A 56,158-nucleotide genomic window follows, 5' to 3' on the forward strand; every position below is an offset into this window, starting at 1 on the left:
CGGTGGCGAGGTCACCGCCCTCGTCCCAGACGAAGCCCGCCAGCGCGTACCACATCTGCCCGGGCAGATAGATGCCCTGCGTGCCGCCCTTGTTGAGCTTGCCGGTGGCCTCGGTCCACTGCTCGCGCGTCTTGATCGCGGACGCGTCGACGCCCGCCTTCTCGAACAGATCGGTGCGGTAGATGACGACTCGGTTGGCCGCGTAGTACGGGATGCCGTACTGCTTGCCCTCGTACGCTCCCGGCTCGGCGAGGCCCTTGAGCCAGTCCTTGCCGTTCAGTTCGCCGACCTTGTCGCTGAGGTCGAGCAGGCCGCCGCTCTGGGCGAACTGGGCGACCTGGGTGTTGCCGCTCTCGATCACGTCGGGTGCGTCGTTGCTGGCCAGCGCGGCGGTGATCTTCTCGCCGATGCCGTCCCACTCCTGGATCTGGACACGGACCCTGATCGTGGGATGCGCGGCCTCGAAGCCCTTCACGAACTCCTTCTGGAACTGGGCGGAGACGCTGTCGCGCATCAGCCACACGTCGATGTCCGTCGGCCCGCCACCGGATTCCCCGGCGGAGTCGGACGATGAGCCGCAGGCACTGAGAACGGCGGCCATCACGAGCGCGGACCCACTGGCAAGCAAGCGGTACTTCACGGATCACCTCTGGGAGACAGGACCTGACCACCTGACCAGTGAAGCCCACTGGACAGCTCATCTCTTGATGGTGGATGAAGGTGGCATAGACCAATGAGGCCGTCAACCCCCTTGGTGCATAAGGATTTTCGTGATCTCGTGGAAATATGGCCCGAGGCGATTGACTGAAGAGCGGCTACACTTCCCTTGACCAGTAGCCGAGTTGGCCGCACTGGTTGGTCAACTGGTAAGTGAGTGACAGGTCAGGAGGGGCAGCGCATGGACACCGACGCATCGGGGACGGTGCTCAAACGGGAACGGGCCCGCGACGCGGTACTGGAGCTGATCGAGTCGCGCAGCCCGGGAGACGCCATCCCGTCGGAGCGCAGTCTCTGCGCCACGCTCGGCGTCTCGCGGCCCACCCTGCGCGCCGCGATCGACGAGCTGGTCGCCGCCGGGCTGCTGGTGCGCGAGCACGGCCGGGGCATGTTCGTCGCACCCGCGAAGATCACCCAGGAGCTCGTCGCGGCCGACCTCGCCCTGACGGTCCCGCAGGCGGCCGGCGCCTGGTCGAGCCGGCTGCTGGAGTTCACCACCCTCCAGGCCGGCGCCCGGGTCGGCCGCAAACTGCGCATGTCACCCGCGGCGGAGATCGTGTATGTCGCCCGGCTGCGACTGGTCGACGGCACCCCGATGGCCATCGAGCACCTGCACATCAGAGCCGGACTGGTCCCGGGCCTGACCGCCCAGGAACTGGAGAACGGCGACCTGTACGAGCACCTGCGCGAGCGCCACGACGTACACGTCCACGAAGCGGTCCAGGCCATCGAGCCCACCGTGGTCACCCGCGCCGAGGCCCGGCTCCTCGACGTGCCCGAGCTCTCCCCGGCCCTCCTCTTCGAGCGGCTGACCTCGGACACCACCGGCTGCCCCGTGGAGTACGTGCACTCGCTCTACCGCGGCGACCGCTACCGGATCGTCTCCCGCCTGGCCCTCGGCCCGGCGGCCGCGGTCGAGCACGTGGAGGGCGGACACCACCCGGGGATCCCGCCGGGGGACTTCGCCCAGGGGGATCCGATCACGTCGTCCACCCGGGGCGACATCCAGTCCGGTGACTGACCCGGAGCCCGCCCCCGCAGCGCCGGCCGGTGCCCGCCATGGCCGGTGCCCGCCATGGCCGGTGCGTGCCTTGCGCGGGCTGCCGGAGGAAGGCCACTGTGACTGACACATCCGACGCCACCGACCCCACGAGGTGCCTCGCATGACATCGCCCACCAGCCGCCGCACCGTCCTCGGCGCACTCCTGACGGGCGGCGTCCTCGCCGCCGCCCCCGGCCTTCCCCGCAGCGAACGCCGCCCCGGCCGGCCGCCGCATCCCGCGAAACCCGGGGCGGGCCGGACCGGAACGCTCTTCCTGGGCACGTACACCTCGACCACCCCGGGCGGCACGGGCATCGGCGTCGCCTCGTACGACACGGCGACGGGCTCCGTCGCCTCCCGCACCGTCGTCACCGGCGTCGAGAACCCCTCGTACCTCGCGCCGCACCCCGACGGCCGCACGCTCTACGCCGTCGACGAGCAGCAGGACGGCGGCGTCACGGCCGTCGCCCTCGCCGGCGACGGGACCTTCCGGGTGCTGGGGACGCGGTCCACCGGCGGCGCCGGCCCCTGCCATCTCTCGGTCCATCCCGGCGGGCGGTGGCTGCTCAGCGCCAACTACACCTCCGGCAGCGTCGCGGTGCATCCGCTCGCCGCCGACGGATCGGTGGGGGAGCGCACGGACCTGGTCGCCCACACCGCGCCCGCGCCCGGACCCGGCCAGGACGGCCCCCACGCCCACCAGATCGTCACCGCCCCCGACGGCGCCCATGTCCTCGCCGTCGACCTGGGCAACGACACCGTGTACACGTACCGGCTCGACGAGGACCGCGGCACCCTGGAACAGCTCTCGTACGCCGCACTGCGTCCGGGAGCCGGACCGCGCCACCTCACCTTCCACCCGGGCGGCCGCCACGCCTACCTCGCGTGCGAGCTCGACAACACGGTCGTCGTCTGCGGCTACGACCCCGCCACCGGCGCCCTGACCCCGGGCGCCCCGCAGTCCACCGGAACGGGCACGGGCACCAGCTACCCCGCCCAGCTCCTGGTCACCGGCGACGGCCGCTTCGCCTACCTCGCCAACCGGGGACACAACAGCCTCACCCGGTACGCCGTCGAGGACGGCGGGGCCACGCTGCGCCTGCTGGACACCGTGCCGGTGGGCGGCGACTTCCCCCGGCACACCGCCTTCTCCCCGGACGGGACTCTGCTCTTCGCCGCCAACCAGCGCTCCGGCACGGTCACGGCGTTCCGGGTCGACGCGGACAGCGGCGCCCTGAGTCGTGCCGGCAGCCCGTTCCCCGCCCCGGCCGCGGTCTGCGTGCTGCCGGTGTAGCGCGTGCGCGGGTTAGGGTCGTGCCCGAGCCGCGGGTCGCCCCGGACGCGGCGCGAGGCAAGAGGAGACACAGTGCGCCTGAGAGTGGAGTTCACCACCGAGCCGTTCGATCTCGACGAGGCACCGGCCCACGCGGTCGTGGCCCGCGAGGTCATCCAGTCGGCCGAACTGGACGCGGTGGACGTCGGTCCCTTCGGCAACACGGCGGAGGGCGGCGCCGACGAGGTGCTCACCGCCGTGGACTCCCTGCTGCGCAAGGCCCTGGCATCCGGTGCCACCCGGGTCTCGCTCCAGGTCAACGTCATCGGGGAGGACCCGAAGTGACCGGGGCCGCGGACCACCCTCTCGTCGCCGCCGTCAAGCCGCTCGTCGACGCCATGGGCGCCGAGCTGCTCGGACCCGAGCAGGCGCAGCCCGACGATGTCGTCCTGGCCTGGGAGGGCGAGGACGTCATAGCGGTCCGGCTGCCCCAGCTCTCCGACTCGCTCGACCACATCCTGGCCGCGATGGAGCGACGGCACGGCAAGCCGCTCGCCGAGCTGGACCGCAGGACCAAGCAGGAGGTCGTCCGCACCCTGGAGGCACGCGGTGCCTTCTCGGTGCGGCACGGCGTCGAGACGGTGGCGGGCGCCCTGGGGGTCTCCCGCTTCACCGTCTACAACTACCTGAACAGGGAAAACGGCTCCAAGGCCGAGTAGTTGGGACATCGGGTAGATGTAAACGGCACATGAACGCGCGAGCCGTCGTCCGGATCACCGGGCGACGGCTTTTTACATGAACGGAATTTCAACAAAGTGTTGACGTGGTGTTGTGGAGGGCGTTAGCTATCCGCAGCCCGACCGACGCACAGCGAAAAACAGCCACGGAGGCTCCCGTGACTTCGAGCTCCACACCGGGCCTCGCCCGGTTCAACACCCTGGCGGACGACGAGGCGGCGACCGCGCTGCACGAGATCTGTGCCAGTGCGGCCTGGGGAAGAGCGATCCTCTCCCGCCGTCCGTACGCCACCGCCGAAGCCCTGTTCTCCGCGAGCGACACCGCCACGGCGGCACTCGACGCGCAGGACCTGGCCGAGGCCATGGCCGGTCACCCGCCGATCGGCCGCCCGAAGCCCGGAGACCCGGTCTCCTCCCGCGAGCAGCGGGGGATGGCCGGCGCCACCGAGGAACTCAAGGCCGAGATGCTCGCACTCAACCTGGCCTACCAGGAGCGGTTCGGACACGTCTTCCTGATCTGCGCCACCGGGGCCACCGGTGAGCAGATGCGCGACGCGGTGAAGTCCCGGACCGGGAACACGCCCGAGCAGGAGCGCGCCGTCGTGCGCACCGAACTGGGCAAGATCAACCGCATCCGCCTCACGCGCCTCGTCACGGAAGGCTCGTCAGAGCTCGCAACAGAAGGAGAGTGACGGTCTTGAGCACCTTCGCCACCGCATCGGTGTCCACCCACATCCTGGACACCAGCATCGGCCGCCCCGCCGCAGCCGTCACCATCACGCTCGCCGCCCGCTCGGGCGGCGACGCGCCATGGGTGGCGCTCGGCGGATCCGCGACCGATGCGGACGGGCGCTGCAAGGACCTGCCGGCCCTGCCGGAAGGCACCACCCACGTACGGCTCGACTTCGAGACCGAGTCGTACTTCACCGCCAAGAAGCAAGCCGAGGCGCAGCAGGACGCCCCCCGCGTAAGGGACAGCGGCGCGTTCTTCCCGGAGGTGGCGATCACGTTCGCCGTCACCGCGGGCGAGCACTATCACGTACCGCTGCTGCTCAACCCGTTCGGCTACTCCGTATACCGAGGGAGCTAGCAGACACATGCCCACGATTCTCGGCCAGAACCAGTACGGCAAAGCAGAGAACCGCGTCGTCAGGATCACGCGGGACGGCGACACCCACCACATCAAGGACCTGAACGTCTCGGTCGCCCTCTCCGGCGACATGGACGACGTCCACTACTCCGGCTCCAACGCGAACGTCCTGCCCACCGACACCACCAAGAACACGGTGTTCGCGTTCGCCAAGGAGCACGGCATCGAGTCCGCCGAGCAGTTCGGCATCCACCTGGCCCGTCACTTCGTGACGTCGCAGGAGCCGATCAGGACCGCGCGGATCCGGATCGAGGAGTACGCCTGGGAGCGCATCGCCACCTCCGACGGCAACTCGCAGTTCATCGGCTCCGACGAGGTCAAGCACTCCTTCGTCCGCAAGAACCAGGAGATCCGCACCAGTCAGATCACCTTCGACGGTGACAAGTGGCAGGTCATCTCCGGCCTCAAGGACCTCACGGTGCTCAACTCGACCAGCTCCGAGTTCTGGGGCTACGTCAAGGACAAGTACACGACGCTCAAGGAGGCGTACGACCGCATCCTGGCCACCGACGTCTCCGCCCGCTGGCGCTACAACTGGACCGACGACGAGCAGCGGATGCCGAACTGGGAGAAGTCCTACGAGCAGGCGCGCAAGCACATGCTCCAGGCCTTCGCCGAGACGTACTCCCTCTCGCTCCAGCAGACGCTGTACCAGATGGGCTCACGCATCATCAACAGCCGCAGCGAGATCGACGAGATCCGGTTCTCGCTGCCGAACAACCACCACTTCCTGGTGGACCTGGAGCCGTTCGGCCTCAAGAACGACAACGAGGTCTACTTCGCGGCCGACCGTCCGTACGGGCTCATCGAGGCCACCGTGCTGCGGGACGGAGTCGAGCCGCAGATCCCGGTCGACATGACCAACCTCTGACGCGGTGCCGCGCCGGCTCCCGTCCGTCCACAGCGGACGGGAGCCGGCCGGTCCGGAGGGAACTCCCATGGCACAGCCTGCACTTGGGCCCGCAGAAGCAGAAGGCCCATGTTCCACCCAGCCGGAGCGCCGGGTCCACCCGGTGGACGAGAAGCCCGCCCCGTCGCGGCTCGTCCCCGCCGCGCTCCAGCACATCGCCGCCATGTACGCGGGCGTCGTCACACCACCGCTCATCATCGGACAGGCGGTCGGCCTCGACCAGGCGGGCATGACCCGGCTGATCGCGGCGAGCCTCCTGATCGCCGGCTGCGCCACCCTCCTCCAGACGCTCGGCATCGGCGGCTTCGCCGGCAACCGGCTGCCGTTCGTCAACGCCGCCTCCTCGGCGGGCATCGCACCCATGCTCGCCATCGCGGAGACCAGTGCCCCCGGGCACCAACTGCCGGTCATCTACGGTGCGGTGCTCGTCGCCGGGGCGTTCTGTCTGGCCGTCGGCCCGTTCTTCGGCAGACTGCTGCGCTTCTTCCCGCCGCTCGTCACGGGCGTCGTCATCACCCTGATCGGGGTCACGCTGATGCCGGTCCCGGTCTCCTGGGCCCAGGGCGGTGACAAGGAAGCGGCCGACTTCGGCGCCATGAAGTACCTCGCCCTCGCCGCCTTCACCCTCGCGATCATCCTGATCGTCCAACGTTTCGGGCGCGGGTTCCTCAGGCAAGTAGCCCTGCTCATAGGCCTGTTGGCGGGAACGCTGGCCGCCGTCCCGTTCGGGCTCGCGGACTTCTCCGCGATCGGGTCCGCCCCCGTCGCCGCCCTCCCCACCCCCTTCGCCTTCGGCGCCCCCGAGTTCCGGCCCGCCGCGATCCTCTCGCTCTGCATCGTGATGCTCGTCCTGATGACCGAGTCCTGTGCGGGCATGCTCGCGCTCGGCGAGATCTGCGACCGGCGCACCGACGGAAGGACCCTCACCCGCGGACTGCGTACGGACGGCATCGCCACCCTCGTCGGACCGGTCTTCGGCGGATTCCCGACCAGCGCCTTCGCGCAGAACGTCGGCGTGGTCTCGCTGACGAAGGTCCGCAGCCGGTACGTGGTCGCCGCCGCGGGCGGCGCCCTGCTGGTCCTCGGCGCCTTCCCGGTCCTGGGCGCGGTCGTCTCGCTCGTTCCGATGCCCGTGCTCGGCGGCGCCGGCGTCGTCCTGTTCGGCTCGATCGCCGTCAGCGGCATCCGTACGCTCTCCGAGGCCGGACTCGACGACAGCTCCAACATCGTCCTGGTCGCCGTGGCGCTCGGCGCGGGCATCATCCCGCTCGCCGCGCCCGGCTTCTACGCGGGATTCCCGTCCTGGGCGCAGACCGTCCTGGGTTCCGGCATCAGCGCCGGAGCGCTGGTCGCGGTCCTGCTCAACCTGTTCTTCCACCACCTCGGCACCCACGGCCGCACGGCTGTGGCACTCAAATCCTCCTAGGGTCCTGCCGTGCCCACATCGCTGATGAGAGAAGGAAGCACCATGGCAGCACCGGGAGCCGACCGAGTGGAACGCATCGTCATCGAGAACTGTTCGATCGCGACCGTCGACGCCGACGACACCGAGTACGCCTCGGGCCATGTCGTCGTCGCGGGCAACCGCATCGAGTCCGTCGGCGCCGGACGGGCGCCGGAGGGCCTGGAACACGTCGTCCGCCGGATCGACGGCACCGGGCACCTCGTCACGCCCGGCCTGGTCAACACGCACCACCACTTCTACCAGTGGATCACCCGCGGCCTGGCCACCGACCACAACCTCTTCGAGTGGCTGGTCGCGCTGTACCCGACGTGGGCGCGCATCGACGAGCCGATGGCACGCACCGCCGCGCAGGGCTCGCTCGCCATGATGGCCCGCGGTGGTGTCACCACCGCCATGGACCACCACTACGTGTACCCGAAGGGATCCGGCGACCTGTCCGGCGCGATCATCGGCGCCGCCCGTGACATGGGCGTACGGTTCACCCTCGCCCGCGGGTCCATGGACCGCAGCGAGAAGGACGGCGGGCTGCCGCCGGACTTCGCCGTGGAGACCCTCGAAGGCGCGCTGGCCGCCACCGAGGCGACCATCGACGCGCACCACGACACCTCCTTCGACGCGATGACCCAGATCGCCGTCGCACCCTGCTCCCCGTTCTCCGTGTCCACCGAACTGATGCGTGAGGGAGCCGCGTTGGCGCGGCGTCGCGGAGTCCGGCTGCACACCCACGGTTCGGAGACCGTGGAGGAGGAGAAGTTCTGCCACGAGCTGTTCGGGATGGGCCCGACCGACTACTTCGAGTCGACCGGCTGGCTCGGCGCCGACGTGTGGATGGCGCACTGCGTCCACATGAACGACTCGGACATCGCCGCGTTCGCCCGCACCGGCACCGGCGTCGCCCACTGCCCGTCCTCCAACGCCCGTCTCGCCGCCGGCATCGCCCGGGTCCCGGACATGCTCGCCGCGGGCGTCCCGGTCGGCCTCGGCGTCGACGGAACCGCCTCCAACGAGTCCGGCGAACTCCACACCGAACTGCGCAACGCCCTCCTCGTCAACCGCCTCGGCCCGCACCGCGAACGCGCCCTGAACGCCCGTCAGGCCCTGCGTCTGGGTACGTACGGCGGAGCCCAGGTCCTCGGCCGCGCGGACCAGATCGGTTCCCTGGAGCCCGGCAAGCTCGCCGACCTCGTCCTGTGGAAGCTGGACACGCTCGCCCACGCCTCCATCGCCGACCCGGTGACCGCCCTGGTCTTCGGCGCCGCGGCCCCCGTCACCCTCTCGCTCGTCAACGGCAGGCCGGTCGTCGAGTCCAACCGCCTGACCACCGTGGACGAGGATGCCATCGCCCGCGCCACCCGCGACGAGGCCCGCCGCCTCGCGCAGATCGCCGCCGGAGCCTGACGGCTTCCCGGCGGCCCCCGATACCGGCCGGCCGAGGGGGACGGCCCTCGGCCGGCCGCCGTGGACCCGAGCGGGGTCCACGGCAACCGGTGGGGGAGGCGCGTACCTCAGACGTACGCGCCTCCCGTACCGGCGATCCAAGCTGCCCGCACCAGCTGCACGACCTGCCCCACCTGCATCAACGCACCACACGGGCCCGGTCCGGCGGACGTTTCTGGCACATGTCCCGGCGACCGGTCCCGGCACCACCTCCCTGACACCCACGTCGCCGCAGATGTGTACCCGACCGGAGGAACCGCCGTGGCAGCTACGCCCAGGTTTCGCAACGACGCAAGTGCAGCACCCGACCCCGATTCGTCGCCGGCCGACCGGAAGCATCCGGTCGACGAGACGCTCCCCCCACTGAAGATGTTCACCAGCGGTCTCCAGCACGTGGCCGCGATGTACGCGGGCGTGGTGGCCCCGCCCATGATCGTGGGGCCCGCCGTGGGCCTCACCGCGAAGGAGACCGCCTTCCTGATGGGGGCGAGCCTGTTCACCGCGGGCATAGCCACCCTGCTCCAGACGCTCGGCTTCTGGCGAATAGGCGCCCGGCTGCCGTTCGTCAACGGTGTCTCGTTCGCCGGAGTGACCCCGATGGTGGCGATCGGCAAGGACCGCGGACACGACGGCATCGCCGTGATCTTCGGCGCGATCATCGTCGCCAGCCTCCTCGGCTTCGTCCTCGCCCCCTACTTCTGCAAACTGGTCCGCTTCTTCCCGCCCGTCGTCACCGGCACCGTCATCACCCTGATCGGTGTCTCCCTGCTGCCGGTCGCCTTCAACTGGTCCCAGGGCGGCAACGCCACGGCCGACGACTACGGCTCCACCACCAACATCACGATGGCCGCGGTCACCCTGGTGATCGTGCTGGCCCTGCGGAAACTGCTGCGCGGCTTCCTCCAGCAGATCGCGATCCTGCTCGGACTCGTCGTCGGCACGCTCATCGCGATCCCGGTCGGCATCACCGACTTCGGCGCCATCAAGGACGCCGACGTCATCGGCTTCCCGACCCCGTTCCACTTCGGGGCGCCGCAGTTCGAGATCGCCGCGATCGTCTCGATGTGCATCGTGATGCTGGTCTGCATGACGGAGTCGACCGCGGACATGCTGGCGCTCGGCAAGATCGTCGACCGGCCCGCGGACGAGCGCACCATCGAGGGCGGGCTGCGCGCCGACACCCTGGGCAGCGCCGTCAGCCCGCTCTTCAACGGCTTCATGTGCAGCGCCTTCGCCCAGAACATCGGCCTGGTCGCGATGACGAAGGTCCGCAGCCGGTTCGTCGTCGCCGCCGGCGGCGGCATCCTCATCCTGCTGGGCCTGTGCCCCGTGGCCGCCTCCGTCATCGCGCTCGTGCCGTTGCCGGTACTGGGCGGCGCGGGCATCGTCCTGTTCGGCTCCGTCGCGGCGAGCGGCATCCAGACGCTGGCCACCGCCGCGCTGGAGAAGGGTGAGAACGCGCTGATCGTGGCGGCGGCCGTGGGCATCGGTCTGATCCCGATCGCGGCGCCGGAGTTCTACCACGCGTTCCCCGAGGACCTGCTCGTCGTCCTCGACTCGGGCATCTCGACCGGGTGCGTCGTGGCGATCGTCCTCAACCTGGCCTTCAACCACCTGGGCCGGAAGCCGGAAGCCGGGCCGGAGACGGATGCCATGAGCCCGGAGAAGGCCAACGCGACGCCGGTGGGCGCACACTGACGTTCCGTCACAATGCCGTGGCGCGTACGGACTCGCCCGTGAGGGCGGCCGTACGCGCCGCAGTCGCTTCCGGACCCGGTGGCGTCAGCCGATGTGGAAGCTGTCGCCGTACACCTTCCAGTCGAGCGGCGGATCGAGGTTCAGATTGCCTTCGTCCAGGAAGACCCGCTGAGCGGTGTCCACCCGGCTGGTGTCCGAGTGGGCTTCCTCCTGCCGCATGGCCCAGACCCGCGCGTCCAGGAAGGCGTTGAGGTACGCGACCTCGTCGCCGCCCCGGGCCGGCGGTTCCGCCTGTGCGAGGGCGCGCTCGCGGATCGAGCCGAAGCTCGTGCTGTCGCCGCCGTTGCCGTGCATCACGATGGCGTCGTAGTAGGCGAACTGGCCCAGTGTGCCCAGCCCGTCGCTCTTGCCCCGGCCGACCGCCGGGTCGAAGTACACCCGGTCGCGTTCGTCGTTCTGCGCCTGCTGGAACGCCGGATCACCGGCCGCCGTCTCCCAGGCCGCACTGAAGCCGGGGTCGAGGCCGTCGTGCGAATCGGTGCCGTCCACCTCGCGCAGGGCGGGCAGGTACGAGGCGAGGGGATTGTCCGGCTCCCGCTCCGTGTACAGCTCCACCAGGTCGAGCATGTCGCCCGTTCCCGAGCAGAATCCGATGATGCCCGCCGTGTAGCCGCGGCCGTCGCCGATGTCCTCGATGTAGCCGTACTGGCCCTTCCAGTCCAGCGAGGAGTTCTCCGCGCTGGAGACCAGTTGCATGGCGATGTCCTTCTTCTCCGGATCGTCGAGCCCGTTCGCGGCTGCCTCCTGATGGTGAACCGCCGTGGGGGCGGGTGCGGTGCCTGCGAAGGCGGTGGCGGGAATCGCCGTGAGGGTCAGACCGAGCGCGACGAGTGCGACGCGCACGGATCGGTTGCTGCGACGTACGGTGCGCTTGTGGGGAGCGTGCACCAGTCCTCCAAGGGAGTTCGTCGTTCCGATTGTTCTGTTAGGAAGCTTTCCTATCAGAGTCGAACGACGGTCGTACACCCCTGCGACGCGAGTTCGTACGGTCGGGTAGGCGAAGGCCCCGCACCGGGCCGGTGCCCGGCGCGGGGCCGTGGAGTGCCGGGTCAGCAGTCCAGGTAGGCCACGTGGATCCAGACGCCGGTGGGTCCGCCCCACAGGTCACCCATCACCCAGTTGCCCTGCTGGCCGCGGGCGTCGAGGTTCTGGCCCCGGTTCACCTGGCCCAGCACCGGGTAGTCCGTCCCCGGCCCGCCACGGAAGTTCACCCCGTTGTCATTGACCGTGCAGACCTGGGCCGGTGCCGCCTGGGCGCTGTGCGATGCGGTCGTGCTCGGGGTGGCCTGGGCGGCGGGCGAGACGGCCAGTCCCAGACCGGCGGTCAGCATGGCCGCGGCCAGCAGAATCTTCTTCATCATGTCGCGAACTCCTCAGTGATCCGGCCCACGGCGCGTGAACCGTCCGCCCGCCTCAACGGGCCGGCCGGCCGCCGGGACACGGGCGGAGAAGATCTTCACCGGAGGAACGAAAGCGCAGGTCACATGCAGTGCGCACCGGCGCACACGGGTCGTTCGGCCGGCGCTTCGCGCGCCTGTCGATCATGGGTTTACGAAGCGTCCGGGCCTTTGATCACATAGCTGTCGCCGTACACCGTCCACCGCAGCGGTGTTTCCAGACCGAACTTCTCCTCGCGGACGAAGACCCGCTGCTCCGTCTCGACCCGGCTGGTGTCGGTGTGCGAGGGCTCCTTGCCGATCGCCTCGACGCGCGCGTCGAGGAAGGCGTCGAGGTACGAGCCCTCGTCGCCGCCCTCCGCCGGGGTCCGTTCCTCGGCGCGCGCCTGGCGGCGCATCGTGCGGAATCCGACCGTGCCCTCGGTGTCGTCGGCCCCGTGCATCACATAGGCGTCGTAGTAGATGAACTGGCCGAGCGTGCCCAGTCCGTCCTTCTTCGCCCGGGCGACCGCGGGCTCGAAGTACCCCTGGTCCCGCTCGGAGTCCTGGGCCGCACGGAACGCCGCGTCACCTCCGGCCTTCGACCACGCCTCGGTGAACGGACGGCCGAGCCCCGTGTGCGAATCGGTCCCCAGCACCCCGCGCAGGGCGGGCAGGAACCGTTCCAGCGGATTTCCGGGCCGCGCCTTGGCGTACCGCTCGACCACGCTCAGCATGTCGCCGGTGCCGGAGCAGAATCCGATGATGCCCGCCGTGTAGCCGCGGCCGTCGCCGATGTCCTCGATGTAGCCGTACTGGCCCTTCCAGTCCAGCGTGGAGTTCTCCGCGCTGGAGACCAGCTGCATGGCGATGTTCTTCTTCGCCGGATCGTCCAGTCCGGGGCCCCGGGCCCCCTTGCCCGAGCCGCCGGGACCCGCCCCCGCGCACCCGGAGAGTACGGCGGCGGCCAGGACGAGGGCGATGGGGGCGGAGACCGGGGAACGAGCGGTGAGCTTCACCTGTCCAGCCTGCCAGGCCGTGGGAATGATCTTTACCCATTCGGCTGTAGCGTCAGGGGCATGGATGATCAGTCTGTTGTGGATGTCGGCGACGTACGTCTGGCGTACCGGACCTGGGGCGACCCGTTCGGCTCGCCCGTCGTGCTGCTGCACGGCCTCGGCGATTCCGCCGCGAGCTGGGAGGCGGCCGGGAGTCTGCTCGGTCAGGAATGGCGGGTGTACGCCCTCGACCTGCGCGGTCACGGCGAGAGCGACTGGCCCGACGAGTACGACTTCGAGCTGATGCTCGACGACCTCCTCGGCTTTCTCGACGCGTGCGAACTCGACCGGGTCGGTCTGGTCGGCCACGGCATGGGAGGCGTCGTCGCCCATCTGTTCGCCCAGACGCACGCGGACCGGGTGGAGCGGCTGGTGCTGGTGGAGACCCCGCCGCCGTTCCCCGGAGCGGCGGGCCCCGACGTGCCCCCCGAGGGCCCGGTCGACTACGACGAGGCCGCGCTCCCCGCCGTACGCACCCAGCTGGCCGACCCCGACCCGGCCTGGGCCGAGGGCCTCGGCGAGATCGTGGCCCCGACGCTGGTGCTCGCCGGCGGCCCGGCCAGCACCATGCCGCAGGCCCGGCTCCAGGACATGGCCTCGCTGATCCCGGACTGCCACCTGATCACGATCGGCGGCGGCCACCGGCTCCACGAGGTCCACGCCGACCAGGTCGCCCACCAGATCACGGAGTTCTTCACCAGCTGACGCGGTGGCCCTCGGGCCTCTCGTCGGGACCGGGCCGGACCGTGCGGCGACCTGCGAGCCCGGCCCTGTACGGGCAAACGTTGCCCGCAGCGGCCCCAAGGGCTGTCCCGCTACTCCTGGCGGGCGCACGACGACAGCTCTACGGCACCTCGCGGCGTTCTCGCAACGCCCGCATACGTCCAGGAGGCGGGCGCCCCTCCGCCTCGCGACGCACCGCATCCGACGCCGCGCGCTGATCCACCAGGAAGTGCGGGACAGTCCTAGCCTTACGGCCGCCAGTCCGGGCGCCGGCCGCTGCGGGCGACCGCCCGGTCCAGCAGCGGCGCGTCGTCCGGGACCGGGACCGGCGGCCCGAACGGGGAGCCGGCCGGCGGGTTGTCGCCCACATCGGCCAGCAGTGCCAGCGTGTTGCGCAGATGAGCCTCCTCGGCGCCGTAAGGCTGCCCGGTCGACCTCGCCAGGTCCCAGCCGTGCAGCACCAGCTCGTTGAGCGCGACCATGCCGGCGACCTCGCCCGGCAGGTCCACACTGCCCGCCCGTGTCATGCCCTGCCAGGCCTCGGGCGTGCGCCAGGCCGCCACCATCTCGTCGAGCGCCGCGGGCAGGGTGGCACGCCAGCCGTCGTCGAGGACCCCCGACTCCACCGAGGGCGCCGTGTCGGTCGTCGCTCCCAGCTCCTTGCACGCGGCATCCCGGAACGCCACGGCCAGCCCCTCCACATGGGCCAGCATCGCGCCCACGGTGACATCGGGGCAGGGGGTCGGGCCGGACAGCCGGGCGTCGTCGATGGCGGTGAGCATTCCGGCGATCTGCCGGGCCGCGGGTCCGAGGTCGAGAAGGGGCGCGGCGTTCGTCTGCGTATCCATATCCGTGCAGACTGCCCGAGCGCCCCGGATTCATCGCCCGGCGCGCCACGAAGGCCACGTCGCGCCACACCTGCGCGGTGCACACCGGCATATTGCGGAACGTTCCGCTCCGTCCCCTTGTCGGCGACCCCCACACCATGCGATACAGGTCTGGACCATTGCTTCGGACGGAAGGCACCACCGTGCAACGCCCCCACGCAAACGCCGCGTTGGCCTGTTCCGCCGCCCTGCTCCTCGCCACGCTCACCGCCTGCGGCTCCGAAGCCGAGGCGGACACCCGGAAGCCGACCGTGCCCCACGGGGTGACCGCCCAGGCGAGCAGCGCCACGTCCGCGCACGTGATGTGGGAGCCGGCCTCCGACGACACGGCCGTCACCGGGTACGAGGTCTACCGTCAGGGCAGGAAGGTCAAGTCCGTCCCGGCGGCCAAGGTGATGATCGACGTGGACGGGCTCGCCGCCTCGACCGCCTACACCTTCACCGTCCGCGCCCGCGACGCCGCCGGAAACCTCTCCGCGCCGAGCGCCGCCGCCGCGGTCACCACCCCCGCGCCCACACCCGCCGACCACGAGGCCCCCACCCGGCCGGTGAAACTGCGCGGCAAGGCCGACGGCGGCAAGGCCGCGACCCTGTCCTGGGGCGGCTCCACGGACGATGTCGGCGTCACCTCGTACGACATCTACCAGGAGGGCTCCCGCATCCACAGCGTTCCCGGCACGCGGACCACGGCCCGCCTGACCGGGCTGCGCCCCGGCACCGTCTACACCTTCACGGTCCGCGCCCGCGACGCGGCCGACACCTCGTCGCCCGACAGCAACACCCTCGACCTCACCACCGCGACCGCGCCCGGCGCACCCGCCAGTACCGCCCCCACGGACCTGCGGATCACGAGCAGCGCCCAGGGCAAGGAGTACGCCGTCGACCTGGACTGGAAGCAGCCGGAGACGGGCGGGAAGATACCCGCCTACCAGCTCTATCTGGACGGCCGGCTGACCACCACGATCGTCTGGGGCGGCGAACCGCCCGTGGGCCGCGCGAGCTACCGGCTCACCGTCACCGACCCGCGCGGCACCCGTTACTCGATGAAGATCCGGGCCAAGCTCCCCGACGGCAAGTGGGGCGACTTCTCGGCGGCGCGCACCGTCGTGCTCGGCGGCTGACGGCGTCGCAGCCCGGGCCGGGGTGGCAACTACCGGTTTCCGGTGGGACCGTGCCTTCCACGGACTCGTCTGCCTGCGGGTTGGTAGCCTCCAAGGAGCGACGCACGGGGGAGGCGCACATGGGGTCGCGACTGGTTTTCGTGCACGGCATAGGTGGACTCCGGGACACAGGGCGTGAACTGGCCTCCTGGACCGAATCTTTGGCGACGGGCATGCGGGCGGCGGGTCACCCGGCGCTCGCCGGCCGTCTGACCGCCGATGACGCGAGCCACTGCTCCTTCGCCTACTACGCCGACCTCTTCTCGCCGCCCGAGGCCCAGGGCGGCGAGGAAGCGCGGGTCGATGGCGAAGCGGGCGAGATCATGGAGGGCCTCCTCGTCGAACTGACGGCAGCCCTCACGGCCCAGCACTCCGCCACCGGGCCACGCGACAGCGCCTGGCAGCGGCGGGAGGAGATCCTCGCCCACGCTCGCGCCGAAGCCGATACGTCCCGTCAGGCCCAAGGAGCCTTGTCGGCCTTTCGCAGGGCGCTGAACGTGGCGACCACGCTGATGGCGCTCAGACCGTGGAGTGGTGTCGCACGCTGGGCGACGCCCAAGCTGATGGTCAGGGACCTCGCGCAGGTGTCACGCTATCTGGCCCGCGGGGAGAGGGACGAGTCGGGGCGGACCCTCGACTGCCGCGTACGGCAGCGTGTGCAGGATGCACTCGGAGACGTACCGAAGGTGGTGGTCGCCCATTCGCTCGGGACCGTCGTCGCACTGGAGGCGTTACGTGACCACGAGGCGGCAACTCCCCTCCTCGTCACCCTCGGATCACCGCTGTCGATGCGTACGGTCGTCCGGCCCCGCCTCCTGCCCCAACCGCCGCGCACGCCCGAGCGCGTCGAGCGATGGCTGAACTTCTGGGACAACGACGACGTCATAGCCGCCCGCCCCGTGCTCGAACGTGATGTGCTGCCCAACGCGGCCGGCGTACGTCCTCGTAGCAGCCGGGTCGATTCGGATGGGATCTGGGTGCATTCCGCCGAGAAGTACCTGGCCCAGGCGGCTGTGGCCGGCCCCGTCGCGGAGGCTCTCCTGTCCATGGAGGTCGCGGCGGCAGAGCGCCGGCCCGCCCCATGAGCGAGGGCCCCCGCCGCCACCTGCTCGTCGTGGCTCCCCAGTGCGCATCCATGCAGCACCTCACTCGTCTCTCAGAGGCATCGTCCGCGCTGCATGCCGCGCTGGCCCATCCGGACATGGGTGACTGCGCTCCGGGTCTCCCCGGCGGCCGCTCCCTGATAGCCGACGCACAGCTGACGAGCAACTGGATCCGGACCCTGATCGGCGAGGCGATCCAGCACGCGGAGGACCGGCGGGCGTCCCTGGTCCTCGCCCTTCTGGGACACGGCTTCGTACCCGGCAACACGAACACTCTGTACCTGATGGGCGCCGACTCCACCGAGGACGCGACCGAACGGGCGGTCAACGTGGGCGAACTCCTCGCGGCCGCCGCGAACAAGTCCGGCATTCCCAGCGTGCTCGGCATCATCGACACCTGCCACGCGGCAGGTGCGATCCCCCCGGGCCGGGATCTCACGGCGGGCGCAGGCAACGGGCGCAGCCGGCTCGGCGTACTCATGGCCTCGGCGGTCAGCCAGACGGCGGTCGACCTGTCGTTCTCCAGGGCTCTCGCCACCCTGATACGCGACGGCATACCGGGAGCGGGCCCCCTGCTGGGGCTGGATGACGTACGCCGTGCGCTCCGCGGAACCATCGTCGGGCAGGACGTGACGGTCTCCCAGCATGACGGCGATCCCTTCGAGACGGAGCCCATCTGGGTCACCCGCAACATGCGGGCCCACGACACCGACTCCGACGGGCTTCTGGGACGACTGGCGCACGAAGAGCTTGCCGAGGCGTTCGCCGTACTCGCCCCCGGCGAACCGCTCCTGAGCGTTCCGCGCGACATGCAGTCGGCGCTCGAGTGCCTTGCCGCGCTGAAGGCACTCTCCCCGTCTCCCGCCCGGGACAGGGCCAAGGAGGCCGTGGACTTCCTGCTCACCTCCATGCGAACCGTCAAATTCCTCCGTGACTGGCTCGGTGGTGAACTGACGACGGCCCGTCTGCGCCAGGCCCTGCGAGTCCTGCTCGTATCGGAACGCCGCGCCCTGGCCCCTCCGGTACCGGAGTTCACCGACATCGCGATCCTGGACCGATTGGCCTTCGACCACCCGGAGACGCAGAGGAACGGCAAACCGTCGGTCGCTGAGTTCGTGGTGCGCCTGGCATTCGCCTCGGGCAAGGATCTGGCGTCGTCCGAACTGCACGGATGGGCGCGGTCGGTGGGCGCGCAGCAAGAACTCAACGATGCCGTGACGAAGGTGCTCGGCGACCGGGAGGACCAGCAGCTGAGGCTTGCCGTCAGTCTCGACTCCTCGCTGACCGGTGGCTGGCCCGAAGCGGTGAGCGCCTGGTTGCTCCAGGACGGGGACCTGCTCGAACGGCAGGACTTCAACTGCCCCACCGTGGACCGGGCGGGCGCGGAGGCCGCGATCGAGGCGGCGGCCGTCTGGGCCGAGGACCACGCTGAGGCGCTCGGACGGCGGCTGCGGTGGCTCGACGTCGCGGTGCCGAGCGGCGCACTGCTGGAGTGGCGTCCGGAGGAGGCGGGCGAAGGCCTTCGCTTCGGAGTGCAGTACGACGTCGTACTGCACTGGAGCCGACGGCTCGCCCCCGATCCCCTGCTGCGCCGGATCCAGGGTGCGGTCAACGACCGATGGGAGGAGATCGCCGCCTGCCCCGGCGTGCCCGTCGACTGGTTGGACGAGACGGACACGACCGACCGGCCACCGCTTCAGGGCCGGTTGCGGGACGGACTCTACCGCCGGGGCATCGGCCTGACGCACCACATCGGACTCGACGACCAGCTGATGGAGATCCTCCTCTCCTACACCCCCGTTCTGCTGTGGCCGCAGGGAGTGGAGGGCTTCCCCGCCGACCGGCACAGCTGTCTGGAGCCGCAGTGGCTGACCATGCCGGAAGGGCTCGGCCACGCCTACCAGCGCCGATGGCGTGGCGAGAACGCCGGACACTTCGCCGATCTCCGCGCAGTCTGGGACGACCGCGAGTGGCTGCGCTTCTGCCGCCTCGTGAGGACCACCGTTCCTCCCGTCCAGAACACGATCAAGGAAGTCTCATGACGTGGAATCCGTACTACCGGGGCGACGGCGTGGAGAGGCAGGAGACCCGTCTGCCCGACCCACCACCGTGGAGGACGTTTCCCCGTGCGTCCTCCGCCGGGCTGTTCCAGCCGCCGGAAGGACTCGTCGCCGCGGTCAACGCCGCGCTGGCCCTGCGCCGGCCCCTGCTGATCACGGGCAGTCCGGGCACCGGCAAGTCCACCGTGATCGAGCAGGTCGCCGCCGAGCTCGCGCTGGGACCCGTACTGCGCTGGCATGTCACCTCGCGCAGCACGCTGGGGGACGCGCTGTACCACTACGACGCTCTCGGGCGCATCCACGCGCACCGGTTGCAGCAGGAGCGGACACGCTCCGGTGAGCCGGATGCCGGGACGGACGACATCGCGGCGTTCATGACCCTGGGGCCCCTGGGAACGGCGTTGTTGCCGTCGGACCGGCCGCGCGCGCTCCTCATCGACGAGATCGACAAGGCGGATCTGGACCTCCCCGGGGATCTGCTCGACGTCCTGGAGCGCGGCGAGTTCCGCATCGAGGAACTGCGCCGTGAAGGCTATGAGCTCGCCCACCTGCGGATGTCCGGTGAGGATGCCAAGCACCCTGTACGCGACGGGCATGTGCAGTGCACCGAATTCCCCTTCATCGTCATGACGAGCAACGGGGAACAGGAGCTGCCCGCCCCGTTCCTGAGGCGGTGCCTGCGCTACACCATGCCACGCCCCACACCGGCGCTCGTGCGGGAAGTCGTGCGCAGGCACCTCCGGCTGGACGTCCCCGAATCGGGTCCGCTCGCGGATCTCGTCGACGACTTCGTTCGCAGGGTGGGTGACGGCGAGCGGGTCGCGATCGACCAACTGCTCAGCACCCTGCATCTGCTGGACGGGCCGGCGAAGATGGAGGCGTCGGAGCGCAGCGAACTCATCGGACTGCTGATGAAAAACCTCTCCGGTGCCTGACAGGGCCGACGGGCTGGGCGTCGTCGTCGACTCGCTGCTCGGCCTGGACAGGGACCTCGACGCGGTGTCGATTGCCGAGCTCCTCTGGCTCGTCACCCAGGACCAGGGCCCTTCGCGGAGCGACGGGACCGAGACCGACGACGCCGGAGGGCCGGACGAAACGCATACCCGGGCGGCGACCGATGGACCGACGGCGACGACGGCCGCGGGCGCCCGGCGAAGCCCGCTGCACACTCCTTGGGGCGACGGGACACCCGGGCCGGGTGTCACCGCGGTGTCGCTGCCCAGGAACAGCACACTGCCGCGCGGGCGCGAGCTGGCGCGGGCCCTGAAGCCGCTGAAGCGGCCGTGGCCGCGAGGCCGCAAGCAGCGACTGGACATCCCGGCGACGGTGGCGGACTACGTGCGCGTCGGCGAGCTCACCCCGGTGTTCTCCGAAGAGCCCGAGCGTTGGTTCGACGCGACCGTGGTCATCGACCGGTCACCCACCATGGCGGTGTGGGCCGGCACGGCGGACGAACTGGTGCGCGTCCTGGCCCGCACCGGTGTGTTCCGAACCCTGCGGGTCCGCGAGCTCCGCGTGGACGGGGCCCCGGGTGGCACACCTGCCCTCCACGGTCCCCTGGGACAGCGGGTCGTGGAGGGCGGCGGGAGATCCGCCCAGCCGCGTCGGCTCATGATCGTTTTCTCCGACTGGGCGTCGGCCGCGTGGCGTGACGGCTCGTCGTGGGATCAGCTTCGTACGTGGGCGGCCTCCCTGCCCACCGTTCTCCTCAACCCGCTGCCGCCGAAGATCTGGCGGCAGTCGGGCATGAGTCTTCCCGCCGTACGCGTGGTCTCGCCCGGGACCCCCGGCGTGAACAACGACCGGCTCCGGTTCGTCACGACACTCCTGATGAACCAGGCGTTTCCCGGGACCACGGACCGTGACTGGCTGCCGGCCCCCGTGGCCTCCCTGTCCCCCCACGCCGTCGGTGCCTGGGCACGCACTCTGATGCTCTCGGACCCCGGAGGCTGCGAAGCCCTTCTCCTGCCGGCTCCGGGTCTTGTCGACAGGACGGATGACCAGGACGAGGACGAGCCGCACAGCGGCCGGACCCTGACGGATGCCTTTCTCGTTCGCGCATCTCCTGCTGCGGTCCGCCTCGCGGTGCTGTGTTCGCTGTACCCGCAGGTGAGCGTCGACATGCTGCGCGTCGTACAGCAGAGACTGGCCCCGGAGGCAACGCCCGCCGACTTGGCGGAGTTCGTGGTCGGCGGCCTGGTCACCGTCACGGAGGCGGCTCACGCGGGCGGCCATCCCGTACTGCGGTTCCGGGAGGGCACGCGCGAGCAGCTCATGCCCCGGCTGGGTGCCCGGGACGCCCGGCGTCTGCGCAGCGCCGTGGACCGGTTCATCACGAGCAACTCTGGCTCACCGACGCGATTCCCGGCCGCGGTGTCCGGCTCCGGGGCTGCCCCAGGGATCTCGGTGGACCCGGAACCCTTCGGCGACGTGTCGCCCGGTGTCCTGCCGGTGCTGGGCATCCCCGCCGAGATGCCCGCGGGCGACGGGAGCGCGGAGGCCGCCACCGCCGAGTCCGCCGAGGAGGCCGCATCCGATGTCGGTGATGCGGCGGCCGAGCGGCCAGGGGCTTCCGCCTCCTTCGGGCCGGCGCCCAGGGCCAGGGCCGACCGCAACGCGTCTCCGTACTTCTTCCTGAGCTACGCCCACACGCCGGGGTACGGCGGTGGCTCGGACCCGGACATGTGGGTCGAGCGGCTCTTTCAGGATCTGTGCAGTCACATCATGGTTCTGGCCAACCTGCCTGCGGGGGCCCAGGCGGGCTTCATGGACCGGGAGATACGCTCCGGCGAGGGCTGGCCGGAACGGCTGGCGGACGTGCTGGCCGGCTGCCAGGTCTTCGTGCCCCTGTACTCCCCGCGCTACTTCGCCAGCGAGTTGTGCGGCAAGGAGTGGTACGCCTTCGAACAACGAGCCATCCATCAGCGTGCGCGCTCGAGCCGGCCCGTCGACGCGATCGTCCCCGCGGTCTGGGTACCGGTGCCTCCCAGCCAGCTTCCGGGCCCGGCCGCGAGGCTGCAGTTCAACCACCGCGACTTCGGGGAGCGGTATGTCAGTGACGGCCTCTACGGCCTGATCAAGCTCAGGATATTCAACGAGGAGTACGAACGAGCGGTCTACGAACTGGCGAAGCGCATCGTCAGCGTCGCCGACTCCGTGCAGCTCGAGCCCGGCAGGCCTCTCGACTACCGCCTCACCCCGAGTGCCTTCGGACCATCGAGCGGCGGGGGCGGCGGGCCCAGATCGCTGCGGATCACCGTGCTCGCACCCACGCGCCACGACCTGCCCGAGGGGCGCAGCCCGGAGTACTACGGAGACACCGCGAAGGACTGGAATCCCTACTACCCCGACTCCGTCCGGCCTCTGGCCCAGATCGCTGCGGAGCTGGCGCAGTCCCTCGACTACCAGGCCTTCACCACCTCGTTCGACGAAGAGTCCGGACGTTCGGGGGGAAGGCGGCCGCCCGGCATCCCCGAGATCCTCCTCGTCGACCGCTGGGCGCTTCAGGACGAGAGCCGAAGGGCCAGACTTGCCGCCTTCGACGCGCAGGACCAACCCTGGTTGACGGTGGTCGTGCCCTGGAGCCGGCACGACCACCAGAATCGAGCAGCCGAGGCCGAACTGACCGAGATGCTCGAACGGACGATGCCGGTCAAGATGCGGCAGGGGCGGGCGTTCGCTCGCTCGGCAGCCAAAGGGGTACCCACCATGGAGGCGTTCGGGCAGATCCTGCCTCAAGTCGTCGAGGTGGCCGCGCAGCAGTACCTGAGGCATGTGACGGCCTACCCGCCAGCGGACGGGCAGCGGCGCGACACTCTTTCGGCGGCGGACGAGGGCACGCCGTGATCGTTTCACGCACGCCCGGCCGTCGAAGGTGACGACCAGGACCGAATGTGTCCTGTCCGCGGCGGGCGGCAGCCCACCGGGTACTCGGTGGGCCGGGCCGCGACCGCGTCGTCTGCGGGGGTTCGGTACGCAGACGGGCATGGGTCGTACGCCTGCTTGCTGTCAGGGCGCGGGGCCTCTGCGCTGCGGCCGTGCCGGCCGTGGTTCCGGCGACGAGCGGGTGGGCTTGCGCGCACCCGTGCTCAGGGCCGTGCCGTGGGTGTCCGGCCGACGGGCGAGGGCCGTGTATCCGGGATCGGGCCAAGTGGTCTGTACCTCTTGACGAGTTGGTCCAGACCAATTAACTTCCCCTGTGCTCCATGGAACGACATGCATCCGCTCCTCCCGAGGGCCGCCTCACCGGTCCCAGCCGCAAGGGAGAACCATGTTCGAGCACACGCCCCTCAGACGGAGGACGGCGACCGCACTGTTCGCCGTCCTCGCCCTCCTTCTCGCTCTGCTGTCCCTCCAGGCCGGCCCCGCGCACGCGGCGGGCAAGCTCACGGCGACGTTCACCTCGGCCGACAACGGCCCGTGGTGGAAGGGCACCTACATCCTGCGCAACGACACCGACACGGCCGTCACCGGCTGGAGCCTGGAGTTCGACCTGCCCGCCGGGGTCGCGATCAGCTCCTCGTACAACGGCACCGTCACCACCCAGGGCAGTCACATCACCGCGGTCAACGCCCACTACAACGGCACGATCGCCGCGCACAGCACCACCGAGCCCTACAGCTTCTGGTTCGTCGCCACGGGTCCGATCACCGTGCCGACCGGCTGCCGGATCAACGGTGACAAGTGCGACGGTTCCGCCGACGCGCCGCCCGGCGCGCCCGGCGGCCTCAGGCAGACGGATGTGACCGCCCGCACCGCCTCCCTGTCCTGGACCGCCGCCACCGCGGGAGACTTCCCCGTGGCCTCGTACGACATCCTGGCCGGCGGCAAGGTCGTGGGATCGGCCACCGCGGCCACGTCCGCCACCGTCAGCGGTCTCACCCCCGCCACCGCCTACTCCTTCACCGTCCGGGCCAAGGACACCCGGGGGAACACCTCCGCCGAGAGCGCCCCGCTGGCGCTCACCACCGTCGACCCGGCCACCGACACCTCGCCGCCGACGGCCCCGGCCACCCTGCGCGCAACCGCGACCGACTCCTCGTCCGTCACGCTGGCCTGGAACGCCGCGACGGACAACCAGCGGGTCGCCGCGTACGACATCTACCGCGGCTCCGCCCCGGCCACCACGGTCTCCGGCACCACGACCACCGCCACCATCGGCGGCCTGTCGCCCTCGACCTCGTACACCTTCACCGTCAAGGCGCGCGACGCGGCCGACAACGCCTCGCCCGCGAGCAACACCCTCACCGTGAAGACCGACGACATCGTGGGCGCCGGCAACTACGCGAAGGTCGGCTACTTCGTGCAGTGGGGGATCTACGGCCGCCAGTACTTCGTGAAGAACCTCCACGACTCCGGCGCCGCCGGGAAGCTCGACATCGTCAACTACGCCTTCGCCAACATCGACCCCAACAACCTCACCTGCCTCAACGGAGTCACCAAGGGCACCACCGCCGACCCCCAGGACCCCGAGCAGGGCACCGGAGCCGGCGACGCGGACGCCGACTACGCCCGCCCGTTCGGCGCCGCCCAGTCCGTGGACGGGGTCGCGGACGACGGCTGGGGCAAACTGCGCGGCAACTTCAACCAGTTGAAGAAGCTGAAGAAGCTCCACCCGGACCTCAAGATCGTGGTCTCGCTCGGCGGCTGGACCTACTCGAAGTACTTCTCCGACGTCGCCGCCACCGACGCCGCCCGCAAGAAGTTCGTCTCCTCCTGCATCGACATGTACATCAAGGGCAACCTGCCCGAGTACAACGGCGCGGGCGGCCCCGGCACCGCGGCCGGCATCTTCGACGGCTTCGACATCGACTGGGAGTGGCCCGGCACCGGCACCGGACACCCCGGCAACCACTACTCGCCCGCCGACAAGAACAACCTCACCCTGCTGCTCGCCGAGTTCCGCAAGCAGTTGGACGCGCTCGGCGGCGGCCACCGCCTCCTGACCGCGTTCACCCCCGCCGACCCGCAGAAGATCGACGAGGGCTGGGACCTGTCCAAGGTCTTCGACTCCCTGGACGTGGCCAACGTCCAGGGCTACGACTTCCACGGCTCGGGCAGCGACAACTCCTGGGAACCCAACCGCGCCGGCCACCAGGCCAACCTCTACACGGACGCCCAGGACCCGTACGACTTCCACTTCAGCGCGGACGCCGCCATCAAGGCGTACACCGACGCCGGTGTGGAACCCCGCAAACTGACCCTCGGCATCCCGTTCTACGGCCGCGGCTGGCAGAACGTCACCGACGGCGGAGCGGCGGGCGAATGGCAGCCCGCGGGCGGCGCGGCCCCCGGCCAGTTCGCCGAGGAGGCCGGCACCCGGGGCTACTCCAACCTCATCGGCGCGTACCCCACGATGACGGTGCACCACGACGAGCAGTCCGTATCGACCTACGGATACAACGGCAACCAGTGGTGGTCGTTCGACGACACCTGGTCCATCGGCAAGAAGACCGCGTACGTCAAGGACAAGGGCCTGCTGGGCGTCATGGTCTGGGAGATGTCGGGGGACACCCCGCAGGGCACCCTGATGAGCGCGCTCGACACCGGGCTGCGATAGGCGGCGCGTACGGCAACGGAAGGCCGGCCCGCGGAGTTCCGGCGGACTCTGCGGGCCGGCCGGTGCGGTCTCACAGGATGATGCGGTCCCGCACCCATCGCAGGCAGTCCTCGTCCGGGACGGGCAGCTCCTCGCCCGCCGGCCAGGGAACAACGGCCAGGACCAGATGGGTCAGATAGCCGTAGGGGCCGCCGTCCTCGCGCGGGGCCAGCACGACCCCGTGCTCGCCCATCCGCCATATCCGGCACCGCAGATGGGGCCCCATGCCGAGCCAGTCGTTGGAGCGAAGCGTGCGCAGCGGCGGACCGAGCTCGGCTGCGACGGCCTCCGCCGCCCGGTCGAGCACGGCCTCGCACTCCGCTTCGTCCGGCTGCTGAAGAAGGACCCATCCCGGCAGCGCGGCCCACTCCCCGACGAGCTCGACGAGCGCGTCGTGACCGTACTCATCGGGATCCGGCGGATCGACGGGATACGCCTCGCCGAAGGTCAGGACCAGCGTGCACTCCGGGTCGCCCAGCGGTTCGCCCTCGTACCACAGGACGTGATGGTGCCCGGTGATGACGGCGTCGGAGACGAGGTAGGTGTACCTCCAGCCGAGCTCCTTCTCGCTGTACTCGTCGAACTCCTCCTCGGGCACGGCCCGCAGGGCGGGCATGGCCAGCAACTCCCGTACCGCGGTGGAGGAGAGCGGCGAGTGGGCGAGCGAATGGACGGGCATGGGGCGCGGTACTCCCTTGGTCGGTGCGTGACGGAGCCGGGTCCGGGGCTGACGAGGGAACGATGCCACAGAGGCCGGGCAGGACGCAGGCGTGGCTCGGGCCCCGATGCGCCTTGGCTTCCCGGCGCCGCGCGGTGCCGGGACGCGGGCGTGGCCCGGGCCCCGACGTGCCTCCGCCTTCCGGCGCCGTGCGGTGCCGGGGCTGAGTACCCGGAACGCGACGTGCGCGGCACCGGCGGCACCGAGGCCCCGCGCCTGGCCGGATACGCGCTCTTTCCTCCGTGCCCGGGATGCCTTCACCCTGCGACCAGGGACGAGAGGGAGCCGTGGTGGGGGGAGCTGCGATGGCCGGGCCGCTGTACGTGCCTGTCCTGCCGGTCCGGCGGGGCGCCGTGACCGCCTACGGCCTGCTGAGCCCCGCGATACGTCACCGGCTCGCGCCGCTGTGGACGCTGCCACCGCGCACCGGCCCCGAGCGCACGCGCGGCGCGTCACCCCCGCCGGACCCGGCAGCCGACGGACACGAGACGGACGCCTGGCTCACGCCCCGCGTGGACCGGCTCATCGAGGCGATGGACGGGAATCCCGGGTGGGTGGACGCCGGACATGTGGAGTCCGAGCTGAACGGCTCCGCCCACGCACTGTGGCGGTTGATCACCCGGAGCGGCATGGTTCTGGTCACCGCTCCCGGGCGCGACCGGACGCTTCAGAGGCAAGCGGCTGACCTCGCCTTCGTCAGTGGCCGGGGACTCGCCATCCGGATGGCCGTCGACGAACCGCCCGACGAGCCCCGGTCCACGGAACTGCTGGCCCTCGTGGACCGGCTGTGCATGCCGCCCTCGCACCTCGACCTCATTCTCGACGCGGGCGAGGTGGATGATGTGGCCGGGTCCGGCAAGCGGGCCGTGATCGCCCTGGACCTCCTCGGATCGCTCCTGCCGTGGCGCACCGTCGTCCTGACGGCGGGAGCCTTTCCCCGCGCCGCCGAGACGTTCGAGGCGGGGGCCGCGTCAGCGGTCACCGCCCGGCCGGAGCGCCACGACCGGGCCCTGCACGACTGGATACGCCGGGTCCGTCCGGAGCAGGTCCCGGTGTACGGGGACTACTCCGTGGAGCACGTCCTCGGCGCGAACCTCGCCGACGACCGCTTCGCCCGATACGGTCCGCCCTGGGGCCTGCTCCGCTACACCGGCCCCGGACACTTCCTCGTCGCCAGGGCTCCTACGCGGGGCAACCACCACACGGACCGGGTCAGAGCCCTCGCCCGGTGGATCGTGAGGGACGAGGTCTTCCGCCGGTCGGGCGCGGACCGAAGTGCGGCAGAGGACTGGTGGGAGGCCTGCGCCGAGGGTGCCGGACCCAGAGGATCGGGCAACCCCGAGCGATGGGTCCAGATGGGGCACATCCAGCATCTCAGCTACGTGACGCGCTGTTTGCTGAGAGAGGGAGAGGGCCTGCGGTGAGACCGCTGTAGCGTGGTTCCACGCCCCGGAGCATCCGGGCCCGCGCGAACGAGTGGCCGTCCTTCACGCTCGGCAGGCAGGCCTCTCCGCCGCATATCCCGACGGGCAAAGCTCGCTGCGCTTACGCTCGTTGGCTCATCACGCGTCCCGGGAGCGAAGAGAAGCGCGGTGCGGGCGGGCGTGGTACGAGAGTCGTCCCGGCGCCGACCGCGCACGACCCGTGCGGGAGGGCGGAGGCGGGCGGGAGCAGTGTCCCGGAACGGAGAGCGCCATGCTACGAGCCCTGCGGACGGCCACCCGGCGATCGGGCGGCAGGACGGTACCGGGTCAGCGAGCCGGGGTCGGGCCCGCCGATGCGGATGGCCCCGATGGGCTCGGAGGGACAGCACCGCTGCCCGCCGAACCCTTCAACCGCCGGATCGAGGTTCTGGTCGCGGTCGTCGACAGCCCGGACGAGACGGGCCTCGCGGCGCAGCTCCTGGAAGGGCGTGGGTGGTCAGTACGGCCATGGTTCCCCGGAGACGCCACCGAGGGAGCCCGGGCGCTCGGCCCCGGCCGGGTGGGGCTGCTGGTCGAAGTCCGGCTGCACGGTGCGCGCTTCGGAGCCGTTCAGGCCGCGGTCTCCGAGATCGAGAACCTGGCTCGCCGCCATCAGGCGGGCATGTGGGTGGTCGATGCGTTTCTCATCGAGCACGACCTGACCCACGACTACCGCTCCGTGTTCCACGCTCACCGCCGCCTCCCGGAAGCATCCGCTCCCTCCGGCCTCGCGAGCCCGCGATCCCGGATCGCGGCCCTGCGTACGTCACTCGGTGTGATCTCCACCGTCCGCATCCTCAAGCAGACCGGCCGCCCATCTGCCGAAGAGCTCGAACGGCGTCTGGAGCGCGGAGCGCTCACCGGGCGCCCGTACGACCCGCGGAGCCTTCAACTCCGCATTCCCATGGGAAGGATGGGCCGGGATCCCGACGAACCCCCGCCGGTTCCCGTGTCGGTCTGGCGCCTGGCAGGCCCCGTGCTCGTGGCCCTGCTCCTGGCGGTCGCCTGCGGAATCGCCGCTGCGGCCGTGGAGGGCCTGCCGGCGCTGGTGCCGCTGCTCATGGCGTGTGCCCTGGTGTGGCCCGTGGGCCATGAACTCACCGACCGCAGGCGGGAACAGCATCGTGCGGTCATCGTGCTCTGGGGCTTTGCGGGCGTCGCTCCCATGACTCTGGCCGGACTGCTGCTGACCCTCAGCATGCCCGGGCCCCCGGCGCAGGTGGCGCGCGTGACGGCGTACGCGGTGCTCGGGGGTGTGCTCTGCGTCCTGATCCTCTACGGACTGGGGTACGCCCTGGTCCACTCCTGGTTCAGCCGCAATGCCAACTGGGCCGTCCCTGCTCTCGTTCCCGCGCTGGCTCTGAGCCTGCCCTGGTTCGGCGGCCTGCTCCACACGATGTATCTCAAAGCCGGGTTCGGCGTCCCTTCCGACGCCATCCAGGTCTCGGTGTACTGGTCCTACGCCGCCTCGCTCAAGCCCATCGGCATCGCCCTCGGGCTCTCGGCGGTGGTGCTGGCGCTCGCCGGGTGGATGCGCCACTACCACCAGTGGGTCCACGCGCGAGCCATGGTCCGGATCGGCGTTCCGCTCATGAGTCTCTTCGTCATCGGGATCTCCCTGACCGCCGGACTCGTCGGAGCGGAGAAGGCCGCGAACCGGGCACGCACGGCTGCGGCGTCCGGCGAGGCGCCGGCTCCGTACTACGGAGTCCAGGGCCGTCTCGTCTGCGTCGAGCCCGTGTCCGAGGAGATCGCCGTCTTCAACGGGCCGCTTGCCGTCACGCGTCCCCTGCTCACCTTCGGTATGTCCGGGGACCGTGTATGGCTGTGGGATCCCGGGCGCGACGAGTCCGTGTCCGTCCGGCTCGAGGACGTGGTCGTCACCGAGGCCGGGGCGAGCGCCTGCCGCTGAGGCGGACCCGGACCGTCCACCGGGACCCGGACCGTCCACCGGGACCCGGACCGTCCACCGGGACGCGGGGCGGCTGCCGTACGCGCACATCGAAGAGCGGGTGTCCACGCCGCGCGGCGTCACCCGCGCCGGACAGCCGTCGGCGGGTGTCGCGCGGCACGGCCAACGGGCGATGCGGAGCCGGCGTGAACACATCCTCCGGCTTTCACCGGGTGCGGGACGGGCCGGAACATCCGGCACGGGCCGCGACGGAGCCCGGCGACGACGCGGCGACGCCCCGCCACCGGGCGTTCGGATGGCGGGGCGTCGGTCCTTGCGCGTCGGAACGTGCGGGATCAGCGCAGCTGTTCGTACGCCGGCAGCGTCAGGAAGTCCGCGTAGTCCTGGTCCAAGGAGACCTGGAGCAGCAGGTCGTGGGCCTGCTGCCACTTGCCGGCGGTGAAGGCCTCCTCGCCCACCTCCGCGCGGATCGCGGTCAGTTCCTCGGCCGCGACCCTGCGGGCCAGCTCCGCCGTGGCGTGCTCGCCGTTCTCGAAGACCACGTCCGCGTTGATCCACTGCCAGATCTGCGAGCGCGAGATCTCGGCCGTGGCCGCGTCCTCCATCAGGTTGAAGATGGCGACCGCGCCCATGCCGCGCAGCCACGCCTCGATGTAGCGGATACCGACCGCGACGGCGTTGCGCAGGCCGTCGTACGTGGGCTTGGCGTGCAGGGTGTCGATGGCGATCAGGTCTCCCGCGGCCACCGAGACGTCCTCGCGCAGGCGCTCCTTCTGGTTCGGCTTCTCGCCGAGGACCGCGTCGAAGGAGGCCATGGCGATCGGGACCAGGTCGGGGTGGGCGACCCAGGAGCCGTCGAAGCCGTCGCCGGCCTCGCGGTCCTTGTCGGCCTTGACCTTCTCGAAGGCGACCTTGTTGACCTCGGCGTCCCGGCGGGACGGGATGAAGGCGGCCATGCCGCCGATCGCGTGGGCGCCGCGCTTGTGGCAGGTGCGGACGAGCAGTTCGGTGTACGCCCGCATGAACGGGGCGGTCATCGTCACCGCGTTGCGGTCCGGGAGGACGAACTTCGGGCCGCCGTCACGGAAGTTCTTGACGATGGAGAAGAGGTAGTCCCAGCGGCCCGCGTTGAGCCCGGAGGCGTGGTCGCGGAGCTCGTAGAGGATCTCCTCCATCTCGTACGCGGCAGTGATCGTCTCGATCAGGACCGTGGCGCGGACGGTTCCCTGCGGAATGCCCACGTAGTCCTGGGCGAAGACGAAGATGTCGTTCCAGAGGCGGGCCTCCAGGTGCGACTCCGTCTTGGGGAGGTAGAAGTACGGGCCCTTGCCGAGGTCGATGAGGCGCTGCGCGTTGTGGAAGAAGTAGAGGCCGAAGTCGACCAGCGCGCCGGGCACCGGGGTGCCGTCGAGCTGGAGGTGGCGCTCGTCCAGGTGCCAGCCGCGGGGGCGGGTGACGACGGTCGCGAGCTCGTCGGCCGGCTTGAGCGCGTACGACTTGCCGGACCCGGGGTCGGTGAAGTCGATGGCGCGGGTGTAGGCGTCGATCAGGTTGAGCTGGCCGGTGACGACGTTCTCCCACGTGGGGGCGGACGCGTCCTCGAAGTCGGCGAGCCAGACCTTCGCGCCCGAGTTCAGGGCGTTGATGGTCATCTTGCGGTCGGTGGGACCAGTGATCTCCACCCGGCGGTCGCTCAGAGCGGCGGGCGCCGGAGCGACCTTCCAGGAGTCGTCCGCACGGACCGCGGCGGTCTCCGGCAGGAAGTCCAGCGTGGAGGTGCGGGCGATCTCGCCGCGGCGCTCGCCGCGGCGGGCGAGCAGCTCGTCACGGCGCGGTGTGAACCGGCGGTGCAGCTCGGCCACGAACGCGAGGGCCGCGGGGGTGAGGACCTCGTCCTGCCGGGGCAGGGTCTCGGCATCGACGATGGCCAGCGAGGACGGCGCTGGTGCGGACATGAGCGGTCACTCCTTCAGCGGGCGGTGCGGGCGACGTCTCACGGCCGCCGGGTCGCCTGAAATGGCACGGCGTGCCAGGGCTCCGGGATACGGCCGTGGTCGCCGTCTGAGGTGCAGAGGGCTTCTGACCAGTGGATAGTAGTTTCCTTATCGTGGAAGTTCAATGGTTTGTTGATGTCGAGATTCTCCGGTTCGACAGAAGTGCGGCCCTGCTGGCGCAGCGTGCCAGTGTGTTCACTCAAGGTGTGCCAGGTCCTCCGCCGTGTCGATGTCGTACGCCTGAGCGACATCGGAACACTCGACGAGTGTGATCGCTTCGCGGTGCGCCCGCAGATACGTCCGTGCGCCCTGATCGCCCACCGCCCCCGCCGAGATGTCCGCCCAGAGCGCTGCCCCGAAGAGCACCGGGTGACCCCGCTCCCCGCCGTACGAGGCCGCCGCCAGGCTCGTCCGCGAGCGGTACGCCGCACGTACCCGGGCCACCGCTTCGGCGCCGATCCCCGGCTGGTCGACCAGCAGCACGACCACCGCGTCCACGTCCGTGCCGGTGAGGGCCGCGAGGCCCGTCCGCAACGAGGAGCCCATCCCCTCGGTCCACTCCGGGTTGACGCTCACCGTGCAGCCGGACAGTCCGGCGCGGGCCCGCACCTCGTCGGCGGCCGCGCCGAGCACCACGTGCACCGGGCCGCAGCCGCCCTCCCGGAGCGTGGTCACCGCGTGGTCGGCCAGCAGGCGGCCGCGGTGCTCCAGCAGCGCCTTCGGGCGCCCGCCGAGCCGCCGTCCACCGCCCGCCGCGAGCAGGAGGCCGGCCACGACGGGTGAGGCGGACGGGGAGGGCGAGGAGGAGGTGTGCGGTGTGCTTGTCATGCCGCCTGGATACACCGGGCCGGGCGTTCCCGGAAGGACCGGACCGGGCGATCCCGGAAGCGCCGGCCCGGTCCTTCCGGCCCGCGCCGGCACCAGGGACACTCCGAGTTCCGTCCGCGGAGTGGCGCCCGGCACCTGTCATGGCGTTAACTTGCCCGCATCCCCGGACACTTGACCACGGTTCGGGGTCGGGTCGAAACACCGGCACAAAGATGTGCGAGGGGGAGTGCTTTGTTGAAGAGCGTGGGGCAGGCGCGGGTGACCAGCAGTGGCGAGGACCCGAGGGTGGCGGAGTTGCGTACGGCCGTCTCCCGGCTCCGACGGGAGCTGGCCGGACATCCCGCGGAGTTCCCGGACCGTGCGATCGCCGAGGACGAGCTGGCGGCGCTGGACGCGATGGCGGCCGGCGGCGCGCCCGAGATTCCCCGGCTCCGCCGGTCGCTGCTGCTGATCGCGGGGGCGGTCGGTTCGGTCAGCGCGCTGGCGTCGGCACTCAGGGACGTACGGATCGCCGTCGATCTGTTCGGCGAGCCGCCGCGCTGAGGCCGCCGGGGCGTTGCTTTCAGCGGCGGATGAGCCTGCGGGCCGTCGCCGCCGCCACGGCCGCGGTGCGCGAGTCCACGCCCAGCTTGGCGTAGATGTGCACCAGATGGGACTTCACCGTCGCCTGGCTGAGGAAGAGCTTCTTGCTGATCTGCAGGTTCGACAGGCCCTCGCCCACCAGTTGCAGCACCTCCAGCTCGCGCTTGGTGAGGGCCTGGGCCGGCATCCGCATGCGGTCCATCAGCCGGTGCGCGACGGCCGGCGCCAGGGCCGAGCGGCCGGCCGCCGCGGTACGGACCGCGGCGGCCAGCTCCTCCGGCGGGGCGTCCTTGAGCAGATAACCGGCCGCGCCCGCCTCCACCGCCGCCAGGATGTCGGCGTCGCTGTCGTACGTCGTCAGGATCAGGACCCGGGGCGCGCCGGGCACCGCGGTGATCGCGGCGGTTGCCTCCGAGCCGTGCAGACCCGTGCCGAACTGCAGGTCCATCAGGACGACGTCGAACGCGCCGGTCGCGGCCAGGGCCACCGCCCGTTCCGCCGTGTCGGCCTCGGCGACGACCCGGAAGTCCGGCTCGGTGTCCAGGACCGCCCGCAGACCCGCCCGTACGACCGGGTGGTCATCGGCGAGCAGCAGCCGGATCGGCGTGGTCACGGTCATGCGGCATCCTGTCCGGTCCGGCCGTCGGGGAGGGGCAGCGGCAGGGTCAGGGCGACGGCCGTGCCCTGGCCGGGCGCCGATTCGACGCTCAGGGTGCCGCCCAGCGAACGGGCCCGGGACCGCATGGCGGGCAGCCCGAAGCCGCCCGTTGCGGTACCCGTGCCCGCGGCGGGCTCGTCGGTGAAGCCGCGGCCGTCGTCGACCACGTCCAGCGCCACCGAGGTGTCCATGAAACTCAGCGTGATCTCCGCCCGTCGCGCGCCGGAGTGCTGGACCGTGTTGGCCAGCGCCGACTGGGCGGTACGCAGCAGCGCCACCTCGTAGGGGGTGGGCAGCTCCACCGGAGCGCCGCTCACGGCGAACTGCACGGTCAGCCCGGGTGCGGTGGTGCGGGCCGAGAGCCGCTCAAGGGCGGCCGCCAGGGAGCCGTTCTCCAGATCGGGCGGGGTCAGGGCGCGTACGAAGCGACGGGCCTCGGCGAGATTGTCCTGGGCGGCCTCGCGGGCCCGGCGGACATGGGCCGCGGCGGGGGCGTCCGCGGGCAGGGTGCGTTCGGCGGCGCGGAGCAGCAGCTGGATGCTGGACAGGCCCTGCGCGAGGGTGTCGTGGATCTCCCGGGCCAGCCGTTCGCGCTCGGCGAGCGTCCCGGCGGTGCGCTCCGCCCCGGCCAGCTCCGCGCGGGTCGAGACGAGTTCCTCGATGAGCTCGCGGCGCCGCTCGCTCTCGCGGAACAGCGCGTCGTATCCGAGGACCGTGGCGACCGCGACCGCAGCCCCGAGCAGCGGGCCGATGAACGTGCCGGCGGTGACCTTCTCGCCGTGCAGCAGGAAACCGGCGATGGCGGCCGCCGCCGTCACCGCCACGGCGGGCAGACTCCAGCGCATCGGCAGCAGATGCAGCTGGAGGAAGTAGAGCGGGAAGGCCAGCCACAGCGCGTCCGGCGAAAGCACCAGCAGCGCCAGCCAGAGTGCCCACAGCAGCGCGAGCCACAGCGCCCCCGCCTGGGTCCCGGGCTGCACGACGGGCGCGAGAGCACCCGCCGCGTACGCCGCTGCCAGCACCGCCGCGACCACGACGACGGCCCCGGAGTGCGGGACGCCGCCGCTCACGGCCTTCACCGCGGCGAGCGCCAGCAGCCCCAGCAGCAGCGCGTGCAGACACAGCCGCAGGGCGGCGGCGACCGGGGGATGGGCACGTTTTTCCATGATTCGTCCAGCGTAGACGTGGGGTGCGCGGGGCCGGTCAATCGAAAGGTTGATGTCTCGACCGGCCCGCGGGCGATGTTTCCGCGGCCGGGAAATCCCAGGCTGGAGTCATGTTCGTCGCATGGAGAGATCTTCGGTTCGCCAAGGGCCGGTTCGCGCTCATGGGCACGGTCGTGGTGCTGATCACGCTGCTCGTGGGTCTGCTGTCCGGCCTCACCGCCGGGCTGGCCCGGGAGAACACCTCGGCCGTCACGGGGCTGGACGCCGACCACATCGCGTTCGCCGCCCCGCCCGACGGCCAGTCGGTGTCCTTCACCAACTCGACCGTCCGGGAGACCGCGTGGCGGAGCTGGGAGAAGCGGCCCGGGATCACCGCGGCGCAGCCGCTCGGCATCCGCACCCTGAACGCCTCCCCGGTGACGGGACAGCGGACGGCGGCCGTGTCGGCGTTCGGTGTCGAGCCGGGGAGCGGCCTGGCGCCCCGGGGCGCCCCGGTCGGACCGGGCGAGGTCGTGCTCTCCGGGCAGGCCGCCGAGGACCTGGCGGCCGGCGCCGGTGACCGGCTGAGGATCGGCGGCCACGAGGTCACCGTCGCGGCGGTCGCCGGCGACGCCTCGTACAGCCACACCCCGGTCGTGTGGACGGCGCTCGACGACTGGCAGCGGTTCGGCGCGGACGGCGCCGGTGGTACGGAGCACGCCACCGTGATCGCACTGACCACCACGGGTGGCGCCGATCTGGCGGCCGGTGACCGGGCTGCGGGAACCAGCACGCTCACGCTCGACGGCTCCCTCACCGCGATCGGCTCCTACCAGGCGGAGAACGGCTCGCTCCAGCTGATGCGCGGCTTCCTCTTCGCCATCTCCGCCCTGGTCATCGGCGCCTTCTTCACCGTCTGGACGATCCAGCGCAGCGGCGACGTCGCGGTTCTCAAGGCACTGGGTGCCTCCACGCCGTATCTGCTGCGGGACGCACTCGGGCAGGCCGTGGTGATGCTCGCGATCGGTACGGGAGCGGGCACCGCGCTCGCCTCCGGCATCGGCGCGCTGGTCAGCGGCGGGTCCGTGCCCTTCGTCCTGGAGGCGTCCACCGTCCTGTTCCCGGCCGCCGTCATGATCGCTCTCGGTGCGGTCGGTGCGGCCCTGTCCATCCGGCGGATCACCGCCGTCGACCCGCTGACCGCGCTGGGGAGCGCCCGATGACGCCCGTGCTGCCGTTCAGCCCCCGGGAGTGCCCGGTGACGCCCCTGCTGCCGTTCATCCGTCCCCGGGAGTGCCCGATGCCCCTCGCGCAGCCGTTCACACCACTCCGGAGTGCCCGATGACCCTCACCCTCACCGATGTCACGCTCACCTACCCGGACGGCGACGGCCGGCTCACCGCCCTGGACCGTGTCGCGCTGGACGTGCCCGCCGGCACCCTGACCGCCGTCGTCGGCCCCTCGGGCTCCGGCAAGTCGAGCCTGCTCGCCGTGGCGGCCACCCTGGTCACCCCGGACGAGGGCGCCGTCGTCGTCGCCGGTACGGACACGGCCGGGCTCGGCCGCGCGGACAAGGCGGCGCTGCGTCGCGAACGGATCGGCATCGTCTTCCAGCAGCCCAACCTGCTGCCCTCGCTGACCGCCGCCGAACAGCTCCAGGTCATGACGCACCTGTCGGGCGGCGCGGCGCGGACCGCCCGGGCCCGCGCCCTGGAACTCCTGGACGCGGTCGGTCTCGCCGGCAAGGCGGACCGCAGGCCGCACCAGCTCTCGGGCGGCCAGCGCCAGCGGATCAACATCGCACGGGCCCTGATGAACGACCCGGCGGTCCTGCTCGTCGACGAGCCGACCAGTGCCCTGGACCACGAACGGGGAGCGGCGGTGCTCGATCTCCTCGTCTCGCTGACCCGGCAGCGGTCCACGGCGACCGTCATGGTCACGCACGACCGGACCCATCTGGACCGGATGGACCGCACCGTCACGATGGAGGACGGCAGACTGACCGCCCCGGCCCTCACCTGACCGCCGGGCCGGACGGCGAAGGGGTGGTCCGGAGCGTGGAAGCCCCGGACCACCCCTTCGCCGCGTCTCAGCCGGCCGACCCGCTGCTGGCCAGCGCCTCGGACAGCTCCTTCGCGGCCTGCTGGAGGATCGGCACGATGCGCTCGGTCGCCGCCTCGGTCACCCGGCCCGCCGGTCCGGAGATCGAGATCGCCGCCGAGGTGGGGGAGTCGGGGACCGGGACCGCCAGGCAGCGGACCCCTATCTCCTGCTCGTTGTCGTCGACCGCGTACCCCACCCGGCGGACCTGCTCCAGGGCTTCGAGGAAGCCGTCCGCGGTGGTGATCGTCTTCTCGGTGGCGGCCGGCATCCCGGTCCGCGCGAGCAGGGCCCGCACCTCGTCCGGCGGGGTGTGCGCCAGCAGCGCCTTGCCCACTCCGGTGGAGTGCGGCAGCACCCGGCGGCCCACCTCGGTGAACATGCGCATCGAGTGCTTGGACGGCACCTGCGCCACGTACACGACCTCGTCGCCGTCGAGCAGCGCCATGTTGGCCGTCTCGCCGGTCTCCTCGACCAGCCGGGCCAGATACGGGCGGGCCCAGGTGCCGAGCAGCCGCGAGGCGGACTCGCCGAGCCGGATCAGCCGCGGGCCGAGCGCATAGCGCCGGTTGGGCTGCTGGCGTACGTAGCCGCAGACCACGAGCGTGCGCATCAGCCGGTGAATGGTGGGCAGCGGAAGTCCGCTGCTCGCGGAGAGCTCGCTCAGGCCGACCTCGCCCCCCGCGTCGGCCATCCGCTCCAGGAGATCGAAGGCGCGCTCAAGGGACTGCACACCGCCGCTGGAACCGGCGGACTTGGAGTCGGAAGTGCTGGCGTGGGACGGCGGCACGTCAACGGTCCTTTCGAAGCGGAAGAGCAAGGCAGCAGCCTACCGGGCACTTCCCGATCGGCCCACTGTCGCAGAGGCACCGTCCTGGCCGGTCAGGGCCCGTTCGTCCCGGTGTCCGGGGCCGGCCCGACGGTCCGTGCGGTGCCACGTATGGCCCATTCTACATTCCACTCTTCGAAATATGACTTTTACTTTGTGGAAATCTCCAGTCCGTGCCGTACGTGGTCGGCTGAGTGGTCCGAGGGCAGGATGGGGTCTTGACGGGTCGCATTCCCGAGTGAAGACTCCTTCAACAGTTCGTTGAATTCACGAAGTGGGGAGCACGGGTGTCCGGTACGGACGTGAAGCTGGTTCTGCGCTCGACGCGCGTCGTCACCCCCGGGGGCACCCGGCCCGCGGCGGTCCACATCGCGGGCGGGACGATCGACGCCGTCCTGCCGTACGACTCCGGGGTGCCGGAGGGGGCCGGGGTGGAGGACTTCGGGGACGACGTCCTGCTGCCCGGCCTCGTGGACACGCACGTCCACGTGAACGACCCCGGCCGCACCGAGTGGGAAGGCTTCCACACCGCCACCCGCGCCGCCGCGGCCGGCGGGATCACCACACTGCTCGACATGCCGCTCAACTCGCTCCCGCCGACCACCACCGTCGAGCACCTGCGGGTCAAGCAGCAGGTGGCGGCCCCCAAGGCGCACGTCGACACCGGTTTCTGGGGCGGCGCCATCCCCTCCAACGTCAAGGACCTGCGCCCGCTGTACGAGGCCGGGGTCTTCGGCTTCAAGTGCTTCCTCTCGCCCTCCGGCGTCGAGGAGTTCCCCGAACTCGACCAGGAGCAGCTGGCCCGGTCGATGGCCGAGATCGCGGGACTCGGCGGCCTCCTGATCGTGCACGCCGAGGACCCGCACCACCTGGCGACCGCGCCGCAGCGCGGCGGCCCCGCCTACGCCGACTTCCTCGCCTCCCGGCCCCGCGACGCCGAGAACACCGCGATCGAAGGTCTCATCGCGCACGCGAAACGGCTGAACGCACGCGTCCACATCCTGCACCTGTCCTCCAGCGACGCCCTGCCGCTGATCGCCGCCGCCAAGCGCGAGGGCGTCCGCGTCACCGTCGAGTCCTGCCCGCACTTCCTCACCCTCACCGCCGAGGAAGTCCCCGACGGAGCAACCGAGTTCAAGTGCTGCCCGCCCATCCGCGAGGCCGCCAACCAGGACGCGCTGTGGCAGGGGCTGGCCGACGGCACCATCGACTGCATCGTCTCCGACCACTCGCCCTGCACCACGGACCTCAAGACGCCCGACTTCGCCTCCGCCTGGGGCGGCATCTCCTCCCTCCAGCTCGGACTGCCCGCCATCTGGACCGAGGCCCGCAGGCGCGGCCACTCCCTCGACGACGTCGCCCGCTGGATGTCGGCCGCCCCCGCCGAACTGGCCGGACTGACCGCCAAGGGTGCGATCGAGGCCGGCCGCGACGCGGACTTCGCGGTCCTGGCTCCCGACGCCGCCTTCACCGTCGACCCTGCCGAGCTCTTCCACCGCAACCAGGTCACCGCCTACGCCGGCCGGACCCTGCACGGCGTCGTGCGGTCCACCTGGCTGCGCGGCGTACGCATCGCCACCGAAGGCACCCTCGCCGAACCCACCGGCCGACTCCTGACAAGGAACCACTGACCATGACGGCGACCACGCACTTCACCGGCGACGCGAACCCCTACGGCGGCGGCGACCCGTACGCCGACTACCGCACCGCCGACCGCCCCTTCACCCACCTCGTCGACCTCGCCGACCGGCGGCTCGGCGCGGGCGTGATCGCCGCCAACGACGAGTTCTTCGCGGAGCGCGAGAACCTGCTGAAGCCGGAGCCCGCACACTTCGACCCCGAGCACTTCGGGCACAAGGGCAAGATCATGGACGGCTGGGAGACCCGCCGCCGCCGCGGCGTGAGCGCCGCACAGCCCCACCCGGTGGACGAGGACCACGACTGGGCACTGGTCCGCCTCGGCGCGCCCGGCGTCGTGCGCGGCATCGTCGTCGACACCGCCCACTTCCGCGGCAACTACCCGCAGGCGGTCTCCGTCCAGGGCGTCTCGCTGCCCGGCTCGCCGTCCCCCGAGGACCTCCTGGCCCCGGACGTGAAGTGGACGACGCTCGTCCCCCGTACGGCAGTCGGCGGCCACGCGGCCAACGGCTTCGCCGTCGAAACCGCGCAGCGCTTCACGCATCTGCGGGTCAACCAGCACCCGGACGGAGGCATAGCCAGGCTCCGGGTGTACGGCGAAGTGGCCCCGGACCCCGCCTGGCTGACGGCGCTCGGCACCTTCGACCTCGTCGCGCTGGAGAACGGCGGCCGGGTCGAGGACGCGTCGGACCGCTTCTACTCCCCGGCGACGAACACCATCCAGCCCGGCCGCTCCCGCAAGATGGACGACGGCTGGGAGACCCGGCGCCGGCGCGACCGGGGCAACGACTGGATCCACTACCACCTCGTCGAGGAGGCGGAGATCCGCGCCGTCGAGATCGACACCGCCTATCTGAAGGGCAACTCGGCCGGATGGGCGGGCCTCTCCGTCCGGGACGCGGGCGGCGACTGGACCGAGCTGCTGCCCAGGACCCGGCTGCAGCCCGACACCAACCACCGCTTCGTCCTGCCGCGGGCCGTACGCGCCGCCGAGGTCCGCATCGACATCTATCCGGACGGCGGCATCTCACGGCTGCGCCTCTTCGGCTCGCTGACCGCCCCGGGCGCCGCACGCCTGATGGCCCGCCACGTCGGACTGGGCGGCTGAACCGGCCCTGCCGAGGACTGTCCGTATTCGGGCGATACCGTAGGGATGCGGGACCCTGTCCTGGTTCCCGCACACCCCCACAGGAGTCGCCATGATCTTCATCGCCGTCAGGTTCACCGTGCGCACCGCCGAGCGCGACAACTGGCTGCCGGCCGTCGAGGAGTTCACCCTCGCCACCCGCCAGGAGCCCGGCAACGTGTTCTTCGACTGGTCCTACAGCGTCGAGAACCCGGACCAGTTCGTGCTGCTGGAGGCGTTCGCGTCGCCCGAAGCCGGCACGGCCCACGTGCGGTCGGCGCACTTCGCCGCGGCGATGGAGACGATGGCGGACCTGGTGGCGGAGGTGCCCGAGATCATCAACGTCGAGGTGCCGGGCGAGGGCTGGTCCCGCATGGCGGAGGTACAGCCGCGCGCCTGAGGGCTGTCCCGGCTCAGAACTCCTCGTGCGCCTCGGGGTCCCCGCCGAACCGCTCCTGCGGTCCGGCCGAGATGCGCGCCAGCTCGTCCGGCGTCAGCTCGAACCCGAACAGATCGAGGTTCTCCCGCTGCCGCCCCGGATCGGCCGACTTCGGGATCGGTACGGCGCCCAGCTGGGTGTGCCAGCGCAGCACGGCCCGGCCGGGCGTCACACCGTGCGCCCCGGCCGCGGCGACGACCGCCGGGTCGGCCGTCAGATCACGCCCGCGCCCCAGCGGGCTCCAGCTCTCCGTGACGATGCCCTTGGCGGCGTGCACGGCCCGCAGTTCCTCCTGCGGCAGCCGCGGATGCATCTCGATCTGGTTGACGGCGGGCAGCACTCCCGTCTCCTCCTCCAGCCGCGCCAGATGGTCCGCGGTGAAGTTGGATACCCCGATCGACCGCACGAGCCCGTCCTCACGCAGCCGGATCAGCGCCCGCCACGTGTCCACGTACAGGCCGACACGGGGCAGCGGCCAGTGGATGAGATAGAGGTCCACGTAGTCCAGGCCGAGGCGGCGGCGGGACTCCTCGAACGAGGCGAGGGTCTTCTCGTACCCGTGGTGCCTGCCCGGCACCTTGGTGGTGACGAAGACGTCCTCGCGCGGTACGCCGCTGCGGGCGATCCCGCGTCCCGTACCGGTCTCGTTGCCGTAGTTCAGCGCGGTGTCGACGAGCCGGTAGCCCCGCTCCAGCGCCCCGGCGACCGCTTCCTCGGCCGCGTCGTCGTCCAGCGGCCAGGTGCCGAGTCCGACCGCGGGGATCGTGCGGCCGTCGTTGAGGGTGTGCGCCGGGGTCGCGGGCATGGTCGTCCCTTCCGTACGGATCACTGCCCGGCCAGCCTAGGACCGTCCGCCCCGACCCGCCTCGCGGTGCAGCCGTGCGATGACCTCGTCGACCCCGCCGCGCTCGTAGCCGCGCCGCACCAGGTCGAACGCCACGGGTCCGGCCGGCGGGGCACCGGTCAGGAGCCGGGTGACGTAGGCCTCGACCTGATCGCGGTCGTATCCGCGCCGGGCGATACGGAATCCGAACCGTTCGTACAGCGGTCGGTCGTCCTTCTCACCCGGCACGGACATGTGGGCCTCCTCAAGGCGCGGTCGCTGCCCTCACCCTGCCACGCTCAGGCCGCGTGGCCACCGTCCACGACCATTTCCGCACCGGTGACGTACGCCGCCTCGTCACTGGCCAAGTAGGCGATCATCGCGGCTACTTCACCGGTCTTCCCGAACCGGTCCAGTGCGTTGGCGGCCCGCTGGCCGGCGGCGAACGGTCCGTCCGCGGGGTTCATGTCGGTGTCGACCGCGCCGGCCTGGACCAGGTTGACCGTGATGCCGCGCGGCCCGAGCTCGCGGGCGAGCGGCTTGGTCAGTCCGGACAGTGCCGACTTGCTCATCGCGTAGAGCGTGGAGCCGGGACCGCCCGCGTACCGGCTCAGGGCCGTACCGACGGAGATGATGCGGCCGCCCCGCTCCAGGACGCCCGCCGCCGCCCGGCAGGCCAGGAAGACCGCCCGGACGTTGACGGCGAGCACCCGGTCGACATCGGCGTCGGTGATGCCGTCGATCGGGCCGAGGACGCCGATGCCCGCGTTGTTGACGAGGATGTCGAGCCGCCCGAAGGCCTCCGCCGTCCGGTGCACCGCACCGGGGACGGCCTCCGGGTCGGCCGAGTCCGCACGCAGGGCGACGGCCCGACGGCCGACCGCCTCGATCTTGCGTACGACCTCGTGGGCGGCCTCCTCGTCCCGGACGTAGGTCAGCGCCACATCGGCGCCGTCCCGGGCGAGCCGCAGGGCGGTCGCGGCGCCGATGCCGCGGCTGCCACCGGTGACGAGCGCGGTGCGGTTGGTGCTGACGGTGCTGGTCATGAGGGTTTCCGTTCCTTCGCCGGTCGTGCTGACAGGAACCAGCAAAGTCCTTTCGCGCACCGGAGACCGGCGGGAAACGGACGCCCACTCCGGTACGGCGGCGGCCGCCGCCGATGAGTTCCCGCCGCCCGCGGGGTCGGAACAGATGGAAGCGCACCTCAGTGATGTTCCCGAAGGAGCACGACCATGGCACAGCTGACGCTGACCACCTTTCTGACCCTCGACGGCGTCATGCAGGCGCCCGGCGGCCCCGAGGAGGACACGAGCGACGGATTCGAGTACGGCGGCTGGGTCGCGCCGTTCCTGGACGAGGGCATGGGCCGGTTCATGACCGACGTGTTCGACCGTGCGGCGGCGTTCCTGCTGGGACGGCACACGTACGACATCTTCGCGGCCTACTGGCCGGGCGTCACCGACCCCGGCGACCCGATCGCCTCCCGCCTCAACACCCTGCCCAAGTACGTCGTCTCGACCACCCTGGAGAAGGCGGACTGGGAGAACAGCACCGTGATCTCCGCCGGTGTCGCGGAGGAGGTCGCCCGGATCAAGGACCGCACGGAAGGCGGCGAACTGCAGATCCACGGCAGCGGCCTGCTCGCCCGGTCCCTGATGGCGCACGACCTGATCGACGCGTACCACCTGCTGGTGTTCCCGGTCGTGCTCGGCCGTGGGCGGCGGCTGTTCCCGGACGGCGGGCTGCCGACGGCCTTCGGGCTGACCGCCTCCCGGACGACGCCCAACGGCATCACGATCCAGACCTACCGGCCCGCCGGACGGGCCGCTTTCGGTTCGGTCCCGGACGGCACCTGAGCGATCGGACCGGTCAGGGGCTCGCCATGGCAGGAGGGTGCCGGGTAGCGTGATCGTTCCGCGTGCGAGCCAGTGAGGTCTCCACATCTGCCCTGTGGAGAACCAGGAGATCCGGGTGTCCTCCGTCGCCGTGCCCGTCCTCGCCCCGCCGCGCCGTGCGTGGCTGACCGATCTGCCCGTCCTGCTCGTCGCCGTGGTGTGGGGCTCCAGCTATCTGGCGGCCAAGGGCATCACCACGACGCAGACCGTCATCGCCGTCCTCGTGCTGCGGTTCGCCGTCGTGCTGCCCGTCCTGGTGATCGCCGGATGGCCCCGGCTGCGGGCGCTGACCGCCGCCCAGTGGCGGGGCGCCGGGCTGCTGGGCCTCGTGCTCAGCGGGATCTTCCTGGTGGAGACGTACGGTCTGGTGCACACCTCGGCGACCAACGCCGGGCTCATCATCAGCCTCACCATGATCTTCACCCCGCTGGCCGAGGCCGCCGTGACACGGAACCGGCCGACCGGCGCCTTCCTCGCGGCCGCCGGGCTCTCCGTCGCCGGAGTGGTCCTCCTGACCCAGGGCGGCGGATTCACCAGCCCCTCGGCGGGCGACCTGCTGATGCTCGTCGCCGCGCTCGCCCGTACCCTCCACGTCCTCCTGATGGCGCGCATCAAGTCCGTCCGGTCGGCGGACTCGCTGTCCCTCACCACGGTCCAGCTCGGCAGCGCCGTCACCGTCTTCGCCCTGCTGACCGCCGCGCCCGGCACGGGCGAGTCGCCGTGGTCGGTCGCGGCCGGGTTCGGCGCCCGGGAATGGGGCGGGCTGCTGTTCCTGTCGCGGGCCGGCCGTGCCGAACGGGCGCGGCAGCGCATCGCGTTGCTTGCCGACCGCGAGCGCGAGGTGGCGGTCGCCGTCGGGCGCGGCCGCTCCAACGCCGAGATCGCCGCCGCGCTCTATCTGAGCGTGGCCACGGTGAAGACCCAGGTCTCCCGTATTCTCGCCAAGTTCGACTTCAACAACCGGGTGCAGATTGCGCTGCTGGTCCATGACGCGGGCCTGCTCGACGACGACGGCGACCGCGACCCCTCCTGAAACGGATTGCCTTCGGGACGGGTTCGGCTGCGGGGCGGATGCGGCGGTGAGACAGAGCTGGTGAGACAGAAAGGACCCCGCCATGACCGGACTCGACCTGCAGATGGCACAGAAGGTGCTCGACAGCCAGCCGTTCAGCGCGCTCGTCGGCGCACGGATCACCGCGTTCGGCGACGGCGCGGCCACACTGGAGATCGACAGCCGTGAGGAACTGCGGCAGCAGAACGGATTCCTGCACGGCGGAGTGCTCGCCTACGCCGCCGACAACGCCCTCACCTTCGCCGCCGGTACGACGCTCGGCCCGGCGGTGCTGACCGGCGGCTTCTCCATCCAGTACCTCCGCCCCGCCACCGGCGCCTCGCTCGTCGCGCGCGCGGAGGTCGTCCACACCGGGCGCCGGCAGGCCGTGGCACGTTGCGATCTGTCCGTCGTGGGGCAGGACGGTACCGAGACTCTCTGTGCCGTCGCCCAGGGCACCGTGCTGAGCGCCGCCTCGTCCTGAAGGAGCCCCACGTGACCACCGAAGCCATAGTCGACCTCGGGGCGCTCGGTGAGCGGTTCACCCGCGATCCGTTCCCCGTGTACGCCGACTTACGGGCCCGCGGACCCGTGCACCGGGTCCGGATCCCGGAGGGTTCCCTCGCCTGGCTCGTCGTCGGCTACGAGGAAGGCCGGGCCGCGCTCGCCGACCAGCGGTTCTCCAAGGAGGGCGCAACGCCTCGCCGTCCCTCGGCGTCGGCCAGGTCGCCTCGGGGACCTCCATGCTCAGCTCGGACGCACCCGCCCACACCCGGCTGCGCAAACTCGTGGCCCGCGAGTTCACCGCCCGCCGGATGCGCCAACTCGTGCCACGCGTACAGCAGATGACGGACGAACTGCTCGACACCATGCTGGCGCGCCCGGACCGCAGGACCGATCTGGTCGAGTCCCTGTCCTTCCCGCTGCCCATGTCCGTCATCTGCGAACTGCTCGGTGTGCCGTTCCTGGACCGCCAGGTCTTCCGCGAGTGGTCCAACACCGTGCTGTCCTCCCTCGACGCCGAGGTACGCCGCGACGCGACCGTCCAGATGTCCGGCTTCCTCGCCGGAATGCTCGACGACAAGCGGGACCGGCCCGGCGACGACCTGATGAGCGCGCTGATCCACACGGCCGACGAGGAGGGCGACCGGCTCTCGGCCGGCGAACTCATGGGCATGGCCTGGCTGCTGCTCGTCGCCGGCCACGAGACCACCGTGAATCTGATCTCCAACGGCGTGCTGGCACTGCTCACCCACCCGGACCAACTGGCTGCACTGCGCGCTGACTTCGGACTGATCGACAATGCCGTGGAGGAGATGCTCCGCTGGGCGGGCCCGGTCGAGACACCCACGTACCGCTTCACCACCGAAGCGATCGACATCGGCGGCACGGTGATCCCGGGCGGCGGTGAGCTGGTCCTGGTCGCGATGTCCGACGCCAACCGCGACCCGGACCGCTTCCCGGACGCCGACCGTTTCGACATCACCCGGGACGCCCGCGGACACCTGGCCTTCGGCCACGGCATCCACTTCTGCCTGGGTGCGCCGCTGGCCCGCATCGAGGCGGCGGTGGCCATCAGGTCGCTGCTGGAGCGCTGCCCGGAGCTGGCGCCGGACGGGGACCCGGCGGAGCTGACCTGGCGTACGGGTCTGCTCATCCGGGGGCCGGAGGGGCTGCCGGTCAGGTGGTGAGCCGCGGGCGGCGCGCCCGGGGTCAGGCGGACGGGATCTCCGTCAGCTCCACCGCGCGCCGCTCCCGCCGCGAGACCTCGCACGCCTCAGCGATCCGCAGCGCGCTCAGCGCCTCCCGGCCGTCGCACGGATTGGCCGCCTCGCCGCGCACCACGCTTACGAAGGCGTCGAGTTCGGCCTCGTACGCGGGGGCGAAGCGCTCCAGGAAGCCCGGCCAGGGGTCGGCCGGGGCGCCGGGGCCGTCCGGTTCGGCGGAGGTCAGCGGGGTGCGGCCGCCGAGGCCCACCGCGATCTGGTCGTCCTCGCCGGCGAGCTCCATCCGGACGTCGTAGCCCGCGCCGTTGCAGCGGGTCGACGTCGCGGTGACCAGGGTGCCGTCGTCGAGGGTCAGCAGCGCCGCCGCCGTGTCCACGTCGCCGGCCGCGCGGAACATCGGGTGCCCGGCGTCCGACCCGGTGGCGTACACCCGCGTCACCTCGCGGCCCGTCACCCAGCGGACCATGTCGAAGTCATGGATCAGGCAGTCCCGGAACAGCCCGCCGGAGAGCGGCAGATACGCGGCGGGCGGCGGCGCGGGGTCGGAGGTCGCCGTCCGTACGGTGTGCAGCCTGCCGAGCGCCCCGCCGCGTACCGCGGCGCGTGCCGCCGCGTATCCGGCATCGAACCGGCGCATGAAGCCGAGCTGAAGGACGCTGTGCGCACGCTCCGCCTCGCGCAGCGCTCCCAGCGTGCCCGCCAGGTCCAGCGCGACGGGCTTCTCGCAGAAGGCGGGCAGCCCCGCGCGGGCGGCCCGGCCGATCAGCTCGGCGTGGGCGGAGGTGGCGGAGGCGATCACCACGGCGTCCACTCCGGCGTCGAACACCTCCGTCGCCGTGGCCACGGCGCGCGCTCCGGTCCGGCGGGCGACGGCGGCCGCGCGGGCCGGCTCGGCATCGGCCACCACCAGCGCCCGGACCGCGGGATGGCGGGCGAGGACGCCCGCGTGGAAGGAGCCGATCCTGCCGGTGCCGAGTAGTCCGATGCGCATGGGACCAACGTGCCGTCCACGCGTATCGATGTCAATGAATGTCCTGACAAACTACCCAGGCGCCTTCGGCGGGCCGAGCGCGGGTGAGCCCGCCCGGGTCACCGGGTGCGATGCTGTCCGGACATCAGGACGACCGGACTACCGGAGTTGCGGACGTGGGAGCTACGCTCCGGGCGTGCCGAAATCCACCGCCGACGCGACCGCCCTCGACCTGGGCGTGGACCGCTCCAGCCCCGTCCCGCTCTACTACCAGCTCGCTCAGCAGCTGGAGGCGGCGATCGCGGACGGCAGGCTCGCGGCCGGCGGACTCCTCGGCAACGAGATCGAACTCGCCGTACGGCTCGGGCTGTCCCGGCCCACCGTCCGCCAGGCCATCCAGTCGCTCGTGGACAAGGGCCTGCTGGTCCGACGCCGCGGCGTCGGCACCCAGGTACTGCACAGCAGGGCCAGGCGCCCCCTCGAACTCAGCAGCCTGTACGACGACCTGGAAGCCGCGGGCCGGCAGCCCTCGACCACCGTCCTGGCCAACGCCCTGCGGCCCGCCACGGCCGCCGTCGCCGCCGCACTGGGCGTCACGGAGGGCACCGAGGTGCAGTACATCGAGCGACTGCGCGAGGCGGACGGCGAACCCCTGGCCCTGCTGCGCAACCATCTGCCCGCCGGCCTCCTCGACCTCACCGGCGAACGGCCGGCGGCCACCGGCCTCTACCGGATGATGCGCGGCGCGGGCATCACCCTGCACAGCGCCCGCCAGACCGTCGGCGCCCGCCTCGCCACCGCCGACGAGGCCGGCCCGCTCGGAGAGAGCGAGGGCGCCGCCCTGCTCACGCTGGAGCGCACCACCTTCGACGACACGGGCAGAGCGGTCGAAGCCGCCTCCCACCTCTACCGCGCCTCGCGCTACACCTTCGATTTCCAGCTCCTCGTACGGTGACACGGGGCCCCGGCTCTCGTACGGTGTCACAGGCTTCCCGGCTACCCGTACGGTGACGACGGCCGCACCCCGGCCGCCCCGCCCCCGTACACGTCCCCGTCCGACACACGCGCCGCGCCCCTGCCGGGCGGGTGCGGCCCGGGCTCGGGGATACTTGCCCAGCCGGGCCGGGACCGTATGGCCCCGGCTCCACCAGCAGCACAGCGAGCAGCACAAGAAGGGCACGGCGTCGTGGCAAGGGTTCGGACAGGGGTACGTGCGATGGGCGCCGTGCTTGCGGCGGTGCTCGGGGCCTCCCTCATGGGATGCAGCAGCACCGGCGGCAAGCGGGCGGAGGAGCGGGCGGAGCAGGCCGCGGCCGAGGGCCGGTCCGCGGTGAACACACCCCGCTGGACCTTCGCCATGGTCACCCACTCGGGAGACGGCGACACCTTCTGGGACATCGTCCAGAAGGGCGCCGAAATGGCGGCCAAGAAGGACAACATCAACTTCCTGTACTCGCACAACGACGAGGCGCAGCAGCAGGCGCAGCTGGTGCAGGCCGCCATCGACAAGAAGGTCGACGGGCTCATCGTCACGCTCGCCAAGCCGGACGCCATGAAGGCCGTCGTCGCCAAGGCCACGAAGGCCGGCATCCCGGTGATCACGGTGAACTCGGGCTCCGCCGAGTCCAAGAGCTACGGCGCGCTCACGCACATCGGCCAGGACGAGTCGATCGCGGGCGAGGCCGTCGGCGACGAGCTCAACGCACGCGGCCGCAAGAAGGCCCTGTGCATCCTCCACGAGCAGGGCAACGTCGGTCACGAGCAGCGCTGCGCCGGGGCGAAGAAGACCTTCGACGGCCAGATGCAGAACCTGTACGTCGAGGGCACGAACATGCCCGACGTCCAGGCCTCCATCGAGGCGAAGCTCCAGGCCGACAAGGACATCGACGCCGTCGTCACCCTGGGCGCCCCGTTCGCGGACGCCGCCGTCAAGGCGAAGACGACCGCCGGCAGCAAGGCGGAGATCGACACCTTCGACCTGAACGCCAAGGTCGCGGCCGAGCTCCAGGCCAAGACCCTCGGCTTCGCCGTCGACCAGCAGCCCTACCTCCAGGGGTACGAGGCCGTCGACCTGCTCTGGCTCTACCGCTACAACCGCAACGTGCTCGGCGGCGGCCTTCCGGTCCTGACCGGCCCGCAGGTCATCACCTCGGACGACGCGGCCCAGCTCGCCGAGTACGCGGACCGGGGAACCCGATGACCGCGGGGCCCGGCACGTCCTCCGCCGTGGCGGACGAGCGGCTGGTGCGCGTCTCACCGCTGCGCAAGCTGCTCGGCCGCCCCGAGCTCGGCTCGGTCGTCGGCGCGCTCGCCGTCTTCCTCTTCTTCGCGGTCGTCGCCGACAGCTTCCTGCGCGCCACCAGCTTCGGCACGGTGCTCTACGCGGCCTCCACGATCGGCATCATGGCGGCGCCCGTGGCACTGCTGATGATCGGCGGCGAGTTCGACCTCTCCGCGGGCGTGATGGTCACCAGCTCCGCACTGATCTCGTCGATGTTCAGCTACCAGATGACGGCCAACGTCTGGGTCGGCGTCCTCGTGTCCCTGCTGGTCACGCTCGCCATCGGCGCGTTCAACGGCTTCATGCTGACGCGGACGAAACTTCCGAGCTTCATCATCACGCTCGGTACGTTCCTGATGCTGACCGGTCTCAACCTGGGATTCACCAAGCTGATCAGCGGGACCGTATCGACGAAGACCATCGGCAACATGGAGGGCTTCGACTCGGCCCGCGCGGTCTTCGCCTCGCACTGGACGGTCGGCGGCGTGGAGCTGAAGGTGACCATCCTGTGGTGGGCCGTCCTCGTCGCCCTCGCCACCTGGATCCTGATCCGCACCCGCTTCGGCAACTGGATCTTCGCCGTCGGCGGCGAGGCCGACGCGGCCCGCGCGGTCGGCGTCCCCGTGATCCGGACCAAGATCGGCCTCTACCTCGGTGTGGCCTTCGCGGCCTGGGTCTCCGGCCAGCACCTGCTGTTCAGCTACGACGTGGTGCAGTCCGGCGAAGGCGTCGGCAACGAGCTGATCTACATCATCGCGGCCGTCATCGGCGGCTGCCTGATCACCGGCGGATACGGCTCCGCGATCGGCTCGGCGGTCGGTGCCTTCATCTTCGGCATGACCAGCAAGGGCATCGTGTACGCGGAGTGGAACCCGGACTGGTTCAAGTTCTTCCTCGGAGCCATGCTGCTCCTGGCCACCCTGCTCAACGCATGGGTACGCAAGCGCGCGGAGGCGACGAAATGACGGCCCCCAAGGAATCGAGCGGGCCCGCGGACACCGGCCGGCGGGCACTGGTCGAGCTGGATCACGTCAGCAAGTTCTACGGCAACATCAAGGCACTCCAGGACGTCTCGCTGGAGGTCCGCGCGGGCGAGATCTCCTGTGTCCTCGGTGACAACGGCGCCGGCAAGTCCACCCTGATCAAGATCATCGCAGGGCTGCACCGGCACGACGCGGGGACCTTCCTGATCGACGGCGAGGAGACCACGCTCGCCAACCCGCGCGACGCCCTGGACCGGGGCATCGCCACGGTCTACCAGGACCTCGCCGTCGTCCCCCTGATGCCGGTCTGGCGCAACTTCTTCCTCGGGTCCGAGCCGACGAAGGGCACAGGGCCCTTCAAGAGCCTCGACGTCCGGCTGATGCGGCAGACGACCCACTCCGCCCTGCTGCGGATGGGCATCGACCTGCGTGACGTCGACCAGCCCATCGGCACGCTGTCCGGCGGCGAGCGCCAGTGTGTGGCCATCGCGCGGGCCGTCCACTTCGGTGCCAAGGTCCTCGTCCTGGACGAGCCGACCGCGGCGCTCGGCGTCAAGCAGTCCGGGGTGGTGCTCAAGTACGTCGCCGCCGCCCGGGACGCGGGACTCGGCGTGGTCCTCATCACGCACAACCCGCACCACGCGTACCTCGTCGGTGACCGCTTCGTCCTGCTCAAGCGGGGCGCCATGGCGGGCAGCCACACGAAGGCCGGCGTGACGCTGGACGAGCTGACGCGCCAGATGGCGGGCGGCAGCGAGCTGGAGGAGCTCAGCCACGAGCTGGAGCGCGCCCCCGGCCCGGGCCCGCTGGGCGGCCTCCGGGACGAGGGCGGCACCTCCGGGTGACCGCGTCCACGGCTCTTCCCGGCACCCGGCGGGACCGGTCTCCGGGCCCGCCGGGCGCCGGGCGGCAGACCGGTTGACGTACGGACCGGGGTCGGCAATGGCAGAATCGACACCGGTGGGCACCGTCCGCCGCCGGAAGCAGAACGCACCCCCGGCCCCCCAGACCCCGCAGGGACGATGAGCACGTACCGCGACTTCACCCACCGCGGGTCCGCCCGCGCCACCGTCCTGCGGACCGTCGGCACCAGGGAGCGGCGCTCACACCTCACCGCCCCGCGGGTGCCCACGGTCGGCATCGACATCGGCGGGACGAAGGTGATGGCCGGCGTCGTCGACGCCGACGGCAACATCCTGGAGACCCTGCGCACCGAGACGCCCGACAAGTCCAAGAGCCCCAAGGTCGTCGAGGACACCATCGTCGAGCTGGTGCTGGACCTCTCGGACCGCCACGACGTCCACGCGGTGGGCATCGGCGCGGCGGGCTGGGTCGACGCGGACCGCTCCAAGGTCCTGTTCGCCCCGCACCTGGCCTGGCGCGACGAACCCCTGCGCGACGCCCTCGCCTCCCGGCTCGTCGTCCCTGTCATGGTGGACAACGACGCCAACACCGCCGCCTGGGCCGAATGGCGCTTCGGTGCCGGACGCGGCGAGGACCACCTCGTCATGATCACGCTCGGCACCGGCATCGGCGGCGCGATCCTGGAGGACGGCCAGGTCAAGCGCGGCAAGTACGGCGTCGCCGGTGAGTTCGGCCACATGCAGGTCGTGCCCGGCGGCCACCGCTGCCCCTGCGGCAACCGCGGCTGCTGGGAGCAGTACAGCTCCGGGAACGCGCTCGTCCGGGAGGCGCGGGAACTGGCCGCGGCGGACTCCCCGGTCGCCCACGGAATCATCGAGCGGGTCAAGGGCAACATCCCCGACATCACCGGACCGCTCATCACCGAACTGGCCCGCGAGGGCGATGCGATGTGCATCGAGCTCCTCCAGGACATCGGCCAGTGGCTCGGTGTCGGCATCGCCAATCTGGCCGCCGCGCTCGACCCCTCCTGCTTCGTCATCGGAGGCGGTGTCAGCGCCGCCGACGACCTCCTGATCGGACCGGCCAGGGACGCCTTCAAACGCCACCTCACCGGCCGCGGCTACCGGCCCGAGGCCCGGATCGCGAAGGCGCAGCTCGGCCCCGAGGCGGGTATGGTCGGCGCGGCCGACCTCGCCAGACTGGTGGCCCGCCGCTTCCGGCGCACCAACCGCCGGCGCGTGGAGCGGTACGAGCGGTACGCCCAGATCTACGACCAGGCCGCCAGCACCATCCGTAACACGCGCAACACCCGCACTTCCTAGGGATCCCCGCACCCATGACCGCAGCCGAGCACCCCGTCGTGCCGCGCCAGTCCCCGCCGCCCTGCGAGGGGCCGACGCCCGAGGACCGGCGCCGGACCGTCCGCCGGCGCCTGATCACGGCGACCATCATCGTGCTGCTGATCGGCATCCCGGCCGGTTATCTGCTGATCTCGGCGGGCCAGAGCCGCCGCTCCGGCCAGGACAAGGCCGCCGAGGCGGCGGCGCAGGGGCTCCGCGGGGGCTGGCCGTCACGGATGCTCCGCCGCATCTTCGAGGTGCCGATCCCCAAGGACGCCGTGGAGGTCCAGTACTACGAGACCAACAACTGGAAGGCCAGCCGGATGTACGTGCAGTTCCGCACGTCGTCCAACGGCCTGGACCGGTTCCTGACCCAGATGGGCACGGGGCGGGCCGCCCTGAAGAACGGCAGTCTCACCATCGGCGAACGCGACATGAAGATCGCGGGCTGGTACTTCAACGGCAACCTGTCGTGGGCGGGCACCACGCACACGAACAAGGATCCCCGCCCCACGCAGGACATCACCGTCAACATGACCGACCCGGTGGCACCGGTCGTCTACGTCGTCTCCGCGGCGACCCCCTGACCGCTTGTCCCGTCGTCTTCGCGGCGACCCCCGACCGCTCACACGGGACCGGCACGGCATCCGCCGGCCGTGGTCAGAAGTCGACGGGTTCGCGGATCAGCGGGCAGGTCATGCAGTGGCCGCCGCCACGCCCACGGCCGAGTTCGGCGCCGACGATCGTGATGACCTCGACGCCGGCCCTGCGCAGCAGCGCGTTGGTCTGGGTGTTGCGGTCGTAGGTGAAGACGACGCCGGGCCGCAGTGCGACGGCGTTGTTGCCGCTGTCCCACTGCTGGCGCTCGGAGGCGTACACATCGCCGCCCGTCTCGACCACCCGCAGCGCGGGCAGACCGAGCCCCCTGGCGACGACGTCGACGAACGGTGTCGATCCCTCGTCGGTGATCTCCACCCCGGGGCCCTTGTCGCCCGGGCGCAGCGAGAAGGTGTGCACCGCGTCCATGATCCTGGGGTAGAGGGTGACGATGTCACGGTCGGCGAAGGTGAAGACCGTGTCGAGATGCATGGCGGAACGGAGCCTGGGCATTCCGGCGACGATGACCTGCTCGGCCGCGCCGTTGCGGAACAGGGACGCGGCGACCTGCGTGATGGCCTGGCGGGAGGTGCGTTCGCTCATGCCCATGAGGACGACCCCGTTGCCGACGGGCATGATGTCGCCGCCCTCGAACGTGGCCTGGCCCCAGTCCTGTTCCGGGTCGCCCCACCACACCACGCTGTCCCTGAAGTCGGGGTGGAAGGTGTAGACCGCCTTCATCAGCAGGGTCTCACCGTGCCGGGCGGGCCAGTAGAGCGGGTTCAGCGTCACACCGCCGTAGAGCCAGCAGGTGGTGTCGCGGGTGTACAGGGTGTTGGGGAGCGGGGGCATGAGGTACTCCCGTGCCCCGGTCGCCTCGCGGGCGAGCGCCACGTAGCCGGAGCGGAACCCGGCCGGCAGATCGGCGGTCGACAGTCCGCCGATGAGGTACTCGGCCAGCTGCCGGGAGCCGAGCGAGTCCAGGAAGGCGCGCGTGTCGTCGACGAGCCCGAGGCCGACCTCGTTGGCGACGATCTTGCGGTCCAGGAGCCAGCTCCTGGCCTCGGGGATGTCCATGGTCCGGGCGAGCAGCTCGTGCAGTTCGACGACCTCGACCCCGTGGCCGGTCAGCTGGTCGACGAAGTCCGCGTGATCGCGCTGGGCGTTCTCCACCCACATGACGTCGTCGAACAGCAGGTCGTCGGAGTTGGTCGGGGTGAGACGGCGGTGGGCGAGGCCGGGCGCGCACACCAGCACCTTGCGGAGTCTGCCGACCTCGGAGTGAACGCCGAGGGCCGGTCGGGGAGTGGTGTCTGAACGCATCGCAGTGCGCCTTTCGATCGGGTACGGCACGGGTCGGGTACGGGTCACAGCTCGATCCAGCCCACCGCCAGGGCGATCACGCCGATCACGGCACCGGCCACCGAGACGGCGCAGATGAGGGCCTCGCGGGGTGAGAACAGCCGCCGGTGCTGCTCGCGCCGTGCCTTGACGAACAGGAAGGTCGCGGGGGCGTAGAGGATGAACGAGACGAGGACGAACTTCAGCCCGGCCGCGTACAGCAGGAACGCCGTGTACAGCGTGGCGACGACGGCGACCACGAGCTCCGGGCGGGTGCTCCGGCCGGAGGTCTCCGCACGGCTGCGCCCGAGGCAGATCTTCACGGCGAACCCGGCGGCGAGCAGGAACGGGATCAGGCTCAGGGCGCTGGTCAGGTCGAGCGCGAAGTTGAACGCGTCGTCGGAGAACATCGTGACGACCAGGACGACCTGGCTCAGCATGGTCGTCATGAGCAGCGCGGGGACCGGGACGTCCTCGGCGGTGGCGCGGCCCAGGAACCGGGGCATGTCCTTGTCCTTGGCGGCGACGAAGAGCACCTCCGCGGCCATCAGGGTCCAGGCGAGGTACGCGCCGAGCACGGAGATGATGAGGCCGACGCTGACGAAGACCTTGCCCCAGGTGCCGACGGCGTGCTCCAGCACGCCGGCCATGGACGGCTGGCGCAGCTCGGCGATCTCGGCCATCGGCATGATGCCGTACGAGACGATGGTGACGGAGGCGAAGACCGCGAAGACGCTGAGGAAGCCGAGAACCGTGGCCCGGCCGACGTCCTCCCGCCGTTTCGCGTGCCGGGAGTAGACGCTGGCGCCCTCGACGCCGAGGAAGACGAAGACCGTGGCCAGCATCGTCCCGCGGACCTGGTTGAACAGCGAACCCGCGTAGTCGGCCCCGCCCCAGTTGTCCACGAACACATCGGTGTCGAGGCAGAACAGCGCGAGGACGACGAACACCAGGATCGGCACGACCTTGGCCACGGTGACGATCCGGTTGATCGCCGCCGCCTCCTTGACGCCGCGCCGGATCAGCAGGAAGAACGCCCACAGCCCGACCGAGGAGAGGACGACGGCCAGGAACGTGTCGCCGTCACCGAGCGCGGGCCAGATGGCGCCGATCGTCGACATGATCAGCACCCAGTACGTGACGTTGCCGACACAGGCGCTCGCCCAGTAGCCGAACGCGGAGAAGAACCCGAGGTACTCGCCGAACCCGGCCTTGGCGTACGCGTACACACCGGCGTCCAGGTCGGGCCGCCGCACGGCGAGTGCCTGGAAGACGAAGGCGAGCATCAGCATGCCCGTCCCCGCGATCGCCCAGGCGATCAACGCCCCGGCCACCCCGGTCTCCTGTGCGAACCGGCGCGGCAGTGAGAAGACCCCGGCCCCGACCATCGAGCCGACCAC

52 protein-coding genes and 1 pseudogene (2 of these 53 only partly in view) are annotated in these 56,158 nt (G+C 71.1%); 35 read left to right on the top strand and 18 right to left on the bottom strand.

The genetic code is table 11. From position 1 onward, the window contains the following. Positions 1 to 640: the 5' portion of an extracellular solute-binding protein gene (locus ACIQMX_RS18030; protein WP_402479069.1), read on the bottom strand. 629 nt of this gene lie to the left of the window's left edge; only the first 640 of its 1,269 coding nucleotides appear in the window; the start codon lies at positions 638 to 640; its stop codon lies off the left edge, out of view. Positions 641 to 898: 258 nt separating this feature from the next. Between ACIQMX_RS18030 and ACIQMX_RS18035 the strand changes: the two genes are divergently transcribed. The 10 genes from ACIQMX_RS18035 (at position 899) to ACIQMX_RS18080 (ending at position 10,429) form a co-directional block, all read left to right on the top strand. Then, a complete protein-coding gene (locus ACIQMX_RS18035) occupies positions 899 to 1,738 on the top strand; it encodes a GntR family transcriptional regulator (protein WP_363078702.1) in 840 nt (279 codons plus the stop codon). Positions 1,739 to 1,880: 142 nt separating this feature from the next. Further along, positions 1,881 to 3,053: a lactonase family protein gene (locus ACIQMX_RS18040; protein WP_402479072.1), complete on the top strand. Its 1,173-nt coding sequence runs from the start codon at positions 1,881 to 1,883 to the stop codon at positions 3,051 to 3,053. Between the two features lie 72 nt (positions 3,054 to 3,125). After that, positions 3,126 to 3,377: a hypothetical protein gene (locus ACIQMX_RS18045; protein WP_266784485.1), complete on the top strand. Its 252-nt coding sequence runs from the start codon at positions 3,126 to 3,128 to the stop codon at positions 3,375 to 3,377. Next, complete coding sequence (locus ACIQMX_RS18050; RefSeq protein WP_363078706.1) at positions 3,374 to 3,751, top strand: helix-turn-helix domain-containing protein; 378 nt, start codon at positions 3,374 to 3,376, stop codon at positions 3,749 to 3,751. Before ACIQMX_RS18045 ends, ACIQMX_RS18050 begins: the two co-directional genes overlap by 4 nt. Positions 3,752 to 3,927: 176 nt before the next feature. Further along, positions 3,928 to 4,461, top strand: coding sequence for a 2-oxo-4-hydroxy-4-carboxy-5-ureidoimidazoline decarboxylase (gene uraD, locus ACIQMX_RS18055; RefSeq protein ID WP_402479076.1), 534 nt, complete (start codon positions 3,928 to 3,930; stop codon positions 4,459 to 4,461). Positions 4,462 to 4,466: 5 nt separating this feature from the next. Next, positions 4,467 to 4,859: a hydroxyisourate hydrolase gene (gene uraH, locus ACIQMX_RS18060; RefSeq protein WP_363078710.1), complete on the top strand. Its 393-nt coding sequence runs from the start codon at positions 4,467 to 4,469 to the stop codon at positions 4,857 to 4,859. Positions 4,860 to 4,866: 7 nt separating this feature from the next. Beyond that, the gene (gene pucL, locus ACIQMX_RS18065; RefSeq protein ID WP_363078712.1) at positions 4,867 to 5,790 is read left to right on the top strand and encodes a factor-independent urate hydroxylase; all 924 of its coding nucleotides are present in this window, start codon (positions 4,867 to 4,869) and stop codon (positions 5,788 to 5,790) included. A gap of 67 nt (positions 5,791 to 5,857) precedes the next feature. Continuing rightward, the gene (locus ACIQMX_RS18070) at positions 5,858 to 7,255 is read left to right on the top strand and encodes a nucleobase:cation symporter-2 family protein (protein WP_402479080.1); all 1,398 of its coding nucleotides are present in this window, start codon (positions 5,858 to 5,860) and stop codon (positions 7,253 to 7,255) included. Between the two features lie 42 nt (positions 7,256 to 7,297). Next, positions 7,298 to 8,692: an 8-oxoguanine deaminase gene (locus ACIQMX_RS18075; protein ID WP_402479083.1), complete on the top strand. Its 1,395-nt coding sequence runs from the start codon at positions 7,298 to 7,300 to the stop codon at positions 8,690 to 8,692. A gap of 300 nt (positions 8,693 to 8,992) precedes the next feature. Continuing rightward, positions 8,993 to 10,429, top strand: a complete 1,437-nt coding sequence (locus ACIQMX_RS18080; RefSeq protein ID WP_363076005.1) for a nucleobase:cation symporter-2 family protein — start codon at positions 8,993 to 8,995, stop codon at positions 10,427 to 10,429. Between the two features lie 84 nt (positions 10,430 to 10,513). Here ACIQMX_RS18080 and ACIQMX_RS18085 read toward each other — a convergent pair whose 3' ends face one another. The 3 genes from ACIQMX_RS18085 to ACIQMX_RS18095 all read right to left on the bottom strand — a co-directional run bounded on the left by ACIQMX_RS18085 (position 10,514) and on the right by ACIQMX_RS18095 (position 12,884). Then, positions 10,514 to 11,377: a chitosanase gene (locus tag ACIQMX_RS18085; RefSeq protein ID WP_402479086.1), complete on the bottom strand. Its 864-nt coding sequence runs from the start codon at positions 11,375 to 11,377 to the stop codon at positions 10,514 to 10,516. A 161-nt stretch (positions 11,378 to 11,538) separates the two neighbouring features. After that, positions 11,539 to 11,850, bottom strand: coding sequence for an SH3 domain-containing protein (locus tag ACIQMX_RS18090; RefSeq protein ID WP_402479089.1), 312 nt, complete (start codon positions 11,848 to 11,850; stop codon positions 11,539 to 11,541). Between the two features lie 188 nt (positions 11,851 to 12,038). Further along, positions 12,039 to 12,884, bottom strand: a complete 846-nt coding sequence (locus ACIQMX_RS18095; protein ID WP_363076011.1) for a chitosanase — start codon at positions 12,882 to 12,884, stop codon at positions 12,039 to 12,041. Positions 12,885 to 12,944: 60 nt separating this feature from the next. Here ACIQMX_RS18095 and ACIQMX_RS18100 point away from each other — a divergent pair, with 60 nt between their 5' ends. Continuing rightward, positions 12,945 to 13,628, top strand: a complete 684-nt coding sequence (locus tag ACIQMX_RS18100) for an alpha/beta fold hydrolase (RefSeq protein WP_402479092.1) — start codon at positions 12,945 to 12,947, stop codon at positions 13,626 to 13,628. Between the two features lie 266 nt (positions 13,629 to 13,894). On the opposite strand, the gene ACIQMX_RS18105 is transcribed toward ACIQMX_RS18100, so the two are convergent. Beyond that, positions 13,895 to 14,494, bottom strand: a complete 600-nt coding sequence (locus ACIQMX_RS18105; protein WP_402479095.1) for a TIGR03086 family metal-binding protein — start codon at positions 14,492 to 14,494, stop codon at positions 13,895 to 13,897. Positions 14,495 to 14,631: 137 nt separating this feature from the next. Here ACIQMX_RS18105 and ACIQMX_RS18110 point away from each other — a divergent pair, with 137 nt between their 5' ends. The 6 genes from ACIQMX_RS18110 (at position 14,632) to ACIQMX_RS18135 (ending at position 25,415) form a co-directional block, all read left to right on the top strand. Further along, positions 14,632 to 15,654: a fibronectin type III domain-containing protein gene (locus tag ACIQMX_RS18110; RefSeq protein WP_402479097.1), complete on the top strand. Its 1,023-nt coding sequence runs from the start codon at positions 14,632 to 14,634 to the stop codon at positions 15,652 to 15,654. 212 nt (positions 15,655 to 15,866) lie between these two features. Then, positions 15,867 to 16,778, top strand: coding sequence for a hypothetical protein (locus tag ACIQMX_RS18115; protein WP_402479100.1), 912 nt, complete (start codon positions 15,867 to 15,869; stop codon positions 16,776 to 16,778). After that, on the top strand, positions 16,775 to 18,838 hold the full coding sequence (locus ACIQMX_RS18120) for a hypothetical protein (RefSeq protein ID WP_402479103.1): 2,064 nt from the start codon (positions 16,775 to 16,777) through the stop codon (positions 18,836 to 18,838). The genes ACIQMX_RS18115 and ACIQMX_RS18120 overlap by 4 nt, the downstream gene beginning before the upstream one ends. Beyond that, positions 18,835 to 19,791 carry an AAA family ATPase gene (locus tag ACIQMX_RS18125; protein ID WP_402479105.1) on the top strand — a complete coding sequence of 319 codons (957 nt, stop codon included), beginning with the start codon at positions 18,835 to 18,837 and terminating at the stop codon, positions 19,789 to 19,791. Before ACIQMX_RS18120 ends, ACIQMX_RS18125 begins: the two co-directional genes overlap by 4 nt. Beyond that, positions 19,784 to 22,702 (top strand): TIR-like protein FxsC, encoded by a 2,919-nt coding sequence (locus ACIQMX_RS18130; protein ID WP_402479108.1) that lies wholly within the window; start codon positions 19,784 to 19,786, stop codon positions 22,700 to 22,702. The genes ACIQMX_RS18125 and ACIQMX_RS18130 overlap by 8 nt, the downstream gene beginning before the upstream one ends. Positions 22,703 to 23,126: 424 nt before the next feature. Continuing rightward, positions 23,127 to 25,415, top strand: a complete 2,289-nt coding sequence (locus ACIQMX_RS18135) for a glycosyl hydrolase family 18 protein (protein WP_402479111.1) — start codon at positions 23,127 to 23,129, stop codon at positions 25,413 to 25,415. Between the two features lie 70 nt (positions 25,416 to 25,485). Here ACIQMX_RS18135 and ACIQMX_RS18140 read toward each other — a convergent pair whose 3' ends face one another. Further along, the gene (locus tag ACIQMX_RS18140) at positions 25,486 to 26,133 is read right to left on the bottom strand and encodes a hypothetical protein (protein WP_363076029.1); all 648 of its coding nucleotides are present in this window, start codon (positions 26,131 to 26,133) and stop codon (positions 25,486 to 25,488) included. A 344-nt stretch (positions 26,134 to 26,477) separates the two neighbouring features. Here ACIQMX_RS18140 and ACIQMX_RS18145 point away from each other — a divergent pair, with 344 nt between their 5' ends. After that, positions 26,478 to 27,596, top strand: coding sequence for a hypothetical protein (locus tag ACIQMX_RS18145; protein WP_402479115.1), 1,119 nt, complete (start codon positions 26,478 to 26,480; stop codon positions 27,594 to 27,596). A gap of 271 nt (positions 27,597 to 27,867) precedes the next feature. Further along, a complete protein-coding gene (locus ACIQMX_RS18150; protein ID WP_402479118.1) occupies positions 27,868 to 29,547 on the top strand; it encodes a hypothetical protein in 1,680 nt (559 codons plus the stop codon). Positions 29,548 to 29,882: 335 nt separating this feature from the next. On the opposite strand, the gene aceB is transcribed toward ACIQMX_RS18150, so the two are convergent. Genes aceB through ACIQMX_RS18165 form a run of 3 tightly spaced genes read right to left on the bottom strand, consistent with a single transcriptional unit; the run spans position 29,883 to position 32,369 of the window. After that, a complete protein-coding gene (gene aceB / locus ACIQMX_RS18155; RefSeq protein WP_363076035.1) occupies positions 29,883 to 31,502 on the bottom strand; it encodes a malate synthase A in 1,620 nt (539 codons plus the stop codon). Positions 31,503 to 31,540: 38 nt separating this feature from the next. Then, complete coding sequence (locus ACIQMX_RS18160) at positions 31,541 to 31,744, bottom strand: hypothetical protein (protein ID WP_402479122.1); 204 nt, start codon at positions 31,742 to 31,744, stop codon at positions 31,541 to 31,543. Beyond that, entirely contained in the window at positions 31,737 to 32,369 is a 633-nt protein-coding gene (locus tag ACIQMX_RS18165; protein WP_402479125.1) for an NTP transferase domain-containing protein, read from the bottom strand. Before ACIQMX_RS18165 ends, ACIQMX_RS18160 begins: the two co-directional genes overlap by 8 nt. Before the next feature lie 243 nt (positions 32,370 to 32,612). Here ACIQMX_RS18165 and ACIQMX_RS18170 point away from each other — a divergent pair, with 243 nt between their 5' ends. After that, complete coding sequence (locus ACIQMX_RS18170; RefSeq protein ID WP_363076152.1) at positions 32,613 to 32,912, top strand: DUF5955 family protein; 300 nt, start codon at positions 32,613 to 32,615, stop codon at positions 32,910 to 32,912. 19 nt (positions 32,913 to 32,931) lie between these two features. Here ACIQMX_RS18170 and ACIQMX_RS18175 read toward each other — a convergent pair whose 3' ends face one another. Both ACIQMX_RS18175 and ACIQMX_RS18180 read right to left on the bottom strand, forming a co-directional pair. Continuing rightward, positions 32,932 to 33,570, bottom strand: a complete 639-nt coding sequence (locus ACIQMX_RS18175) for a response regulator transcription factor (protein WP_363076041.1) — start codon at positions 33,568 to 33,570, stop codon at positions 32,932 to 32,934. Further along, a complete protein-coding gene (locus ACIQMX_RS18180) occupies positions 33,567 to 34,775 on the bottom strand; it encodes a sensor histidine kinase (RefSeq protein WP_402479129.1) in 1,209 nt (402 codons plus the stop codon). The genes ACIQMX_RS18175 and ACIQMX_RS18180 overlap by 4 nt, the downstream gene beginning before the upstream one ends. A 110-nt stretch (positions 34,776 to 34,885) precedes the next feature. Here ACIQMX_RS18180 and ACIQMX_RS18185 point away from each other — a divergent pair, with 110 nt between their 5' ends. Continuing rightward, complete coding sequence (locus ACIQMX_RS18185; protein ID WP_402479132.1) at positions 34,886 to 35,977, top strand: ABC transporter permease; 1,092 nt, start codon at positions 34,886 to 34,888, stop codon at positions 35,975 to 35,977. 118 nt (positions 35,978 to 36,095) lie between these two features. Further along, positions 36,096 to 36,776: an ABC transporter ATP-binding protein gene (locus ACIQMX_RS18190; RefSeq protein WP_363076047.1), complete on the top strand. Its 681-nt coding sequence runs from the start codon at positions 36,096 to 36,098 to the stop codon at positions 36,774 to 36,776. Between the two features lie 67 nt (positions 36,777 to 36,843). Here ACIQMX_RS18190 and ACIQMX_RS18195 read toward each other — a convergent pair whose 3' ends face one another. Next, positions 36,844 to 37,644, bottom strand: a complete 801-nt coding sequence (locus tag ACIQMX_RS18195; RefSeq protein ID WP_363076049.1) for an IclR family transcriptional regulator — start codon at positions 37,642 to 37,644, stop codon at positions 36,844 to 36,846. A 326-nt stretch (positions 37,645 to 37,970) separates the two neighbouring features. Here ACIQMX_RS18195 and allB point away from each other — a divergent pair, with 326 nt between their 5' ends. The 3 genes from allB to ACIQMX_RS18210 all read left to right on the top strand — a co-directional run bounded on the left by allB (position 37,971) and on the right by ACIQMX_RS18210 (position 40,847). Then, on the top strand, positions 37,971 to 39,314 hold the full coding sequence (gene allB, locus ACIQMX_RS18200) for an allantoinase AllB (RefSeq protein WP_402479136.1): 1,344 nt from the start codon (positions 37,971 to 37,973) through the stop codon (positions 39,312 to 39,314). A 2-nt stretch (positions 39,315 to 39,316) separates the two neighbouring features. Continuing rightward, positions 39,317 to 40,429, top strand: coding sequence for an allantoicase (gene alc, locus ACIQMX_RS18205; protein WP_402479139.1), 1,113 nt, complete (start codon positions 39,317 to 39,319; stop codon positions 40,427 to 40,429). A 91-nt stretch (positions 40,430 to 40,520) separates the two neighbouring features. Continuing rightward, positions 40,521 to 40,847: a putative quinol monooxygenase gene (locus ACIQMX_RS18210; protein WP_363076055.1), complete on the top strand. Its 327-nt coding sequence runs from the start codon at positions 40,521 to 40,523 to the stop codon at positions 40,845 to 40,847. 13 nt (positions 40,848 to 40,860) lie between these two features. Here the strand turns inward: ACIQMX_RS18210 and ACIQMX_RS18215 are convergent, their stop codons facing one another. The 3 genes from ACIQMX_RS18215 to ACIQMX_RS18225 are packed head-to-tail and all read right to left on the bottom strand — an operon-like array spanning position 40,861 to position 42,755. Beyond that, positions 40,861 to 41,691, bottom strand: coding sequence for an aldo/keto reductase (locus ACIQMX_RS18215; protein ID WP_402479141.1), 831 nt, complete (start codon positions 41,689 to 41,691; stop codon positions 40,861 to 40,863). A 36-nt stretch (positions 41,692 to 41,727) separates the two neighbouring features. Continuing rightward, a complete protein-coding gene (locus ACIQMX_RS18220; RefSeq protein WP_402479143.1) occupies positions 41,728 to 41,964 on the bottom strand; it encodes a hypothetical protein in 237 nt (78 codons plus the stop codon). 44 nt (positions 41,965 to 42,008) lie between these two features. Then, positions 42,009 to 42,755 (bottom strand): SDR family oxidoreductase, encoded by a 747-nt coding sequence (locus tag ACIQMX_RS18225; RefSeq protein WP_363076061.1) that lies wholly within the window; start codon positions 42,753 to 42,755, stop codon positions 42,009 to 42,011. A gap of 186 nt (positions 42,756 to 42,941) precedes the next feature. Between ACIQMX_RS18225 and ACIQMX_RS18230 the strand changes: the two genes are divergently transcribed. The 4 genes and pseudogenes from ACIQMX_RS18230 to ACIQMX_RS18245 all read left to right on the top strand — a co-directional run bounded on the left by ACIQMX_RS18230 (position 42,942) and on the right by ACIQMX_RS18245 (position 46,346). Beyond that, a complete protein-coding gene (locus ACIQMX_RS18230; protein WP_363076063.1) occupies positions 42,942 to 43,565 on the top strand; it encodes a dihydrofolate reductase family protein in 624 nt (207 codons plus the stop codon). Between the two features lie 115 nt (positions 43,566 to 43,680). Then, positions 43,681 to 44,637 (top strand): EamA family transporter, encoded by a 957-nt coding sequence (locus ACIQMX_RS18235; protein WP_402479148.1) that lies wholly within the window; start codon positions 43,681 to 43,683, stop codon positions 44,635 to 44,637. Positions 44,638 to 44,719: 82 nt separating this feature from the next. After that, positions 44,720 to 45,139, top strand: a complete 420-nt coding sequence (locus tag ACIQMX_RS18240; RefSeq protein WP_306084686.1) for a PaaI family thioesterase — start codon at positions 44,720 to 44,722, stop codon at positions 45,137 to 45,139. Between the two features lie 11 nt (positions 45,140 to 45,150). Further along, positions 45,151 to 46,346 (top strand): annotated as a pseudogene (locus ACIQMX_RS18245) (cytochrome P450). Positions 46,347 to 46,368: 22 nt separating this feature from the next. Here the strand turns inward: ACIQMX_RS18245 and ACIQMX_RS18250 are convergent. After that, complete coding sequence (locus ACIQMX_RS18250) at positions 46,369 to 47,373, bottom strand: Gfo/Idh/MocA family oxidoreductase (RefSeq protein ID WP_402479151.1); 1,005 nt, start codon at positions 47,371 to 47,373, stop codon at positions 46,369 to 46,371. Positions 47,374 to 47,548: 175 nt separating this feature from the next. Here ACIQMX_RS18250 and ACIQMX_RS18255 point away from each other — a divergent pair, with 175 nt between their 5' ends. From ACIQMX_RS18255 to ACIQMX_RS18280, 6 genes are all read left to right on the top strand, one after another. Beyond that, positions 47,549 to 48,307, top strand: coding sequence for a GntR family transcriptional regulator (locus tag ACIQMX_RS18255; RefSeq protein ID WP_402479154.1), 759 nt, complete (start codon positions 47,549 to 47,551; stop codon positions 48,305 to 48,307). 261 nt (positions 48,308 to 48,568) lie between these two features. After that, complete coding sequence (locus ACIQMX_RS18260; protein ID WP_363076077.1) at positions 48,569 to 49,552, top strand: sugar ABC transporter substrate-binding protein; 984 nt, start codon at positions 48,569 to 48,571, stop codon at positions 49,550 to 49,552. Next, a complete protein-coding gene (locus tag ACIQMX_RS18265) occupies positions 49,549 to 50,598 on the top strand; it encodes an ABC transporter permease (protein ID WP_363076079.1) in 1,050 nt (349 codons plus the stop codon). The genes ACIQMX_RS18260 and ACIQMX_RS18265 overlap by 4 nt, the downstream gene beginning before the upstream one ends. Beyond that, on the top strand, positions 50,595 to 51,461 hold the full coding sequence (locus ACIQMX_RS18270) for an ATP-binding cassette domain-containing protein (RefSeq protein WP_363076081.1): 867 nt from the start codon (positions 50,595 to 50,597) through the stop codon (positions 51,459 to 51,461). Before ACIQMX_RS18265 ends, ACIQMX_RS18270 begins: the two co-directional genes overlap by 4 nt. 177 nt (positions 51,462 to 51,638) lie before the next feature. Continuing rightward, a complete protein-coding gene (locus tag ACIQMX_RS18275; protein ID WP_363076083.1) occupies positions 51,639 to 52,802 on the top strand; it encodes an ROK family glucokinase in 1,164 nt (387 codons plus the stop codon). A 14-nt stretch (positions 52,803 to 52,816) separates the two neighbouring features. Further along, positions 52,817 to 53,407 carry a hypothetical protein gene (locus ACIQMX_RS18280; RefSeq protein ID WP_402479158.1) on the top strand — a complete coding sequence of 197 codons (591 nt, stop codon included), beginning with the start codon at positions 52,817 to 52,819 and terminating at the stop codon, positions 53,405 to 53,407. Between the two features lie 73 nt (positions 53,408 to 53,480). Here the strand turns inward: ACIQMX_RS18280 and ACIQMX_RS18285 are convergent, their stop codons facing one another. After that, positions 53,481 to 54,740: an arginine deiminase gene (locus ACIQMX_RS18285; RefSeq protein WP_402479161.1), complete on the bottom strand. Its 1,260-nt coding sequence runs from the start codon at positions 54,738 to 54,740 to the stop codon at positions 53,481 to 53,483. 44 nt (positions 54,741 to 54,784) lie between these two features. After that, positions 54,785 to 56,158: the 3' portion of a basic amino acid/polyamine antiporter gene (locus tag ACIQMX_RS18290; RefSeq protein ID WP_402479164.1), read on the bottom strand. 87 nt of this gene lie beyond the right edge of the window; only the last 1,374 of its 1,461 coding nucleotides appear in the window; the start codon falls outside the window, past its right edge; its stop codon occupies positions 54,785 to 54,787.

Source organism: Streptomyces sp. NPDC091416 (assembly GCF_044756845.1).
Lineage (GTDB): Bacteria > Actinomycetota > Actinomycetes > Streptomycetales > Streptomycetaceae > Streptomyces.

What these genes read in the sequence shown, in the direction of transcription:
- ACIQMX_RS18035 (WP_363078702.1), top strand. Translation starts at nt 899, where the DNA reads ATGGACACCGACGCATCGGGGACGGTGCTCAAACGGGAACGGGCCCGC.
- ACIQMX_RS18040 (WP_402479072.1), top strand. Translation starts at nt 1,881, where the DNA reads ATGACATCGCCCACCAGCCGCCGCACCGTCCTCGGCGCACTCCTGACG.
- pucL (WP_363078712.1), top strand. Translation starts at nt 4,867, where the DNA reads ATGCCCACGATTCTCGGCCAGAACCAGTACGGCAAAGCAGAGAACCGC.
- ACIQMX_RS18070 (WP_402479080.1), top strand. Translation starts at nt 5,858, where the DNA reads ATGGCACAGCCTGCACTTGGGCCCGCAGAAGCAGAAGGCCCATGTTCC.
- ACIQMX_RS18075 (WP_402479083.1), top strand. Translation starts at nt 7,298, where the DNA reads ATGGCAGCACCGGGAGCCGACCGAGTGGAACGCATCGTCATCGAGAAC.
- ACIQMX_RS18090 (WP_402479089.1), bottom strand. Translation starts at nt 11,850, where the DNA reads ATGATGAAGAAGATTCTGCTGGCCGCGGCCATGCTGACCGCCGGTCTG.
- ACIQMX_RS18100 (WP_402479092.1), top strand. Translation starts at nt 12,945, where the DNA reads ATGGATGATCAGTCTGTTGTGGATGTCGGCGACGTACGTCTGGCGTAC.
- ACIQMX_RS18105 (WP_402479095.1), bottom strand. Translation starts at nt 14,494, where the DNA reads ATGGATACGCAGACGAACGCCGCGCCCCTTCTCGACCTCGGACCCGCG.
- ACIQMX_RS18110 (WP_402479097.1), top strand. Translation starts at nt 14,632, where the DNA reads ATGCGATACAGGTCTGGACCATTGCTTCGGACGGAAGGCACCACCGTG.
- ACIQMX_RS18115 (WP_402479100.1), top strand. Translation starts at nt 15,867, where the DNA reads ATGCGGGCGGCGGGTCACCCGGCGCTCGCCGGCCGTCTGACCGCCGAT.
- ACIQMX_RS18120 (WP_402479103.1), top strand. Translation starts at nt 16,775, where the DNA reads ATGAGCGAGGGCCCCCGCCGCCACCTGCTCGTCGTGGCTCCCCAGTGC.
- ACIQMX_RS18125 (WP_402479105.1), top strand. Translation starts at nt 18,835, where the DNA reads ATGACGTGGAATCCGTACTACCGGGGCGACGGCGTGGAGAGGCAGGAG.
- ACIQMX_RS18135 (WP_402479111.1), top strand. Translation starts at nt 23,127, where the DNA reads ATGTTCGAGCACACGCCCCTCAGACGGAGGACGGCGACCGCACTGTTC.
- ACIQMX_RS18140 (WP_363076029.1), bottom strand. Translation starts at nt 26,133, where the DNA reads ATGCCCGTCCATTCGCTCGCCCACTCGCCGCTCTCCTCCACCGCGGTA.
- ACIQMX_RS18145 (WP_402479115.1), top strand. Translation starts at nt 26,478, where the DNA reads ATGGCCGGGCCGCTGTACGTGCCTGTCCTGCCGGTCCGGCGGGGCGCC.
- ACIQMX_RS18150 (WP_402479118.1), top strand. Translation starts at nt 27,868, where the DNA reads ATGCTACGAGCCCTGCGGACGGCCACCCGGCGATCGGGCGGCAGGACG.
- aceB (WP_363076035.1), bottom strand. Translation starts at nt 31,502, where the DNA reads ATGTCCGCACCAGCGCCGTCCTCGCTGGCCATCGTCGATGCCGAGACC.
- ACIQMX_RS18165 (WP_402479125.1), bottom strand. Translation starts at nt 32,369, where the DNA reads ATGACAAGCACACCGCACACCTCCTCCTCGCCCTCCCCGTCCGCCTCA.
- ACIQMX_RS18175 (WP_363076041.1), bottom strand. Translation starts at nt 33,570, where the DNA reads ATGACCGTGACCACGCCGATCCGGCTGCTGCTCGCCGATGACCACCCG.
- ACIQMX_RS18180 (WP_402479129.1), bottom strand. Translation starts at nt 34,775, where the DNA reads ATGGAAAAACGTGCCCATCCCCCGGTCGCCGCCGCCCTGCGGCTGTGT.
- ACIQMX_RS18185 (WP_402479132.1), top strand. Translation starts at nt 34,886, where the DNA reads ATGTTCGTCGCATGGAGAGATCTTCGGTTCGCCAAGGGCCGGTTCGCG.
- ACIQMX_RS18190 (WP_363076047.1), top strand. Translation starts at nt 36,096, where the DNA reads ATGACCCTCACCCTCACCGATGTCACGCTCACCTACCCGGACGGCGAC.
- alc (WP_402479139.1), top strand. Translation starts at nt 39,317, where the DNA reads ATGACGGCGACCACGCACTTCACCGGCGACGCGAACCCCTACGGCGGC.
- ACIQMX_RS18210 (WP_363076055.1), top strand. Translation starts at nt 40,521, where the DNA reads ATGATCTTCATCGCCGTCAGGTTCACCGTGCGCACCGCCGAGCGCGAC.
- ACIQMX_RS18215 (WP_402479141.1), bottom strand. Translation starts at nt 41,691, where the DNA reads ATGCCCGCGACCCCGGCGCACACCCTCAACGACGGCCGCACGATCCCC.
- ACIQMX_RS18220 (WP_402479143.1), bottom strand. Translation starts at nt 41,964, where the DNA reads ATGTCCGTGCCGGGTGAGAAGGACGACCGACCGCTGTACGAACGGTTC.
- ACIQMX_RS18225 (WP_363076061.1), bottom strand. Translation starts at nt 42,755, where the DNA reads ATGACCAGCACCGTCAGCACCAACCGCACCGCGCTCGTCACCGGTGGC.
- ACIQMX_RS18230 (WP_363076063.1), top strand. Translation starts at nt 42,942, where the DNA reads ATGGCACAGCTGACGCTGACCACCTTTCTGACCCTCGACGGCGTCATG.
- ACIQMX_RS18240 (WP_306084686.1), top strand. Translation starts at nt 44,720, where the DNA reads ATGACCGGACTCGACCTGCAGATGGCACAGAAGGTGCTCGACAGCCAG.
- ACIQMX_RS18250 (WP_402479151.1), bottom strand. Translation starts at nt 47,373, where the DNA reads ATGCGCATCGGACTACTCGGCACCGGCAGGATCGGCTCCTTCCACGCG.
- ACIQMX_RS18260 (WP_363076077.1), top strand. Translation starts at nt 48,569, where the DNA reads ATGGGCGCCGTGCTTGCGGCGGTGCTCGGGGCCTCCCTCATGGGATGC.
- ACIQMX_RS18265 (WP_363076079.1), top strand. Translation starts at nt 49,549, where the DNA reads ATGACCGCGGGGCCCGGCACGTCCTCCGCCGTGGCGGACGAGCGGCTG.
- ACIQMX_RS18270 (WP_363076081.1), top strand. Translation starts at nt 50,595, where the DNA reads ATGACGGCCCCCAAGGAATCGAGCGGGCCCGCGGACACCGGCCGGCGG.
- ACIQMX_RS18275 (WP_363076083.1), top strand. Translation starts at nt 51,639, where the DNA reads ATGAGCACGTACCGCGACTTCACCCACCGCGGGTCCGCCCGCGCCACC.
- ACIQMX_RS18280 (WP_402479158.1), top strand. Translation starts at nt 52,817, where the DNA reads ATGACCGCAGCCGAGCACCCCGTCGTGCCGCGCCAGTCCCCGCCGCCC.
- ACIQMX_RS18285 (WP_402479161.1), bottom strand. Translation starts at nt 54,740, where the DNA reads ATGCGTTCAGACACCACTCCCCGACCGGCCCTCGGCGTTCACTCCGAG.